This window comes from Bradyrhizobium sp. Ken64, from assembly GCF_055807555.1.
Genome location: NZ_JBVVPA010000014.1, coordinates 172,648 through 221,371, shown reverse-complemented (window position 1 = coordinate 221,371; position 48,724 = coordinate 172,648). Strand labels below are relative to the sequence as shown.

The window sequence follows — 48,724 nt, the reverse complement described above, 5'->3', positions numbered from 1 at the left end:
AATGCGTTCGGCACCAGCAGCAGCATGTCCTCGGTCGTGCGCAGCACCACCGGGATCACGATGACCGCGAGCGCGAGTGAGCCCGCGATCGCGGAGAAGCCGCGCATCGGCACCACCACCGCGCCGTAGATGAACAGGCCGATGATGATCGAGGGCGCCGAGAGCAGGATGTCGTTGATGAAGCGGATCACCGAGGTCAGCTTGTCGTTGCGGCCGTATTCGGCGAGGTAGGTGCCGGCAAACATGCCGAGCGGCGCGCCGATGCCGACGCCGATCACGGTCATGATCAGCGAGCCGACGATGGCGTTGAGCAGGCCGCCCTCGTTCGATCCCGGTGGCGGCGTGTTCTCGGTGAACAGCTGGACATTGAGTCCCGCCAATCCGTTGTAGAGCAGCGTGATCAGGATCAGCGCGAGCCAGGTGACGCCGAAGGCGGTTGCGGCGATGCAGAGTCCGCGGACGACGATGTCCTTGCGGCGGCGACGTGAATAAATCGGGTTCATGGCGCTAGTTCCCCGCCTTCTTTTCCAGCCGCATCAGCATCAGCCGCGCCGCCGCGAGCACGAAGAACGTCAGCACGAACAGCAGCAGGCCGAGCAGGATCAGGCCGGACTGGTGCAGGCCGTCGCTCTCGGCGAACTCGGATGCGATCGCCGCCGAGATCGTGGTGCCGGGGGCGAAGATCGACGAGGAGATCCGGAACGAGTTGCCGATGATGAAGGTCACTGCCATGGTCTCGCCGAGCGCACGGCCCAGCGCCAGCATGACGCCGCCGATGACGCCGACGCGGGTGTAGGGGATCACCACGCTGCGGACCACTTCCCAGGTGGTGCAGCCGACGCCATAGGCGGCTTCCTTCAGGACCGGAGGCACCGTCTTGAACACGTCGACCGAAATCGAGGTGATGAAGGGCAGCACCATGATGGCGAGGATCAGCGCGGCATTGAACAGGCTGAGATAGGACGGGGGACCCGCGAAGATCGCGCCCAGCACGGGCACGCCCTCGAAGATCTTGATCATGAAGGGCTGGAACGTGTTGGCGAGGAACGGACCCAACACGAAGAAGCCCCACATGCCGTAGATGATCGAGGGGATGCCGGCGAGCAGCTCGATCGCCATGCCGATCGGGCGGCGCAGCCATTGCGGGCAGAGCTCGGTGAGGAAGATCGCAATGCCGAGACCCACGGGAATGGCGATCAGCATCGCGATGAAGGAGGTGACGAGCGTGCCGTACATCGGCCCGAGCGCGCCGAGCACCGGCGGATCGGCGGACGGCGCCCAGCGCTGCGTCCACAGGAACGAGACCCCGAATTCCTTCATCGCCGGGAAGGCGCCGACGATCAGCGAAATGATGATGCCGCCGAGGATCAGAAGCACCGAGATCGCGGAGAGCCGCGTGATCCAGTAGAAGGTGACGTCGCCGAGCTTGAACGCGCTCAAGGCCTTGGCGCGATCATACGGTCCGGCGTCGTCGATTACATCGCTCTGAACGGCCATCTCTGCCACGCCGGTCCCCTGTACTAAATATTATACGTTTTTGTTGGTCCGTGCCCCGGATGCGGCGCAGCGCATCCGGGGCACGAGCGTCGCGAACCTAGCTCTTGATTTCGGCAGCCCAGGTCTTCTCGATCAGCTGAACGACCGGGTCCGGCATCGGGATGTAGTCGAGCTCTTCAGCCGCCTTGTCGCCGTTCTTGAAGGCCCAGCGGAAGAACTTGATGGCTTCCTGCGAGGCCGCCTTGTCGGTGGCGTCCTTGTGCATGAGGATGAAGGTCGCCGCCGTGATCGGCCAGGACTTCTCGCCGGGCTGGTCGGTCAGGATGACGTAGTAGCCGGGAGCCTTGGCCCAGTCGGCGTTGGAGGCGGCCGCCTGGAAGGCTTCGACGGTGGGCTGCACCGGCTTGCCGGCCTTGTTGACGAGACCGGTGTAGGTCAGCTTGTTCTGCTTGGCATAGGCGTACTCGACGTAGCCGATCGAGTTCTTGGTCTGGCTGATGTTGCCGGACACGCCTTCGTTGCCCTTGGCGCCGACGCCGACCGGCCACTCGACCGCGGTACCCTCACCGACCTTGCTCTTCCAGTCCGCGCTGGCCTTGGCGAGGTAGTTGGTGAAGTTGAAGGTGGTGCCCGAACCGTCCGAACGGCGGACCACGGTGATGGCCTCCGAGGGCAGCTTCACGTTCGGGTTGAGCTTCTTGATCGCGGCGTCGTCCCATTTGGTGATCTTGCCGAGATAGATGCTGGCCAAGGTCTCGCCGTCGAACACCATCTCACCGGGCTTCACGCCCTCGATGTTGACGACGGGAACAATGGCGCCCATCACCATCGGCCACTGGACGAGGCCGTCCTTCTCGAGCTGCTCTGCCTTGAGCGGCGCGTCACTGGCGCCGAAGGTCACGGTCTTGGCCTGGATCTGCTTGATGCCGCCGCCGGAGCCGATCGACTGATAGTTCAGACCGTTGCCGGTCTCCTTCTTGTAGGCGTCAGCCCATTTGGAATAGATCGGGAACGGGAACGTCGCACCGGCACCCGTGATGTCGGCAGCAAAGGCCGCCGTCGTCGATGCGGCAACCAAGCCAGCAGCAACGATCGTTTTGAGGAAATTCATGCTGGTCTCCATACAGGGGAGCGAAGCGCCATCAGCGCCCGATCGCGCTCCCCGTGCCGTCCCTTTAGGAGCGGACAGCTGAGCTTTTACGAAGGTTTGGTGACAGTCGGATGACAGTGTTAAGCGGCTGAAATTGCTGGAATTTAGCTCAGAGCCGAAGGCTTGCCCTGGGGAAAACAGGCGGTGAAAGTGGCGCCCTGTCTGGGCACGCTTTCAATCAAAAGCCGCCCGCGATGACGGTTAAGAATATGTTTCACCAGCGATAATCCGAGGCCCGTGCCGCCCTGCGAGCGGCTGTCGCCGACATCGACCCGGTAGAAGCGTTCGGTCAGCCGCGGCAAATGTTCCGGCGCGATGCCGGGGCCGAAATCCCGGACCAGGACCCGGATTTCCTGAGTTCCATCAGGGGCGGCGCCTGATATCAGCGACACGATGACGCGACCGCCGGAGGCGCCGTATTTGAGCGCGTTCTCGATCAAATTCTCGAACAGGCGGAGCAGCTCCTCGCGGTCGCCCGCGATCAGCACCGGGGTCTCAGGCAGCTCGGTCTCGACCTCGACCTGGCGTTCCCGCGCCAGCGGCTCGAGCCCATCGGCGACCTGCAAGATGATCGGCAGCAGGTCGACCAGGGTGTCGGGCCGCACATGAGCCGACAGCTCTACCCGCGATAGCGACAAGAGATCGTCGATCAGGCGCGCCATCCGGGTGGCCTGATTGTGCATGATGCCGAGGAAGCGCTCGCGCGCCTTGGGATCGTCCTTGGCCTGGCCCTGGAGCGTGTCGATGAAGCCCGACAGCGCGGCCAGCGGCGTGCGCAGCTCGTGGCTGGCGTTGGCGACGAAATCGGCCCGCATCTCCTCGACCCGACGCAGCGGCGTCTGGTCGTGGAAGGTCATCAGCATGCATTTGTCGGCGCCACCGAAGCTCGTCGGCACCGGCACCGGCGTGATGGTCAACTCCATCCAGCGATCGACCGGGACATGGTCGAGATAGGTCGCGCGCCGCGGCTCGGTGGTCGCGATCGACTCGCGCAGCGCCGTGATGATCTCGGGCGAGCGCAGCGCGAACTGGGCGAGCTCATTCCGGCGCAGCGCCGGCGCGAGCTGGGCGGCGGCGGCGTTGAGATGGATGACGCGGCCGGCGCGATCGAGCAGCACCGCGGGATCGGGCATGCCGGCGACCACTGCGGCCACCGCCGCGCTCTCGACCGGATTGACGCGGCGGGTCTCCTCGCGCGAGGCGGCGGTATCGTGCAGGCGCCACGGGATCAGCGCTGCGGTGGCGATGCAGAGGAACACCGCAATCGCATGCAGTGCCGACAATTCGCCCAGCGAGACCACCACCGACAGCGCCAGCGCCGCGGCGATCAGGATGACGGTCGAGTGCCGCAGCCGGTCGGACCAGGGCTGGGAGGAGGGAGAAGATGGGGCGTCGATCGCCATCGGGGCGGGCTTCTCCAAAGGACCTTGCGCCGGTCAGGCGCCGCTGTCGCTGCGCTTTCTCACGTAAGCGGCTTCAGGTGCGGGGCCGGGGTCGAGCTTGAGCGCCGCCTGCTGCAGGCGTTTCGATCGTGCGCCGATGATAACTTCGCGAAACGTCAGCAAGATTACAGAAATGACGAAAGGGGACAGATAATAGAGGACGCGGAACAGCAGCATCCCGCCCAGCAGCTCCTCCCGGTCCATCTGCCAGAGCCCGACCAGCATGGCCGCGTCGAAAACGCCAAGGCCTCCGGGCGAATGGCTGGCAAAGCCGAGCAGCGTGGCCGAGACGAAGATCACCGCGACCACCACGAAGCCGAGATTGGGCTCGTCGGGGACCAGCACGTACATCGCCAGCGCGCAGAAGCCGAGATCGATGATGCCGATCGCGATCTGGAGCAGCGTCAGCGGACCGCCCGGCAGCATCACGGTCCAGGGCCCGCGGCCGACCATCCGCGGCTGGGTCCAGACCCAGACCACGTAAGCGACCAGCCCGACGATGATCATCATCGCCAGAGTCCGGTTCAGCCAGGGCGGAAGCTGGTCGATCGAGGCCGCGGCCTCCGGATGATAGGAGATGCCGAGGCCCAGCACCGCGGCATTGCCGAGCCAGAAGGTCAGGCCGGCGAGGAAGCAGATCTTTGCGACGTCGATCGCGTTCAGGCCGTGGGCGGAATAGATGCGGTAGCGCACCGCGCCGCCGGTGAAGACGCTGGCGCCGACATTGTGGCCGATCGAATAGCTGGTGAAAGCGGCGAGCGCGTTGATCCGATAGGGCACGTGGGCGTGGCCGATCGCGCGCACGGCGAACAGGTCATAGAAGGTCAGCGTGAAATAGCCCGCGGCGACGAACAAAGCCGCCAGTGCAATCTGGCTCGGCTCGGTGCTCTTGATCGCCTCGAGGACTTCGTTGACATCGATGCCGCGCAGCATGTGGTAGAGCACATAGCAAGCGATACCGATGACCGCGACGCTGATCACAACTCCAAGCTTATGCAGGATTTGCTTCTGGCGCAGAAACGACATCGCCCTGCGTATGGCTTCCAGCATCTAGACCTCGAACAACGCTTCAGCGGCCGGGGTGGCCGGCGAACAGGCGGACGACGCACGGGCACGCGACGAACCCTCGCTGCCGGTCCCGGCATCGCGCATACCCGCTATCCCTCCACTAGCGCGTTTCCGGGCGGAGTGGAATTCGGCAATTCGAACAAAAACTCGTGCCTTCAATATTTTAGGCAGGGTTGCGGGCTCCTGAAGCACGGTTTGGCGCTTTCGGCGGCAAGACTGACGCGAATCTCCATGGCAATCCTGCGCAGTGGCCATGAAGTTTTGATGATTTCCACCGCACAATGTTCCGTCACGGCTTAAGCCGACGTCAATCTATGGGGGACCCCCGCCTGTTGAAAGAGGGGAGGCCGGAGCGTTTGTTCACGGTTTTCGATGTGCCGGGAAGGCCGCGCAGCCGCGCTCCTGACTTCCGCAGTCAGGGTGCAGGGCAACATCACAGAGCGGCAGGAGGCGCGGTGCGCGCGACCACCCGGTCGCGCAGCCAGGCGCCGATGGCGCCGCCGACGAGGTAGCAGGCGAACATGATCAGGCCGAGGTCGAGCCAGTAGCCGAAGCGGCCGGGGACCACACGCGCGAACGAGGCCGCGACCAGGCCGGCAGCAAGCACGGCGAGCCAGCGCGCGGTCACCTTCGAAGTGCCGTTGCCGCGCTGGACCACCGAGATCCAGCCCATGCAGAAGCCGAGCAGCAGCGAACCGATCAGCCAGCCCAGATGGAACGAGACGAGATAAGGCATCGTCACCTCACCAGAAATTCGATGCGGCGATTCTGCGCCTTGGCGTCTTCGCTGTCATTGCCGGCGACCGGCTGCGTGCTGCCGTAGCCGACCGCGGTGAAGCGGCTGGCAGGCAGGCCGGCCTTGACCAGATAGTCGATCACCGCCTGCGCGCGCTTCTCCGAGAGTGCCTGGTTGAAGGAATCCTCGCCGTCGGCATCGGTATGCCCGGCGACCTCGATATTGGTGGTGGGACATCGCAATGCCGTCTCGATCAGATGATCGAGAATGCCGGCGGAATCCGGATCGATGTCGGCGCGCTTCGCCGCGAAGCGAATCTTGGCCTTGGCCAAGAGCTCGGAGAACAATTGCTGGCACACGGTGCCGTCGACGGGGCCGGCCGCGGGTTTCACCGTGATTTCCGGCTTGTACTGCCAGTTTTTCGGAAAATCCTTGCCAAGGCCTGTGCGGATGTCGTTGGCGGCACTTTCATAAAGCGCATCGCCCGACAGCTTCACCTCGCGGTCGGACACGACCAGCGTGCCGGTCGACAGTCGCGACAGCGCGCCGAGCGCTGCGACCACGGCGAGGCTGAAAGAACCGGGCGCGCCGACGCTGGCCTTGAGATTGTCGACGACCTTTTCGTTGAAGAATTTCCGCGACGCGCTGGTAGCGATGGCCGCGTGGACATTGTTGTCGGGAACGTAGCCGGTCAGCGTCACCTTCGCAGCCACCGGATCCTTGTATGCCTGAAAGACGTAAGGCGGCGCCTTGACGTCGTTGGCAGCGATCGAAAAGCCCTCGGGCAGGTTTTTCAGCGCCGCTGCGACCGCTTCGCGGCCGCCGAGATCGCGCGCCATCCCCGACAGGGTGACTTTGGTGTCTGTGATCGTGATCTTGCCGTCCTTGAGCTTGCCGATCTGGTCAAGCAGCAGCATCGCAGCCGCCTCGAACCGCGGCGGTGCGCCGCGCGCCAAACCCATCTGATCGGCCACCTCGGTACCGGCGACCTCCTTGCGGGCCGCCTCGGTCAGGCGGCCCTTCATCGACGGCAGGGGCGCGGAGCCTGACAGCGTCACCCGCACCACGTCGCGTTCGGCGTTCCAGACGAAGGGCTTTGCCTCTGGAACGAGGCGGGTCCGGTCGTCGACCAGGCGCACGCCGGGGACGGTCTCGACCGCCACAACCGCGTCGCGGCGCCCCTCCTCGGAAAAGGCGTCCGCAGCCAGGCTGACATCGCGGCCGTCCACCGCGATCCGGGTCTTGTCCAGAACGGTATCCTTTAGCGCCGCCGAGCTGCGGGCGGAAAGGTCCGCCTCGACCGGCAAAGTGTTATTCCAGGCCGCAAATCCCCACATGACGGCCAGGGGGATGAGCCCCGGCCACCATTTGCTGGCCCACCTGAAAAGCTTGTGCATTCGACGACCCGAACTCTGGAACCGGAGACAAAACAAACCCTTGGCAGGCTGTCAAACCGGAAATGACGCCCTTCCGAAGGCCGGGCCTGACAATTGGAATAACTTTTTCTTCAAGGGTTCTTCCGTAAGTTGAAGGTGGAATGCCAAAGTCCGCCAGCGGGTCATGAAACAACTGCGTAACAACGTCATCCGCGCCGGACTGGAAGCACTCTATTTCAGCGGCGCCCACCACCTGTTGCGCCCGCTTTTGTCGGGCGTCGGCGCCATTTTCATGCTGCATCACGTGCGGCCGGCCCGCGCCGCGGCATTCCAGCCGAACCGGCATCTCGAAGTCACTCCTGAATTCCTGCGCGCGACTCTGTGTCATCTGCACTCGCGCGAGATCGACATCGTCAGCATGGACGAACTGCATGAGCGGCTGGTGCGACGCCGGTTCGACCGCCGCTTCGCCGCCTTCACGCTCGACGATGGCTATCGCGACAATCTCGATTTTGCGCTGCCGGTTCTGCACGAATTTGACGCGCCTCTGGCGGTCTATGTCGCCAGCGATTTCGCAGAGGGCACGGGCCGGCTGTGGTGGGAGGCGCTGGAGGCCGTGATCGCCAAGACCGAGCAGATCGAGGTGACGATCGGCAATGCCGCGCTGCGGCTCGACGCGACGACACCAGCCGCAAAGCAGGCGGCGTTCGACCGCCTGCATGGCTGGTTGCGCGCACTGCCCGGCGAGCACGATCTCAAGCGCGAGATCGAGGCGCTTTGCACGAAGTACGGCGTCGACATGGCCGCGCTGTGCCGCAGCCTCTGCCTGTCCTGGGACGAGGTGAGGACATTTGCCGCCGATCCCCTGGTCACGATCGGCGCGCATTCCGTCAGCCATTGCAATCTCGCCAAGCAAAGCGAAGAGATCGCCACGCAGGAGATGGCCGTGAGCCGCGCGCGGATCGAGCAGGCGCTCGGCCGCAACGTTCAACATCTTGCCTATCCCTATGGCGATCGCGAGGCGGCGGGTGAGCGTGAATTCGCGCTCGCTGCTTCCGCCGGCTTCAAGACCGCGGTGACGACGCGGCCCGGCATGCTGTTCGCCGAAAACGCCGGCCACATGACCGCGCTGCCACGCGTCTCGCTCAACGGCAATTACCAGGACACGCGGATTCTGCCGGTGCTGACCTCGGGCGCCGCGACCGCGATGTGGAACGGCTTCCGCAGGATCGCGGCGGCTTAGATCTCTCCGTCTTCGCTGCCCGAACTCTGACGTCGTCCTGGCGAAAGCCAGGACCCATTACCACCGCTGTCCATTTTGCGACGCGCTCGGGCCACAGCTCATTCAAACAACTCTATCCTGGGGTAATGGATCCTGGCTTTCGCCAGGACGACGATGCGGCGCCTTCCTTGACTCCCCTCTGCTCCCCGCTCAAAACGTCGCCAAACACCAAGGGAGGCACCATGTTCAACGATCTGTTCTCGCTCAAAGGCCGCGTCGCGCTGGTGACCGGCGGTTCGCGCGGCATCGGCAAGATGATCGCGGCGGGATTTCTCAGCGCAGGGGCCGCGAAGGTCTACATCACCGCGCGCAAGGCCGGACCTTGCGAAGCCACGGCGAAAGAGCTGTCAGGCCAATATGATGGCGAGTGCATCGCGCTCCCGATCGACATCTCGACGCTGGCCGGCGCCGAGTTGCTCGCGAGCGAATTCGCCAAGCGCGAGCCAAAACTCGACATCCTCGTCAACAATGCGGGCGCGGCCTGGGGCGCGGAGTTCGACGAGTTTCCGGAGAGCGGCTGGGACAAGGTGATGAACCTCAACGTCAAGGCGCCGTTCTTCCTGACCAAGGCGCTGGCGCCTACGCTGCGCGCGGCGGCATCAGTAGAGCGGCCGGCGAAAGTGATCAACATCGCCTCGATCGACGGCATCTTCGTCAATCCGGGCGAGACCTATTCCTACGCGGCGAGCAAGGCGGGGCTGATCCATTTGACGCGGCGCATGGCCGTGAAGCTGATCGGCGACCATGTCGTGGTCACCGCGATCGCACCGGGCCCGTTCAAATCGGACATGAACCGCGCCGCACGCGATCATGCCGACGAGGTCTCGACCCGCGTGCCCGCGGGCCGCATCGGCACCGACGAGGACATGGCGGGCGCGGCGATCTATCTCGCCTCGCGCGCGGGAGATTATGTGGTGGGCGCGACCATCGCGGTGGACGGCGGCATTGTCTACGCGAACCCGGGGATCAAGGGGAGCGGGTGGGATAGTTGAGGCATCGCGCTGCTCGCGGCGCGAACGGAGCGCTCCCTCGCCCCGCTCTTGCGGGGAGAGGGTTGGGGTGAGGGGCTTCTCTCCACACGTGAGATTGTCGCCGCACCTGTACCCCCTCACCCGGATCGCAAGGGCGATCCGACCTCTCCCCGCAAGCGGGGAGAGGTAAAGAAGTTACGACTCGATCCTCACATACTCGAAATCGCCCGGCTTGTTGTCGATGCCGACTTTCGGCGGCGAGATCCATGAGGCGAACTGGCCGGTCTCGGTGACGGGCTGCATCAGCGAGGTGATGAAGTCGCCGTCGGCGGTCGAGGGCAGCCATTCGTCCTTGCGCCGGGCCCAGGTTGCGTCGTCGATCAAGAGACCATCCGGCGTCGCGTGGATGCCCTTGAACTCGCCGATGTGGCGGTGGAAGGCGACGTTGGGCAGCTTGAGCTGAAACTGGTAGCCGGAGGTCGAGATCACCTTGTTCCAGCGCAGCATGCCCTTGACGCAATCCTGGCTGTAATCGTCGCGCAGGCGCATGTTGAGCGCGGTCAGCGCCGGCTCGTCGACCAGCTTGATCTCGCCGTCGATGAACTTCAGCACCGGATAGGTGGCGTTCTTGAGCTGATGATCGTCGTCGATCTGGGTCTCGTGATAGCGGCCCTTGATGCCGGTGTTGAAGGCGTTCGCCGCGTTGGTCGAGACTTCCGAACCAAAGAGATCGAGCGACAGCGTATAGTGCAGGTTCAACTTCTTCTGGATGGTCGGCAGGTCGATCACACCGAGCGCGCGGACCTTCGCGATGTCGGTGGGATCGGTGATGCCGGCTTCGCGCATCGCGTCGCAGGTGCGCTGCACGACGCGGGTGATGCCGGTCTCGCCGACGAACATGTGGTGCGCTTCTTCCGTCAGCATGAAGCGGCAGGTGCGCGACAGGGGATCGAAGCCCGACTGCGCCAGCGAGTGCAGCTGCATCTTGCCGTCGCGGTCGGTGAAATAGGTGAACATGAAGAAGGACAGCCAGTCCGGCGTCGCCTCGTTGAAGGCGCCCAGCATGCGTGGCGAGTCGGCGTCACCCGAACGGCGGCGCAACAAATCGTCAGCCTCTTCACGTCCGTCGCGACCAAAGTACTTTTGCAGCAGGTACACCATCGCCCAGAGGTGACGGCCTTCCTCGACATTGACCTGGAACAGGTTGCGCATGTCGTACAGCGAGGGCGCGGTCTTGCCGAGGTGGCGCTGCTGCTCGACCGAGGCGGGCTCGGTGTCGCCCTGGATCACGATCAGACGGCGCAGCATGGCGCGATACTCGCCCGGGACTTCCTGCCAGGCCGGCTCGCCAAAATGCTCGCCGAACGGCACGACGCGGTTCTCTTCCTGGGGAGCAAGGAGAATGCCCCAGCGATAGTCGGGCATCCGCACGTAGTCGAACTTGGCCCAGCCGCGCGGATCGACCGAATAGGCGGTGCGCAAGTACACCAGCGATTCCTGGAAGCCTTCCGGCCCCATGTCTTTCCACCAGTCCATATAGCCGGGATGCCAGCCCTCCAGGGCTTTGAGCACCTGGCGGTCTTCGGCGAGATTGACGTTGTTCGGAATCTTGGTCGAGTAGTCGACGTTCATGATGTTCATGTTCATGGCCGTGCTCCTTGGTCTGTCCCGTGTCCCGGACGCTGCGCAGCGCGAAGCGGTGCGCTGCAGAGCCGGGACCCATCGTTCGGTCGTCTGGGTCCCGGTTCTGCGCAGCGTCACTTCGTGCCGCAGCGCGCCCGGGACAAGAAAATCGCTACACCCGCGTCATATCGAATTTCGGCTTCTGGCCGCTGCCGTAGCGGCGCAGCGCGCCTTCCTCGCCGACCGCGTTCGGGCGCTGGAAGATCCAGTTCTGCCACGCGGTGAGGCGCGAGAAGATTTTCGATTCCATCGTCTCGGGGCCGACGAAGCGCAGGCTCGCTTCCATGCCGGTGAGGCTGTCGGGCGAGAAGCTGGCGCGCTCCTCCAGGAACACGCGGACCTCGTCGTCCCAGTCGATGTCGTCGAGCGCGAAGGTGACGAGACCGAGCTCTTCGGCCTGCTCGGCGTCCAGCGCGGTGCCCATCGTGGCTTCCGCGCGTTCCACATCGGCCGGATCGGCCTGGAAGCGCGACTGAAGCCGCGTCAGGCCATGGCTCATCGGATAAGGGCCAAAATTCATCGCTGACAGTTCGATCGACGGCGGCGGGCGGTTGTCACCCTGTCGCGTGCCGATCAGCATGTAGGAGCGGTCGGCGGCGAAGACGAGCTCGGCGAGCGTGCCGGCGAAGCAGGAGCCGGGCTCGACCAGCGCCACCAGCGTGCGCGAGGTGACGTCGATGCGCTTCAAGACGCGCTTCCAATAGTGCCTGATTTCGTTGACCAGCCAGTGCGCCTTGTTGGCTTCGAGGAATGCGTCGCAGGCGAGCACATGGGCGCGGTCGCCGTGGCTCTTGAACACCAGCATGGCGGTCTCGAGCTCGTTGATGCGCAGATGCAGGATCGCGTCGTCGAGTTCGCGCGCGACCTGGAGCGGCCAGAACGCGACACCCTGCGCCATCATGCCGTCGATGTCTGCGGGCGGCGCGGCTTCAGGCGCCTTGATCGAGATCGTGGCGATGCGCGCGGTGCGATCGATGTCGACGGTGACAAAGCCGTAGCGGATGCTGGTCTCATCGATGATGCGCTTGAGCGGCGTCAGCGCGATGCCCTTGCCGCTGCCCTTGCGCTTCGAGGCCTGGGCGAATTCCCTCGCGCGCTCGGCGACCTTGCCTTCGAGCTTGCTGTTCGGCGCGATCTCGTCGACCAGGCGCCATTGCACGGCGCGCTTGCCCTTCACGCCTTCTTCGATGGTGCAGAAGAAATCGGCGTGATCGCGGCGCACCTTGCGCTTGTCGACCACACGCGTGAGGCCGCCGGTGCCCGGCAGCACCGCGAGCAGCGGCACTTCGGGCAAGGCGACGGCGGACGCGCCGTCATCGGCGAGCATGATGTAGTCGGTGGCGAGCGCGAGCTCATAGCCGCCGCCGGCGGCCGAGCCGTTCACGACGGTGATGAAGCGCTGGCCGGAGTTCTCCGACGAGTCTTCCATGCCGTTGCGGGTCTCGTTGGTGAACTTGCAGAAATTGACCTTGTGGGCGTGCGTCGAGCCGGCCAGCATGCGGATGTTGGCGCCGGCGCAGAACACGCGGTTCTTGGCCGAGCGCATCACCACGACCTTCACCTCGGGGTGCTCGAAGCGCAGGCGCTGGACCGCGTCGGCAAGCTCGATGTCGACGCCGAGATCGTAGGAATTGAGCTTGAGCAGATAGCCCTCGAACAGGCCGCCATTCTCGTCGACGTCCATGGTCAGGGTGGCGACGTCACCGTCGACCGCGAGCTTCCAGTGCCGGTAGCGGGACGGCTCGGTCTGGAAATCGATGAATGTCGCGCCACCTGCGAGGCGCCGATCTTCCCCGGCCATGGGCCACCCTTGAGCTTGATTATGCGTTTTGGCAGTCGTGCTAGATGCACAATAGTGCACATTTTCGAGCGCGTCTACCCCTTAGGCGAACGAACATGCATTTTGTTTCATGCATGGGATTCAGGGGTGCACAATGGCGCCGAGCGCGATCCATCATGCGGCGCGCCCCTGGAGTCCCTGATCGTCGCGCAAGGCCGCCTTTGCAAATTGCCCGATCGCGTCAAGCGTCGCCCCCGGCGCTTCACGATGCGGGGAATGTCCCGCGCCTGAAATGACTTTCAAATCGACCGGGCAGTAACACTCCTCCTGGGCGATTTCGGCCTGACGCAATGTCCCATATTGGTCGTCCACGCCCTGCAGCATCATGACGGGGACGCGGATGTAAGCGAGAGATTCGGAAATATCCCAATCGCGGAACTTTGGGTCGAGCCAGGCGCCGTTCCAGCCGTAGAAAGCATTGTCGACGTCTTTGTGCCAGCGCGCGAGCTTTGACTTCAGGTCGGTGGTCTCGAAGGTCGTTTTGATCTCGGCGATGGATTTCACCGAGATGTCCTCGACGATGAAATGCGGTGCGATCAGCACGAGGCCGCTGAGCCGATGATCCTGATGCGCGCCGGCATAGATCGTCGCGATCGAGGCGCCGTCGGAATGGCCGAGCAGCAGGCCGCGCCTGAAGCGGATCGCGTCGAGGATCTTCGGCAGCACGTCCAGTGCCTCGCGGTGCATGTAGTCAAGTGGCCGCGGCAACGTCACCGGACTCGATTGGCCATAGCCTGCACGCGAATAGGCGAAGATGCCGGCGGAGGTTGCCTGCTGCAGCTTCTCGGGGAAGTCGCCCCAGAGGCCGACCGAGCCGAGGCCTTCATGCAGCATGACGATGGTGGGTGCATCGGCGGATTGCGGCTCCAGCCATTTGTATTCGAGGCTGGTGTTGCCGATGCTGAGGAAGCCGGTGGGGGCGAGGTTGGTCATGCTGCCGTTTCCGTTCATTCCGTCATTCCGGACAACTCGCGAAGCGAGTTGATCCGGAATCTCGAGATTGCAGTCCACGGCTCGAGATTCCGGGTTCGCGCTTTGCGCGCCCCGGAATGACGGAGCCGCTCAATTCGTCCCGTCCCGCAGCTTGAACCGCTGGATCTTGCCCGTCGCCGTCTTCGGCAGCGAGTCCACCACATCGATCCAGCGGGGATATTTCCACGGGCCGATCTTCTGCTTGACGTGGTCCTTGAGCATCTCCTGCAGGCCCGTCGTCGTCGCGCCGGGGCGCAGCACGACGAAGGCCTTCGGCTTCAGCAGACCTTCCGGATCGGCTTCCGGCACGACGGCAGCTTCCAGCACGGCGGGATGCGTGATCAGCGCGCTCTCGACCTCGAAAGGCGAGACCCAGATGCCGGAGACCTTGAACATGTCGTCGGCACGGCCGCAGAAGGTGTAGCGGCCCTCGGCATCCCTGACATATTTGTCGCCGGTGCGGGTCCAAGGTCCCTCGAACGTACGGCGGCTCTTGTGGCGCTGGTTCCAGTAGCCTTCGCCGGCGGAAGGCGCATCGACCAGCAGTTCGCCGACCTCGCCGTCGGCGACATCCTGGCCGGCCTCGTTGACGAGCCGCACCGCATAGCCCGGCACTGGCTTGCCGGAGGAGCCGTACTTGATATCGCCGGGCGCGTTCGACAGGAAGATGTGCAACAGCTCGGTCGAGCCGACGCCGTCGAGAATGTCGACGCCGAAACGCGCCTTCCAGCTGTTGCCGACGGATTCCGGCAGCGCCTCGCCGGCCGAGGTGCAGATGCGCAAAGACTTGCCGCCGCGCTCGCTCTTCATCGCCTCGTCGTTGAGCATCGCCGCGAACAGGGTCGGCACGCCGTAGAAGATCGAGGGATTATAGCGGTTCATCAGGTCGAACATGCGCGCCGGCGTCGGCCGCTCGCTGTTGAGCACCACCGTGGCGCCGACCGACATCGGAAAGGTCAATGCATTGCCGAGACCATAGGCGAAGAACAGCTTTGCCGCAGAAAGACAAACGTCGTTCTCGCGAATGCCGAGCACCTGCTTCGCATAAGTGTCCGCGGTCGCCTGCAGGTTCGAATGGATGTGCCGCACGCCCTTGGGCATGCCGGTCGAGCCTGACGAGTACAGCCAGAACGCCGGCTCGTCCGGATGCGTCGCAGCGGTGGTGAACCGGTCGCTCTCGTCCGCAATCTCCTCGGCGAGCTGCTTGTGACCGTTCTGCTTGGCGCCGGAGACCACGACATGCTCGAGATCCGGCATGCGGCCGACAACGTCCTTGATGACGGGATAGAGCGCTTCCGAGACGAACAGCACGCGCGCGCGGCAGTCGGCGAGGATGTAGGCGTATTGATCCGATGTCAGCAGCGTGTTGAGCGGCACAGGCACAATGCCGGCGCGGATCGCGCCCAGAAACACGATCGGGAAGTCGACAGTATCCAGCATGATCATCGCCACGCGCTCTTCGCGGCGGACGCCGAGCCGGCGCAGCATGTTGGCGGCGCGCCGCGTTTCGCGCTGGAGCTCGCCATAGGTGAGCCGTGAGACGGTGTCGTCGAAGGCGAGCTTGTTGCCGCGTCCCTCCTCGACGTTCCGGTCGAGCAGCCAGGTCACCGCGTTATAGGATCCCTCGCTCACGGACTTCCCCCCTGAATTTAGAATTATAATTCATAGAAAGACACCGCCTCGGCTTGCTGTCAATGCCAGCAGGCACTATGTTTCATTAATACACGCCGCAGGACCTCCTTAAAAGAAGACATCCGCTCAAGCAGGCCCATGATCCGTAGTCCATGACCGACAGTCCCGAAGCCGAATCCCGATTTCTCGAACAGCTCGGCCAGCGCGTGCGCACCATGCGCGCGCTGCGCGGCATGTCGCGCAAGGTGCTCGCCAAGGTATCAGGAATATCGGAGCGCTACATCGCGCAGCTCGAAAGCGGCAAGGGCAACGTCTCCATCGTGCTGCTCCGCCGCGTCTCCGACGCGATGGGCGCGCATCTCGAAGACCTGCTTCCCTCGGCCGATCCGACCCCGGATTGGCAGATGTTTCGCGATCTCCTGCGCAAGGCGACGCCGGCGCAGATCGCGCAAGCCAAGGATCTGCTCGCGGGCGGCAGCGCCTCCGCGCCGCGGCGCGCGCCGTTCTGCGGCATCGCGCTGATCGGCCTGCGCGGCGCCGGCAAATCCACGCTTGGGCGGATGCTGGCGAAGAAGGTCGGCTGGAGTTTTGTCGAGCTCAACAAGGAAGTCGAGCAGCAGAACGGCCTCTCGGTCGCCGAGATCATCGCGCTCTACGGCCAGGAAGGCTTTCGCCGCATGGAGCAGGCGGCGCTGCAACAGCTGCTCGCGCGCAACGAGCTGATGGTGCTGGCGACCGGCGGCGGCATCGTCTCGGAGCCCCTGACCTTCGACCAGATCCTGTCGTCGTTCTACACGATCTGGCTGAAGGCCGAGCCCGAGGAGCACATGGCCCGCGTCCGCCGACAGGGCGATCTGCGCCCGATGGCCGACGACCGCTCCGCAATGGCCGAGCTGCGCAACATCCTCTTGAGCCGCGAGCCGCTATATGCGCGCGCGACGGCGGTGGTGGACACGGCGGGACTGTCTGTCGATGCCGCCGCGGCGCGCCTGGTTGATGCGGTGCGGCCGGTGCTGCAGAACGAAGCGCGCAGCTTCGGGCTGCGCAGCGTGGCGCTGTAGGTCCGAACTCCCATGACCGATAGCGACGTCGCAATCTCCATATTCGAGCGGATCGGCGGCAGCGCCACGATCAATCGACTGGTCGATCGCTTCTACGAGCGGATGGATACGCTGCCGGAGGCTCAAATGATCCGGGCGATGCACGCCGCTGATCTCGGCCTCATCAGGGACGTGCTGAAACGCTATCTCACCGAATGGACCGGCGGCCCAAAACTCTATTCGGTCGAGAAGGGCCACCCACGGCTGCGCCAACGCCACATCGGCTTTGCCATCGGCGATGCCGAGCGCGACGCGTGGATGCTCTGCATGCGCGGCGCGCTTGAGGAAACGGTTGTGGACGTTGCCGCGCGGCAGGACCTCGACAAGGCGCTGTCCGGCCTCGCCGACTGGATGCGAAATCGGTAGCGATTTTTGCACAGTCGCGCAGCCCGGATGAGCGAAGCGACATCCGGGGCTTCACGATGACTTTCCCGGGTATCGCTTCGCTCACCCGGGCTACAAGAGTTGCGACCGCACGGCTTCCGCGCCCTCATGCAGCAGCGGCAAAAATCGCTCGATCAACTCCTGAGCCGGCACCCGGTCGACATGGGCGCCCATGTTGATGGCGGCGACGATGACATCGTCATAACGACGCACCGGGACTGAGATCGAGCGGAAATGCGGCTCGGCCTCGCGATCGACCAGCGCGTAACCCTGCGCGCGATCGGCGACGATGCGCGCGAGCAGCGCCTTGGGATCGGTCACCGTCTGCGGCGTCAACGCCTCGCGCTTCATCGCTTTCAGCCGTGCAGCCAGTTCGGCATCGGTGAGTTGGCCGAGCATGGTGCGGCCGACCGAGGTGCAGAAGGCCGGCAGGCGGTAGCCGATGTCCAGCCCACCTGAAAACATGCGCGCGGGACTACTGCGCGCGATGAACACGACCTCATCGCCGTCGAGCACCGCGAGCGAGGAGATTTCGTTGGCCGCTATCGCAACGCGATCGAGCACCGGTTGCAGGACCGTGACGAGCTGGCTGGACCGCAGATAGGACGCCGCCAGCGTCAGCACATGTGGCGTCAGCGAGAACAGCTTCCCGTCGCCGCTGACAAAACCGCCGCGCTGAAGTGTGAACAGCATGCGTCGCGCGGTCGCGCGCGGCAGGTCCGCGGCACGGGCGAGATCGCTGAGTGTCATCGGACCCGCCGTCGCTCCGAAGCACTGCAGCAGCCGCAGGCCGCGATCGAGGCTTTCGACGAAATCGGTCGCGCGCTCGTCGTTCTCGTTCCGCTTCAGCTTGGGCATGGTCTCGGGACGATCCTGCAAAATAGTGCTTGCCGCGTGTCCAAGGCATGTCATAATTCGCCCATTCGTTCAATAGGCGAACAAACGCCGCTCCACAAAGGATGCACTCGCCATGATGAGCCAGGAGCAGAACGACCTGATCACCCGCACCGGTGCGAAGGACCCCTGCGGGAAGCTGATGCGGAGCTACTGGCAGCCGGCGGCGCTGGTGGACGAGCTCGACGGCGATCGACCGATCCGCCCCGTCAGACTGCTCGGCGAAAACCTGGTGCTGTTCCGCGACGAGAGCGGGCGTTACGGCCTGATCGATCGCCACTGCGCGCATCGCGGCGCCGATCTCGCCTTCGGACGGCTCGAGCATGGCGGCCTGCGCTGCGCCTTCCATGGCTGGCTGTTCGACGCGACCGGCCAATGCATCGAAACGCCGGCGGAGCCGAAGGATTCAAAACTCTGCCAGAACGTCCGCCAGCGCTCTTATCCCGTGGTGGAGAAGAGCGGCATCCTCTGGGCTTATCTCGGCGAGGGCGAACCGCCGGCCTTTCCGGAGCTCGACTGTTTCGTCGCGCCTGATACCCACACCTTTGCGTTCAAGGGGCACATGGCCTGCAACTGGCTACAGGCGCTCGAAGTCGGCATCGATCCCGCGCACGCCTCCTATCTGCATCGCTTCTTCGAGGACGAGGACACCTCGACGGCCTACGGCAAGCAGTTCCGCGGCGCATCGGCAGGCTCCGACTTGCCGATGACGAAGATTTTGCGCGAATACGACCGCCCGATCATCAATGTCGAGCACACCGAATACGGCCTGCGGCTGATCGCGCTGCGCGAGATCGACGAGGAGCGCACCCATGTGCGCGTCACCAACCAGCTTTTCCCGCACGGTTTCGTCATCCCCATGAGCACGGAGATGACGATCACGCAATGGCACGTGCCGGTCGACGACGAGAACTGCTACTGGTACGCGATCTTCACCAGCTACGCGAAACCCGTCGACAAGCAGAAGATGCGCGACCAGCGGCTCGAGCTCTATGAGCTGCCGGACTACAAATCTCGCAAGAACAGGACCAACGATTACGGCTTCGACCCGCACGAGCAGCAGACGGCGACCTATACCGGCATGGGCACCGACATCAACGTCCACGACCAGTGGGCGGTGGAATCGATGGGCGCGATCCAGGACCGCACCAGGGAGCACCTCGGCACGAGCGACAAGGCGATCGTGCAGTACCGCCGCCTGCTGCGGCAGGAAATCGAGAAGGTCGCAGGCGGCGAGAAGCCGATGCTGCATCTCGACGAGGCCACCGCACGTTCGATCCAGGGCCCGGCGACCATGGACGGCATCGGGCCGACCCGAGGCTGGGAGATCTACTGGATGGAAGTCGACGTCAAGCGCCGCCGCAGCGCGCCGTGGACCGCGCCGGTGCCGAAGGAGATCGCGGACAACGTGCACCGGCTGACGGCGGCGGAGTAGCGCAGAATGCAAGTCCCTCCTTCGTCATTGCGAGCGAAGCGAAGCAATCCAGAATCCCATCGCGGAGATAGTCTGGATTGCTTCGCTGCGCTCGCAATGACGGAGTATATGAAAACAACTTCGCGTCCAACGACTAGGGGAGTCGCAAAGTGACTTTCGTCGCGCGTCATGCGCTGTGGTCGGATGAGCAGAAGGACGCTGCGACGCGCATGCGCCGCATCGTCGAGGAAAAGAACCTCGAGGTCATCCGCCTCGCCTTCCCGGACCAGCACGGCATTTTGCGCGGCAAGACCATCGTCGCGGCCGAGGCGATCGCTTCGCTGGAGAGCGGCTGCTCCATCACCACCACCATGCTCGCCAAGGACACCTCGCACCGCACGGTGTTTCCGGTGTTCACGTCAGGCGGCGGCTTCGGCATGAAGGAAATGGAAGGCGCGGCAGACGTGCTGATGGTCGCCGATCCCACCAGTTTTCGCGTTTTACCATGGGCGCCGACCACGGGCTGGGTTCTCTGCGACCTCTATTTCAACGACGGCCGTCCCGTGCCGTTCGCGACGCGCGGGCTCTATCGCAAGGTGCTCGACGAGCTCGCAAGTCGTGGCCATGATTTCGTGGCGGGCCTCGAGGTCGAATTCCACATCTTCAAGCTCGACGATCCGCATATGCGGCCCGAGGACGCTGGACAGCCCGGCACGCCGCCCTCGGTGAGCCTGCTCAGCCACGGCTATCAATATCTCACCGAGCAGCGCTTCGATCAGATGGAGCCGGTGCTGGAGATCTTGCGCCGTGACATCGTCGCGCTCGGATTGCCTTTGCGCTCGGTCGAGGTCGAATTCGGGCCGAGCCAGTGCGAGTTCACGTTCGCGCCGAAGAAGGGGCTGGAGCCCGCCGACAACATGGTGCTGTTTCGCTCCGCCGTGAAGCAGATCGCGCACCGCCACGGCTATCACGCCACCTTCATGTGCCGGCCGAAGCTGCCGAACTTGTTCGCGAGCGGCTGGCATCTGCACCAATCGGTCGTCTCACGCACGAGCGGCGACAATTTATTCATGGCCAAAGACGGCGGCGAGCCGCTCAGCGCGTTCGGCCGCGCCTGGCTTGCGGGCCTGCTCGACCACGCCCGCGCCTCGACCGTGTTCACCACCCCGACCATCAACGGCTACAAGCGCTACCGCTCCTATTCGCTGGCGCCGGACCGCGCCATCTGGGGCCGCGACAATCGCGGCGTGATGATCCGCGTGCTCGGCGCGGCCGGCGACGCCGCCACGCGCCTGGAAAACCGCATCGGCGAGCCCGCCGCCAATCCCTATCTCTACATGGCCTCGCAGATCCTCTCCGGCCTCGACGGCGTCGACCGCAAGCTCGATCCCGGCCCGTCGGCCGATGCGCCCTACGAAACCAAGGCGCCGCTCTTGCCGAAGTCGCTGCGCGATGCGGTCAGCGCGCTGAAGGACGATCCGTTCTTCCGCGAAAAGCTCGGTGCCGAGTTCGTCGATTATTACACCCACATCAAGAATGCCGAGATCGACCGCTTCCTGTCCGAGGTGACCGACTGGGAGCACCGCGAATATTTCGAGATATTTTGAGCCGCCGCCAACCGGCCGCCGATCCCCGCAACGCAGCCGGATTTTCCAGGAGTACCATGATGCGGTTGCGCCCGGCGGCCCTGCTATTTGCCCTGTTCCTGTTCGCGCCAGCCCTGTCCGCATCAGCCCTGGCCGACTGGCAGGCGAGCACCGTACGCACCCCCGGCCGCGTCAGCGAAATTGATTTGGCGGATAGCGACCTCCGAATTGCAGTCGGCACGAATTGGTACCAGTTCGACGCGAAAGCGATGCGCATGGTGCCCGCCGCAGCGCTCGAACATCCGGCGCCGCCGACCGGGGCGCTTGCGGATGGGCGCATCGCGACAGGCCGCGACACCGTCGCGCGTGCTTGGCTCGCCGAGCCGACCGAACGCTATCGCCACGGCGTCCTCGGCGATGCCATCGAGGCCGGCAGCCTGGTGATCGAGCCGCGCGAGGGCGGACAACGCACGCTGCGCCTGGATGGTGACGCCGTGTTCGAAGACTTGGAGCCGCGCGTCGCTGCGATCGGTGGCCGCGAAAGAATTGTGCTGGTCAAATCCTATCTGAAGCGCGGCTCCGCGCTGGTTGTCATCGATCCCGTCTCGACGGCCATCGTTGCGGAGACGCCTCCGATCGGCCACGCTTATGCCTGGCTCAACCCGGCCGGCATCGCCGATTTCGACGGCGATGGCACCACGGATATCGTGCTTGTCCGCCAGCCTCATGTGGTCGGGATTCTCGAAATGTGGTCGTGGCGGCATGATCGTTTGGAAAAATCGGCGGAAATTTCCGACGTATCGAACCATTTCATCGGCTCGCGATCGCTGCACATGAGCTTTACGGCCGATTTTGATGGCGACGGCCATCCAGATCTCGCGGTACCGGACCTCGAACGGCGAACGCTGCGGCTCATCGGGTTCGTCGCAGGCCCGCATGACATCGCGCGCATCAGGCTTCCGGCAAGGATCGCGACGAATATCGGCGGCGTGAAATACCGCGATCGTCCCGCACTCGTGTTCGGCCTCGAGGATGGCCGGCTGATGTTGGTCCACGATTAGGATCGCCGGGGCGCCGAGCCAACGACCGTTACTCCGACAGGCCCTCACGCCGGCGTGAGCCGGTTTCGCGCCGGTGCTTCCGACGAAACCTTTGACCTTGCCGACGAAGTCATTTTTCCGCCCCCGCGAAGATGGCCGGAAACGATGGAGGGTGAAGATGACGGGATTGATCAACAACGGAGTTCGATCATGTGGGATAATCTGTTCAGCTTGATTTATCGCCTGTCCTGCCGTGCCACCCTGATCGAAATCGGGATGGGAAGCTCGTCGCGATAGAGGCCCGGCGAATTAGGCAAGACGGATTGACCAGGTAACGGAGGGTGTCATGCGAAAGCTGATCCTGATCGCGGCAATGTCGCTGCTGGCAAGCCAGGCCTATGCCGGCGGACCACGAAGCCTTAGCCTTGCGGCGACAAATGCGAGCCCGCAGACCGCCGAGCAGCCGGCAACGACAGCAGCCACGCCGCCACAAGCTCCGGCGGCAGCGCCCACGAATGTCCAGACGGCGACCACAGTCCCAACTTCAACGCCCCCGGCAGCAACTGCCACGACAATCGCGATCGCTCCGGCCGCAACCCAGTCCAATGCCGCGCCGGTTGCCAGCGCGAGAGAAACGACCAAGCCGAAACGTCGCCAGCCATCCACCGAGGCCCGCGTGATCCGCGAACTGCATCGGCACGGGATTTATTGGTGATTGCCAACGTCGTCCTGGCGAAAGCCAGGACCCATCACCCCAACAAGGCGTTTGGCGAAGACTGCCGTTCGGTACTTATACTGCCCACAATAGATAGACCTCGCGGTATGGGTCCTGGCTTTCGCCAGGACGACACCAAGGGAAGCGGCCACGGCGTACCTCACCTCACCGCCCAGCCTCAAATTCCCAGATATTTGTGCTGCAGATCCGGCTCAGCCAACAGCTCGTCCGAGGTGCCGCTCCACACCGTCTTGCCGCGCTCGATGATGGTGTGGCGGTCGCAGATGCGGGCAAGGTGGTCGACGTTCTTGTCGACGACCAGGATCGATTGTCCCCGGCTCTTGAGCAGCGACAGGCAGCTCCAGATCTCTTCGCGGATCAGGGGCGCCAGGCCTTCGGTCGCTTCATCCAGGATGAGGAGCTTCGGATTGGTCATCAGCGCGCGGCCGATGGCGAGCATTTGCTGCTCACCGCCGGAGAGCTGGTTGCCCATGTTGGAGGCGCGCTCGGCGAGACGCGGAAACATCACGTAGATCGCCGCCAGCGTCCAGGGATTGCGGCTGTCGAAACGATCGGCGGCGGCCGCGACCAGGTTCTCGCGCACGGTGAGGTTCGGGAAGATCTGCCGCCCCTCGGGGACGAGGCCGACACCGAGTTGCGCAATCCTGTAGGATGGTTGCGTCCGAACTTCCGAGCCCGCAAAGCGGATGCTGCCTGCACGCGCCGGCGTCAGGCCCATGATGGAGCGGATGGTCGTGGTCTTGCCCATGCCGTTGCGGCCCATCAGCGAGACCATCTCGCCTGATTTGACCGACAGCGACAAGCCGAACAGCACCTGGGATAGGCCGTAGCAGGTCTCGATGCCGTCGACCTCGAGCAGCGTGTCACCCACCACTTCTTCATCCATGGTGCGTCACCACATGCGCCTCGCCAAGATAGGCGCGCTTGACGTCCTCGTTCGCCCGGATCGCGGCCGGATCGCCGGAGGCGATGACGCGGCCGTAGACCAGCACCGAGATGCGGTCGGCGAGCGCAAACACCGCCGGCATGTCGTGCTCGACCAGTACGATCGAGACCTCTTTGCGCAGCTCCTGCAGCAGCTGCACCATGCGCTGGGACTCGGTGACGCCGAGGCCCGCCATCGGCTCGTCGAGCAGCAAAAGCTTCGGCTTGCTTGCCAGCGCAACCGCCAGCTCGATCTGGCGACGCTCGCCATGACTGAGCCTGGACACCAGCACATCGGCACGATGAGCGAGACCGACGCGGTCGAGCGCGGCATGCGCGGCATCGCGCAGGCCCTTCTCCTTGCGTGCATCGGCGAAGAAGCGGAACGAGGTGCCGGCATGCGCCTGCGCCGCGAGCGCGACATTGTCGGCGGCGGTGAAATCGAGCAGCAGCGAGGTGATCTGGAACGAACGTGCCAGGCCCAGCGCGCAGCGGCGATAGGCCGGCAGATAGGTGATGTCGCGCCCCGCCAGCGAGACGCTGCCGGAATGCGGCTCCAGATGTCCGGTGAGCTGGCTGATCAGCGTGGTCTTGCCGGCGCCGTTCGGGCCGATGATGGCGTGCAGCTCGCCCGCCGCGACGTCGAGCGAGACGTTGTCGGTCGCAATGATGCCGCCGAAGCGACGCACCAGCCTGTCGACGCGGAGCAGCGGTTCAGCCACGGTTGAACCTCCCGAGCAGGCCCATGATGCCGCCGCGGCCGAACAGCACGATCAGCAGCAGCATTGGGCCCATGATCAGCGCCCAGTATTCGGTGAGCTGCGACAAGAACTCTTCCAGCAGCAAATACACCACCGCGCCGATGACCGGACCGAACAGCGTGCCCATGCCCCCGAGGATCACCATCACCATGAGGTCGCCGGAGCGGGTCCAGTACATCACGGCCGGGCTGACGAAATCGGTGTTGTTGGCGAGCAGCGCGCCGGCAAGGCCGCACATCATGCCCGAGATGACGAAGCAGACCAGCTGGTAGCGCTTCGAGGGAAAGCCGATCGCCTGCATGCGCTGTTCGTTGGAGCGCAGGCCCTGCAGGACGAGGCCGAAGCGCGAATTGGCGATGCGCCAGATCAGGAAAACCACGCCGAACAGGCAGGCGAGGCAAAGATAATAGAACTGCGTGCGGTTCGACAGATTGATCAATCCGGAGAAGTCGCTGCGCTTGTAGACGGTGAGGCCGTCATCGCCGCCATAACGCGCCAGCCCCGAGGCGACGTAATAGGCCATCTGCGCGAAGGCGAGCGTGATCATGATGAAGTAAACGCCACGCGTGCGAAGCGAGAGCGCGCCGATCACGACGGCGTAAGTCGCGGAAGCCGCAAGCGCGACCGGAAACTGGATGAAGCCGCTTCCCACGCCTTCCTGCGCCAGCATGCCGACCGCGTAGCCTCCGATGCCGAGATAGGCGGCGTGGCCAAAACTCATCATGCCGCCAAAACCCATGATGAGGTTGAGGCTCGCGGCCGCCAGCGCCAGGATGACGATGCGCGTGAACAGCGTCAGGATGAAGATGTTGCCTGAGAGTTGCGAATAGAGCGGCAGCAGCACGAGGCCCGCCAGCATCAGGGCCGTGACGGCCTTAGCTACAGTAAAAGTCTTCATCGACGGTTGGCCGGAAACAGCCCCTCCGGCCGCACCACCAGCACGATCGCCATCAGCAGATAGATCAGCATGGACGACAGCGCGGGCGCGGCGGTGGAGGCCGCGGCGCCGCTCAGCACCTGCCGCAACAGATTGGGCAGGAAGGCGCGGCCGAGCGTGTCGATCATACCGACGAAGATCGCGGCCAGGAACGCGCCGCGGATCGAACCGATGCCGCCGATCACGATGATGACGAAGGCGAGGATCAGGATGTTCTCGCCCATGCCGATCTGCACGGTGAGGATCGGCGCCTGCATCAACCCGGCAAGACCGGCGAGCGCGGCACCGAGGCCGAACACCAGGGTGTAGAGCAGCTTGATGTTGATGCCGAGCGCGCCGATCATCTCGCGATTGGAGGCGCCGGCGCGGATCAACATGCCGATGCGGGTGCGCATCACGCCGAGATAGAGCAGCAACGCAACCAGCAGCGCCACGACGATGATGGCGAGGCGATAGGCGGGATAGTGGATGCCCGGCAGGATCGGCACTGGCACCGTGAGCCAGGCCGGCAGCGGCAGCGCAAGCCCGGCCGGGCCCCAGATCAGCCGCACGGCTTCGTTGAAGAACAGGATCAGGCCGAAGGTCGCGAGCACGTGGTCGAGATGGTCGCGTCCGTAGAGATGCCGCAGCGCGGTCATCTCGAGCACGATGCCGAGCACGAGGGTTGCGCCGAGCGCCAGCAGCGCGCCGAGCAGGAAGCTGCCGGTCCAGGCTGCGAAGGTCGCGGCGAAATAGGCGCCCATCATGTAGAGCGAGCCGTGCGCGAGGTTGACGAGATCCATGATCCCGAACACCAGCGTCAGGCCGGCGGCGAGCAGGAACAGCAGCAGGCCGAACTGCAATCCGTTCAAGAACTGTTCGACGACGAGCAGCATCAAAACTCTTTCAGGCGCACGCAGGTTCGCGCCGATGTTCGAACACGGTCGCCATCAGTGAAAGAGCTCCCCCTGCCTGTACAAGGCGGAAAAATGGGTAATGGCAGTATCGTTCCGAGGCAAGAGCGATTCGACACCCAACCTGCACTTTGTTGCATGCCGATGCATCCGATCGATCTCGGCCCTGCAATCGGCCTTGCAAGAAGACTGCCGCGCAGGATGGGTCAACCTGCCGCACCCAAAGCGGATCACCCTCCCTCCGTTGCCGGAGAGAGGGTGTGAGTTCGTCGCAACTTTGAGAAGGCTACGCCTAGTGCGATGTCATCTGCCGGGGAAAGTCATCCGGCTCGGCGAGCACGCTGTTGGCCGTCGAGGCCTCCAGCGCCGCCATCCGGAACAGATAGGCGAGCGTCGCCAATCCGGTGTCTTCCGCCATCTGCGCGAGCTCGAGCGCCATGTCGGACATGTAGCCGAGATTTTCGTCCTTGATCTGCGCCATGATCTGGCTGTCCCGCATCATGTTCGACATCTCAGGCGCTCTTTCGTTGCGCGGCAGCGAGGCCGCAGAGGTTGGCACGGGCGACGGCGTCCAGACGCGGGCCGTCCTGTTGCACGACGCTTGTCATCCCGAGACGGTCACACACGACATCGAGCGACTCTTGACGGACCTCGATCGTGGCCGCCATCGTCCAGGAATTCTCGACCAGCGCCGGCAATCCCAGCGGCGTGACGACGAATCCGATCTCGTGGAAGCGCGGCAGCCACCAGGTCTCCATGACAAGACAGAGACGCTCGATGCCCTGATCGAGACAGAACTCCTGCGCCGCCGCCATCAATTGCCAATTGAACGCGCCGTCGCGGCGCTCGCGCGAAACGAAGAAGCGTGACCATTCCCATACCAGCGGGTTCGAGGGGCAGCCGCGCACCGCGGCGAGATGCGGGAAAACCTCGCTCATCATCGTCGGCCTGGTGGTAGGATAAAGACGGGAGCCGCCGAGCACCCGGCGATTTTCGAGAGCCAGCAGGTAGACCGCGTCCTCATTGTCGTAGGCGTCGACCTCGCGGCCATCGGGCTTGCGCAGCGCCTCCCATTTCCGCTCCTCGACAAAAATCTCGTGACGCAACCTGAAATGTTGCTCGAGAACGTCCTCGTAGAGGTGCCGGTTGACGGCAGAAATCACATGAATCATTTATTCCCCCCATTTTTCGAAATAATGGGGAATCCTCACGGAAAACGGCCAAACCGACTACTGGGAAATTTCCCAGTAGGCGTGGATTTCAGGGGGTGATGATTCTGTGGCGGATTGCGATGGCGACCGCATGCGTCCGGTTGACGGCACCAAGCTTGCGCGCGGCAGTTGCAAGATGCTCTTCGGCGGTGCGCTGCGTGATATGCAGGATCTCGCCGATCTCCCAGGCCGACTTGCCCTGCGAGGCCCAGGCAAGCACCTCCCGCTCGCGCGGGGTAAGACGCATCGATCGATGCGGCGCCGGATTGAGGAGGCGGCGAATGTGATCGAAGCCGTACATCCCGATCAGGTGCAGCGCCGGCTTGCTGCGCGCATTGAGATCGAGGTGAACGCCACCGAGCGAGACGCCGGCCTCGTAGCCGGTCAATCCATGGATCGGCACGACGAAGCCGCGCGACATGCGGAAATCGGCAGCGCGCCGCATCACCTCCACAGCGCCCGGCTCCAGCTCCGGATCGTACGGCGCCTCAGACCACTCGAAAGGATTCACCGTCTGTCGGCATTTGCGGATCACGGGATCGACGCGGTCGTAGCCTTTTTGGGTATAGAGGCTGAACCACTCCGCCGGCCACTTCTTGGCGAGCACCATCTGGGAAAAGCGCTGATCGGGATTCGGCAAGCCGGTGACGATGATGTGCTCGAAGCCGTAGCGCCCGAACGCGGTCGCAAGCGCATCCATGGCGTCCGGAACCTTGGTATAGGCTCCAAGCCCCTCAATGAAGTCGAGCGCTTCCCGGCCATAATCCACGGCGGACATCGGTGCGTTTCTGACCCTCGCTGTGCGATATAGCACGTCTTTGGGCACTGCCTCAATTCATGGTTTCCGTAGTTTCCCGGTATCCCATTGACCCCGAAGGCTTGATCTACTTGTGGAAGAAGTGACGTCAAGATACACCTACAATGTCTGAAGCGGGGAACCACGATGGAAGACGAGGACATCGCCCTCAACAGCGTGCTCGGCCTGGAACTCAACCGCGTATTTTTCGCCGTCCGCGAAACGGCAAACAAGCAGAAGATCATCGAGTTCGCACGCGGGGTGCTGCAAAGCGAGCGCGGCAAGCCGGCAGAGAGCGCCACGCCGGACGGACCGGCGAGTTAGCACGCAATTGCGGCAACCGACGCCGCTGCGACAGCTCGTGCGCCGACGGCGCCCTGCCATTTGAACGCGCAGATTTTAGTCGAAACACGCGCTCAGCGAAGTTGGCTTTCCTTTTCCCTTGTGAGCAGGTTGGTGAATCAGCCACGGTCTCTTGCCCCGGACGCAGCGCAGCGTCTCTTCGGCCGTACGCTGCAGAGCCGGGCTCACGCAGCCGCAACTTACCCTTTGGCTTTCTCGCCCCGGCTCTGCACCGCAACGCTAAACGCGTTGCGGCGTGTCCGAGACACGAGAGTAGTTTGCCGCTCCCGTGCACATCAACGCTCACTTGCCGCTGGATGATGTCACGCCTCCCGTGAGATGATCGCCGCCGCGATCCTCTTTCGGGATGTTCAGGACATGATGACGCTGCGCCAGGTTGAAGTGATCCGGGCCGTGATGGTGACGGGCACCATTGGCGGCGCGGCGAAGCTGCTGAACGTTTCGGCGCCGGGCATCAGCCGCCTCGTCAAATACACCGAGCGCTCGCTCGGCATCCGCTTCTTCCAGCGCCAGAACGGACGCTATTTCCCCACCCCGGAAGCCGAGAACATCTTCGAGCAGATCAACGGCGTCTACAAGAAGGTCGACGACCTCTCCGAGATCATTTCCAAGATCGGACGCGGCGGATTGTCGGAATTGCGCATCGGCTCGGTGCCGAGCATTTCGCAAGTCATGGTGCCGCGCGCGATCGAGCGGGTCCGGCGGCGCTATCCGGATCTCGGCATCGACATCAACATCCTCAAGCTCGAGGAAGCCATCGACTATCTCCTGCTCGGCCGCGGCGAGTGCGTTGCGATGAGCTACCGGCTCGAACATTCCGGGCTCGATTTCTTGCCGCTCGCCTCCGGCGAACTCTATTGCATCGTGCCGCCGGGCCACGAGCTCGCCGGCCGCAAGCAGGTCTCCGCCGCCGAGATCACGCGCTATCCGCTGATCGGCATCGATCCCAACGACCCCTACGGCCGGATCATGGCCGAGATCTTCGCGCGCCACCGGCTCGCGTACAACATCACCATCCGCGCCCGCTTCGGCACCACGGTCTGCGCGCTGGTGAAGGCGGGGCTCGGCATCGCCATCATCGACCAGTTCACGGTGGCCCATGGGGGCTATCCCGGGATCGAGCTGATCAAGATCACCGAGCCGACGCGATTCGACACCTATATCGCGGTGAAGCGCGGCGCGCCGCTGTCGCTTCATGTCGAGTATTTCATCGAGTCCCTGCGCGCGGAGATGCGCGCGGTCGAGCCGTCGCGGGGCAAAGGCAGGGCCGCGCCGCCACGGGGGCGGCAGAGATAACATTATGTTAGGTTTGGAGGACAAAAGGGTAATTGTGTTAGGCCGAGGAAAGACTATCGTTCCTAGGGGAAGCCCCTTGGAATTGGGCGGATCTCCCCGCTAATGGCCGGGATCAAACGCTCCCAACGAGACGATAGCGAACCATGTCAAAGCGCGGACCCGCCGCATCCAAAAAGCTCCTGACCGGCCTGATCGGCGCACCCATCGCGCATTCCGCCTCCCCTGCCATGCATGAGCGCGCCGCGGAGGGGCTTGGCCTGCGCGGACATTATCAGCTTATCGAAGTGGCCGGCGCCGGCTCGGCCGAGCTCGCCATGATGCTGGAAGGCGTGCGGCGGCTCGGCTTTGCCGGCGTCAACGTCACTTTTCCCTACAAGGAGGCGGTGGTCCCGCTGCTCGATGAACTGGCACCGGGGGCGGCCGCCATGGGGGCGGTCAACACCGTCGTTGTCAGGAACGGCCGGCTGATCGGCCACAACACCGACACGACGGGCTTTGCGCGCGCCGTCGCGCCGCTGCTGGCACCCTCTGGAAACGCGGTCGCCGTGATCGGCACCGGCGGCGTCGGCAAGGCGATCGCCTTTGCGCTGGCAAGCCTTGACGTGACCGACATCCGCATCTTCGACAGCGAGCCGGCACGCGCCGAAAAACTCGCCGCGCTGCTCGTCAAGCAGGGTGGCGCCAGGGTCGCCGCAAGCGTCGAGGCCGCGCTCGACGGCGCAACGGGCCTCGTCAACGGCACGCCGGTCGGCATGCTGCCGAACCGGGAAACGCCGGTCGCGCCGACGCTGCTGCGTCAAAGCCTGTGGGTCGCCGACGCCGTCTATTCGCCGCTCATCACGCCGCTGCTGGCGGCTGCCCAAGCCAAGGGCGCGCGGATCATGACCGGCCGGGAGCTTGCGATCTACCAGGCCGCCGACGCTTTCGAGCTGTTCACGGGCCTTGCCCCATCGACCGAGATCATGGGAGAGGCTTTTGACGAGGTGATGGCGGCCCGAAGCTCAGCCTATCACGCAGCGTAAACCAAGCGGCCGGACACAAGGCCGCGGACACCATCACGAAACTAACAGGAGGAGAGACCATGAAATCGACTTTGCTGGCGGGCGCCCTGCTTGCCTTCGCGACTGCAACCAGTGTCCACGCCCAGGCGATCAAGCTTTCCGACGTCGCCGAGCTTTCCGGGGGCGGCGCCACCGTCGGCACCAATTGGAAGAACGGCATCGACCTCGCGATCGAGGAGATCAACGCCAAGGGCGGCGTGCTCGGCCGCAAGCTCGAAGTCACTCATGCCGACTCGCAGTCCAACCCGGGCGTCGCGCGCGCGCAGGTGCAAAAGGCGCTCGACGCCGAGCCCTATGTGCTGCTCGGACCCGGCTATTCCGGCTCCGTGAAGGTGACCGCGCCGCTGGCGGCCGAGGCCGGCATCGCGCAGATCATGGGCGGCGAAGCCGCCGAGCTGACGCAAGGCGGAAACAAATTCCTGTTCCGCACCTCGTTCGGCCAGCAATCGTCGATGCCGAAGGTCGCCAAATACATTCACGACGACATGAAGGCGAAGTCAGTCGCGGTGGTCTGGGTCAACAATGACTTTGGCCGCGGCGGTCGCGATGTCGTCGTCAAGGAGCTCGACCGTCTCGGCTCCAAGGTCGTCGCCGATCTCTCCACCGAGGCGGGCCAGGCCGATTTCGCCGCCGACGTCGGCAAGATCAAGGCCGCCAATCCCGACGCCGTGTTCGTCTATTTGAACGAGGAAGAGAGCGCACGCATCCTCAAGGAGCTGAAGCGCCAGGGCGTCACCGCGCCGCTGATGGGCGAGACCACGCTGATCGGGCAGAAGGTGATCGAGCTCGCGGGCGATGCCGCCAACGGCGCGCGCGGCCATGTCGGCCTCACCACCGATGCGCCGGTCGACCTGATCAAGGCGTTTCGCGACAAGTTCGCGAAGAAGTACAATTACGTGCCCGACCATAACGGGCTGAAAGGCTATCTCGCGGTCTACATGGTGAAGGCCACGACCGAAAAGATGGGCAAGGTCGACTCCAAGGCGTTCGCCGACACGCTGCACGGCCTGACCATCAAAGCCGCGGACGAGCCGGGCATCCTGATGGACGTCACCTTCAGCGACACCGGCGACATCGACCGCCAGAGCTTCCTGGTCGAGGTGGTCGAAGGCAAGCAAGTGGTGAAGCAGGTGCTGCCGAAGGCGAAGTGAGGTGTTCTTCGCCTCTCCCCGCGTGCGGGGAGAGGTCGGAATTTGCGCAAGCAAATTCCGGGTGAGGGGAGCCTCCACGAGTCCAACTCTCAGCGACCTCGCGGAGGCTCCCCCTCACCCCGACCCTCTCCCCGCAAGCGGGGAGAGGGAGAAGAGAGAGAGGGAAAATGTCCAATCTGTTCGATCTTCTGGTCGCTGGACTTGCCACCGGCGCGATCTATGCGCTGGTCGCGGTCGGCTTCACGCTGCTATGGCAGACCTCGCAGACCATCAATTTCGCGCAGGGCGAGTTCGTGATGCTGCCGGCGTTCCTGATGCTCGCGGCGATGCATGCCGGCGCGCCGTTCTGGCTCGCGATCATCCTCGGCATCCTGCTCTCGATGCTCCTGCTCGGCCTCGCCTTCAAGATGCTGCTGGTGGATCCGATGATGCGCCATGGCGTGCTGCCGCTCGCGATCGCGACCATGGCGCTCGCGATCGGCCTCAAGGAGGCTGTAAAACAGTTCTTCAGCGCCGAAGCCTCACCCTTCCCCTCGATCGTGCCGACCGGCGACGTCTCTATCCTCGGCCATGCCGTCTCGCTGCAAAGCATCGGCGTCCTCGTCCTCGCCATCCTTGCCGTCTTCGGCTTGACTGCGCTTCTCAACCGCACCTCGCTCGGCCACCAGATGCAGGCGGCGGCGCAGAACCCGACGGTGGCGCGCATCATCGGCGTCCCTGTCGAGCGCATGATTCTCCTGACCTTCCTGATCAACGCGTTCCTGGTCGCTCTCGCGTCGCTGTTGATCACGCCGATCTACCTCGCGAAATTCACGTCCGGCGAGGTGCTGGGCCAGGCCGCCTTCATCGCCGCGATCGTCGGCGGGTTCAACCAGGTGCGCGGCGCAATCGCAGGCGGCCTCCTGATCGGCGTGCTCGACAATCTCGCGGCCGCCTATGTCTCGACGCAGTACCGCGCCGCCGTGCCGATGATCTTCCTGATCGCCGTCATCCTGTTCCGGCCGCAGGGCCTGCTCGGCCGCGCCGAGGAGCGCACCGTATGAGCGGCTTCGCCAAACCTCTCAAGATCGCGTTCGGCCTCACCGTCGTCGCTGCGCTGATCGTCGTCCCCATGAACTTCAACCGCTATGGCCTGTTCATCCTGAGCCAGTGGGCGGTGATGGCCATCGCCGCGATGGGCCTCAACCTCACGCTCGGCTATGCCGGCCAGGTCTCGCTGGCGCAGGGCGCCTTCGTCGGCATCGGCGCTTACGCCGCGGCGATCATGACCACGCATGGCTGGCCGCTGCCGGCGGCGATCGTCGTCGCGATCGCCTTGAGCTTCGCGGTCGGCTGGATACTCGGCTATCCCGCGCTGCGGGTGCAGCACCACTACCTCGCCTTCGTCACGCTTGCCTTCTCCACGCTGGCCTTCCTGGTATTTCGCAACGAGAGCTGGCTCACCGGCGGCATCTACGGCATCTCCAACATTCCGCGTCCGCACATCTTCGGCATCGCCACCAACAAGCCGCTGCCGTTCTACTATGTCTGTCTCGGCTCGCTCGCGATCGTGTCGCTCGCGGTGTGGTGGCTGATCCGCTCGCCCTGGGGCCGCGCCTTCATGGCGATGCGCGAAAACCCGCTGCGGGCGCAGTCGCTGGGCGTCGACACGCGACGCTATACGCTGATGGCGTTCGCGATCGGCTCCGCGATCGGTGGCGTCGCCGGCGCGCTCTATGCGCCGCTGACGCAATATATCGATCCCGTGCCGTTCAACCTGTCGCTCTCGCTCGACCTCCTGATGATGGTGATCGTCGGCGGCGCCGGGTTCTTCCTGGGTCCGTTCCTGGGCGCGATGATCGCCGTGCTGTTGCCGGAATGGCTGCGCTTCACCGAGGGCTATTATCTGATGCTCTACGCGATCGCGGTGATGGGGCTGCTGATCTGGTCGCCGACCGGCATTTTGGGAATCCTCGACCGCTATCTCGCCGAGCGGCGAACCAAGGCGGCCTCCGCCCAGCGCGCCGTCGCAAAGTCCCGGCTGGAGACGGTGCAATGAGCGCGGTCCTCGAAGTCACCGACATCAAGAAGAATTTTGGCGGCATCAGCGCCGTCGGCGGCGTCTCTTTTGACGTCCACGAGGGCGAGATCCTCGGCCTGATCGGCCCGAACGGCTGCGGCAAGTCGACCCTGTTCAACTGCATCCTCGGCCAGCTCACGCCGAGCGGCGGCGAGGTCAAGCTCGACGGCAAGGTCGTCACGGGCTTGCGACCCGCCGAGCTCAACAAGCTCGGGGTCAGCCGCACCTTCCAGCTCCTGCAGGTGTTCCCAAAACTCTCGGTGCGCGAGAACCTGATCCTCGCGGGACAGGAGCACCAGGGCAGCATGGCCTCGCGCCTGGTCGGCCGCTCCGACGCCGGTCTGACGGAGGCCGCCAACCAGATGATCGGCTTTTTCAAGCTCGATCATCTCGCCGACGAGCCGGCCGGCGGGCTGTCCTACGGCCAGCAAAAACTGCTCGACGCCGCCATGGCCTTCATGGGCGGGCCGCGCCTGGTGCTGCTCGACGAGCCCGCTGGCGGCGTCAACCCGTCGATGTTGACGGACCTGAAGGAGCGGCTGGTGGCGATCAACCGCGAGAAGAACGCCACCTTCGTCGTGATCGAGCACAACATGGAATTCGTGATGTCGCTGTGCTCGCGCGTGATGGTGATGGCGGAAGGCAAGGTGCTGGCAATGGGACGGCCCGACGAGGTCCGCAAGGACCCTGGCGTGATCGAAGCCTATCTCGGACATTGAGGAACCAGCCATGAGCGATCCGATCCTCTCGGTTCACAATCTCGTCGGCGGCTACGGCAAGATGACCATCCTGAACGGCACCACCTTTGCCGTGCCGCAGGCCACCATCACCACCATCATCGGCCCGAACGGCGCCGGCAAGTCCACCGTGTTCAAGGCGATCTTCGGCCTGCTCAAGCTGCGCGAGGGCAGGATCAATTTCGCAGGCCGCGACGTCACCGGTTTGAGCCAGCGCGCGCTGCTCAATGCCGGCATCTGCTACGTGCCGCAGGGCCGCAACATCTTTCCCGAACTGTCGGTGCGCCACAACGTCGAGCTTGGCGGCGTTTCCGCGGGCAAGGGCATCGACCTGCAGAGCCGGATCGAGGCTGCGCTCGACCTGTTCCCGGCGCTGCGGCGGAAATCGACGCAGCAGGCCTCCACGCTATCGGGCGGCGAGCAGAAGCAGCTCGAAATTGCGCGCTCGCTGCTGCTCGAACCGAAGCTCGTGCTGATCGACGAGCCCTCGATCGGCCTGTCGCCGCTGATGGTGCAGCAGACTTTCGACATCCTGAAGAGCTTGCGCGACCGCGGCGTCACCATTCTGATGATCGAGCAGAACGCACGCTCGGCGCTGGAGATTTCCGACATCGGCATCGTGCTCGAACTCGGCCAGACCCGCATGGTCGACGGTGCGAAGCGCATTTTGAATGATCCCCGCATCGGACAATTGTTCCTCGGCGGCGCGATGGAGGACAACGCAGCATGACCAAACGCTCGATCGCAACGGTCTCTCTCTCCGGCGCTCTCGACGAAAAGCTCCGCGCCATCGCGTCTGCAGGCTTCGACGCCGTCGAGATTTTCGAGAACGATCTGCTGTCGTTCGGCGCAGGCCCGCGCGACATCGCAAAGCTCTGCGGGGACCTCAATCTCGAGATTTGCGCGTTTCAGCCGTTCCGTGATTTCGAGGGCATGCCGGAGCCGCAGCGTTCGCGCAACTTTGCCCGTGCCGAACGCAAGTTCGACCTGATGCAGGAGCTCGGCACCGATCTGCTGCTGATCTGCTCCAACGTGTCGCCGGCCGCGCTCGGCGGCATCGACCGCGCCGCGGATGATTTTCGCGAGCTTGGCGAGCGCGCGGCCAAACGGTCTTTGCGCGTCGGCTACGAGGCATTGGCCTGGGGACGTCACGTCAATGATTACCGCGATGCATGGGAAATCGTGCGGCGCGCCGATCACCCCGCGATCGGCATCATTCTCGACAGCTTTCATGCGCTGGCCCCCGGCTTTCCGGTCCGCGCGATGGCCTCGATCCCCGGCGACAAGATCTTCCTGGTCCAGCTTGCGGATGCGCCGAAGCTCGAGCTGGACATCCTCTCCTGGAGCCGGCACTTCCGCTCCTTCCCCGGCCAGGGCGATCTGCCGGTCGGCGAGTTCATGGCGGCGATCGCGGCGACCGGCTATGCCGGGCCGCTGTCGCTGGAGATCTTCAACGACCAGTTTCGCGCCGGCTCGGCCGTGCAGACCGCGGTCGACGGCCTGCGTTCGCTGATCCTGCTGGAGGACCAGCTTGCACCGGATTGGCCAAAGCTCGTCAGCGAACCCTTGGCGCCCAAGCCCAAAAGTGGAGGCACGGGATTCATCGAGTTTGCCGTCAACGAGACCAAGGCCGGCGAACTCGCCCGCCTGCTTGCGCAGCTCGGTTTCCGCAAGACCGGCAAGCATCGCAGCAAGGCGGTGGAGCGCTGGTCGCAGGGCAAGGTCGAGCTCGTCGTCAACTCCGAGACCGACGGCTTTGCGCATTCGCACTACGTGACGCATGGCCCCGGCGTCTGCGCCATCGCGCTCGACGTCGACAATGCCGGCCTCGTCATGCAGCGCGCCGAGACACTGAAAGCGCGCACCTTCTACCAGCCGGTCGGACCGGGCGAGCTCGAGATTCCCGCAATTCACGGCGTCGGCGGCAGCCTGCTGTATTTCCTCGATCAGGCCGGCAAGAATTGGGACACGGATTTCGAACAAGTCCCGAGCGACGCTCGCGCGGACGCCCTGCTGGCCGTCGATCACATCGCGCAGTCGATGCCCTATGACGAGATGCTGTCGTGGCTGCTGTTCTACACCGGCATCCTCGACCTCGAGCGGCTGCCGCAGATGGAGATCGCCGATCCCAGAGGCCTCGTGCAGAGTCAGGCCGTCATCAACGGCGACCAGAGCCTGCGCTTCGTGCTCAACGGCTCATCCGCCAACCGCACGCTGCCGGCCCGCTTCATCTCGGAGTTTTTCGGCTCGGGCGTGCAGCACGTCGCATTCACGTGCCGGGACATTTTTGCGGCGGTCGCGGAGATGCGCAAGCGCGGCGCGGATTTTTTGGATATCCCGGACAATTACTACGACGACATCGAAGCCAAATACGACCTCGCACCCGAGCTTATGACGCAGCTGCGCGCCAACCACATTCTCTACGACCGCGAAGGCGACGGGGAGTTCTTCCAGGTCTATACCCACATCTTCGACGAGCGGTTCTTCTTCGAGATCGTGGAGCGACGGGATTATCAGGGCTTCGGCGCGGCCAATGCCGGGATTCGGCTTGCGGCGCAGGCGCGCGAAGTGCGGCCTGCGAGCATGCCGCGGGTGTAGAATCTCTCCACGCCGTCATTGCGAGGAGCCCTTGCGACGAAGCAATCCAGAATTCCTCCGCGGAAAGATTCTGGATTGCTTCGCTACGCTCGCAATGACGAAAGAGAGAGCTGAGAACCCCTCCCCCCGTAGGGACGGGGAGAGGGAGAAGCAATCAGCTCACTTCATCGCGCATTTGTCGTGAAAGCGATCCTGATCGTTTTCGACGATGGTCGCGACCGTCTTCAGCGAGAGCTGGCCTTCGCCATCCTTGACCACGTCCTGCAGGTAGAAGTTCTGCACCGGGATGTGATTCTTGCCGTACTTGAAGGGGCCGCGCAGCGATTTGAAGTTGGCCTTCTCCATCTCGGCCTTCATCGCGTCCTTCTTGCTGGTGTCGCCCTTCACCGCGACCACGGCGCTGTTGACGAGCTGGGCCGCATCATAGGCTTGCGCGCCGTAATAGGTCGGGCGCAGCCCGGGGTACTTCTTGCGATAGTCGGCGACGAAGCGCTTGTTCTGCTCATTGGGCAGATCATTCACCCATTCCTGCGCGCCGGGAACGCCGAGCGCGTTCTCCTTTTGCAGCGGCAGCGACAGCTCGTCGACGGTGAAGGCCGTGTAGAGCGGCATCGTGCTCTTCAGCCCGGCCTGCGCATATTGGTTGAGGAACTGCACGCCGGCTGCACCCGGATAGAACACGAAGATCGACTCGGCGCCCGAGGCCCGCGCCTTGGAGAGCTCGGCGGAGAAGTCGAGCTGGCTCGGCCAGACCGTGTATTCCTCGCCCTTGACCTCGCCCTTGAACGTGCTCTTCACGCCCGCGAGCATGTCCTTGCCGGCGGCGTAGTTCGGGCCGATCAGGAACACGCTCTTGACGCCCTTCTGGTTCATGTAGAGACCCATCGCGGCCGGCGTCTGGTCGTTCTGCCACGAGGTCGAGAACACGTAGGGCGAGCAGAGCTCGCCCGCGAGCTGCGACGGACCGGCATTGGCCGAGATCAGGAAGGTCTGCGAATCCACGGCGGTCTTGAGCGAGGCCAGCAGTACGTTCGACCAGATGTAGCCGACGATGAAGTCGACCTTGTCGGACTGCACCAGCTTCTCGGTCTTCTGCTTGCCGACGTCGGGCTTCTGCCCGTCGTCCTCGTAGATCACCTCGACCGGCTTGCCGTCCATCTTGCGGCCGATGTGATCGAGCGCGAGCTCGAAGGAGTTGCGCATGTCGTTGCCGATCACGGCGGTCGGGCCGCTGAAGGTCGAAACGAAGCCGATCTTGATGGTGTCGCCGGCGGATGCCGGGCCTGCCAGCACCAGCGCAGCCGCGCCCGCCAGCCAGAATGCCGTTCTCATAACCACTCCCCTCCATATTATTACGCCCGGGAGCGGGGTGATTGCCGCCCCGGGTCATCTCTATTGAACGCAAAATCTGTCGCGCCGCCAATGGCTCGGCGCCGGCCCTGCATCATATTTCGCCCCGAACGGCGATAGCAAGAAATATAATTCTACTTACTTAGACGGAGGCTGCGGCGCTTTTTCGCGGGACAGCGATACACTCGATGCCCTTGGCCTATGCAGCGATTGATGACGGCTATTGGACCGCCGCGCCTGATCAGCGTTTAGATGAGGATAGTACCGCGAGATTTGGAGGGGCGCATCATGACCACGACACCGCATCGCGTCGTCATCGTCGGAGCCGGTTTCGGCGGGCTGGAGACGACCTACCGGCTCGCCGGCAGCCCGGTCGAGATCACGCTGATCGACCGCCGCAACCATCATCTGTTCCAGCCGCTGCTCTACCAGGTCGCGACCGCCTCGCTCGCCACCAGCGAGATCGCCTGGCCGGTCCGCCACCTGATGCGCGACCGGCGCGATGTGACGACGCTGTTTGCGACCGTCAGCGGCGTCGATGCCGACAGGCGCTGCGTGCTGATCGACGACGGCAGCGAGGTGCCTTACGACACGCTGGTGCTCGCCACCGGCGCACGGCACGCCTATTTCGGCCACGACGAATGGGAGCAGTTCGCGCCGGGCCTGAAGACGCTGGAGGACGCAACGACGCTGCGGCGTCACATCCTGGTGGCGTTCGAGCACGCCGAGCGCGAGACCGATCCGGCCAAGCGCGCGGCGCGGCTGACCTTCGTCATCGTCGGCGCCGGTCCAACGGGCGTGGAGCTCGCGGGGACAATCGCCGAGATGGCGCACCACACCTTGCCAGCCGACTTCCGCAACATCGACACCAACAAGGCGCGCGTGGTGCTGATCGAGGCGGGTCCTCGCGTGCTGGCAGGCTTTCCCGACGACCTCTCGGCCTACGCGCAGGCCTCGCTGGAGAAGATCGGCGTCGAGGTCGTGCTCGGACAGGCCGTCACCGAGATCAATCGCGAGGGCGTGGTGTTCGGCGGCAAGCTGCTCGAAGCCAAGACACGAATCTGGGCCGCCGGCGTGCGCGCCTCGCCCGCGGCAGAATGGCTGGGCGCACCGGCCGATCGCGCCGGGCGCGTGCAAGTGGAGGCCGATCTCACCATCCCCGGTCATCCCGAAATCTTTGCAATCGGCGACACCGTTCTGATTAACGCCTGGGACGGCAAGCCTGTGCCCGGTATCGCGCCGGCCGCCAAGCAGCAGGGCCGTCACGTCGCCGAGACCATCAAGGCGCGGCTGCGCCAGGAGCCGACCGGCCCGTTCCGTTACAAGCACTCCGGCAGCCTCGCCCAGATCGGCAAACGACTCGCGGTGATCGATTTCGGCCGCATCAAGCTGCGCGGCACCATCGCGTGGTGGATCTGGGGCATCGCCCACATCTACTTCCTGATCGGCTTGCGCCACCGCCTCAGCGTGGCGCTGAGCTGGCTCTGGATCTACGCCCGCGACCAGCGCGCAGCCCGGCTGATCACGCAGGGATCGAGCAAGGTGGTGTAGCTTTTTCTTCCTTCTCCCCTTGCGGGAGAAGGTGTCATAGGCGGCCTTCGGCCGCCGTTCTTGAAAACGCCGATGCTTCGCATCGGCTATGGCGCCGGATGAGGGGTCTGTCTCAGCGCGTGAGATTGTGCGCGAGGAGAGAGCCCCTCACCTGGCTTCGCTTTCGGGAGGCCACCCTCTCCCGCAAGGGGAGAGGGTGCAGCAGCGCCCGCGGAAACTCTAGTCCTACTTCACCAACTGGCACCCACCTTCCGCCAGCGGTCGAAACGCCTGCTCCGCCGAGATCGTCGAGACCAGCTTGTAATAGTCGTACGGATATTTCGACTCCTCCGGCTTCTTCACCTCGAACAGATACATCGGATGCACGACGCGGCCGTCCTGGCGGATCGCGGTGTCGCCGAACAACTTGTCCTTGCCCTTGAACTTCTTCATCTCGGGCACGGCGTCCTTGGCATTGTCGCTGCCGGTCGCGGCGACCGCGTTGAGATAGGCGAGTGTGGAGGCATAGACCCCGGCCTGGTTGCCGCTCGGCATCTTGCCGTTCATCCCGGGCCGCGCGGCGAACCGCTTGGCGAAGGCGCGGGTGTCGTCGTTCATGTCCCAGTAGAAGGCCTCCATGAGCTGAAGCCCTTGCGCGACCTTGATGCCCATGCCGTGGACGTCGTTGATGAAGAGCAGGAAGGCGACGAGCTTCTGTCCGCCCTGCTGGATCCCGAACTCGGCAGCCTGCTTCACCGCGTTGATGGTGTCGCCGCCGGCATTGGCGAGCCCTATCACCTGCGCCTTCGAGCCCTGCGCCTGCAACAGGAAGGACGCGAAGTCGGACGTGCCGAGCGGATGCTTGCTCGAGCCCAACACCTTGCCGCCATGCGCCTCGATGTATTTCTGGGCTTCCGCCTCGATGCCCTTGCCGAGCGCGTAGTCGACCGTGAGGAAATACCAGTCCTTGCCGCCGCGCGACATCATCGCGGCTGCCGTGGTGTTGCCGGTCGCCCAAGCGTCGTTGACCCATTGGATGGTGTTGGGCGAGCAGGCCTTGCCGGTGAGATCGGAGCTCGCGGTGGACGACGCCAGGAACGTCATGCGGCTGTCGCGCAGCAGCGTGTTGATGGAGAGGCCAACGGCCGAGTTCGGCACGTCGACGATGGCGTCGACGCCTTCGACATCGAGCCATTTGCGCGCGATGGCATTGCCGACGTCGGCCTTGTTCTGGTGATCGGCATAGACGATCTCGACCTTGATGCCTTTGCCGCCGCCGTTGAAATCCTCGGCGGCCATGCGCGCGGCCTCGACCGAGCCCATGCCGTTGGTATCCTGGAAGATGCCGGAGATGTCGTTGAGAACGCCGACACGCACGACGTTGTCCGAGATCTCGGCATTTGCCACGCCGCCAATCAAGCTCGCGGCCAGCGCAAGCGTCCACTTCAAGTTCTTCATTCTTCCCTCCCCTGTCGTATTTGTTGCTTTCGATGCCGCCAGCGTCAGGCCGGCGTGATGCTCACAGGCAGGCTGTCGAGCCCGCGCAGCGTGTTGTTGAAGCGGCGCTGTGGCTTGCCCGTGATCTCGATCTTCGCGATCCGGCGGGCCAGCGCCGCGAGCATTGTCTCGCCTTCGAGCCGCGCGACCAGCTGGCCGACGCACATGTGAATACCTGAGCCATAACCAACATGGCCGGACGTGCGGCGGGTGATGTCGTAGCTGTCCGGCCTGTCCCAGCGCCGCGGATCGCGATTGGCAGCCGCCAGAAACATCAACACCTTCTCGCCCTCACCGATGGTCGCGCCTGACAGTTCGACCTCGCGCGTTGTCGTGCGGAAGAAGGTCTGCACCGGGCTTTCAAAACGAACGGCCTCCTCGAAAGCGTTGCGCGCCAGCGTGAAATCGTCGCGCAGGCGCTGCCACTGCTCCGGGAAGCGCGCGAGACAGTAGACCGCTGCACCGATGCCGTTGACGGTGGTGTCGAGGCCCGCCGACAGCAGCGAACGCACCAGCAGCGGCGCTTCGGTGGCGGTGATGGCACCCTCGTCGACATGGGCGTGGATGCAGGCGCCGATGCCGCCGGGCGTGAGGTTGTCCCGCTGGCACTGATCGGTGACGTAAGCCTGGTGCGGCGCCGAACGCGCGATCGCTTCCTGGCGCAGCTCGTTCGGCGGGCCGAAGGCATTGAACACGACACTGGCATAGGGGATCAGATGTTCGCGGCCCTCCGGCTTCAGCCCGAGCGCATCCGGGAAGATCGACAGCGGATAGGCCTCGGCGAGATCCGTGATGGCATCGAAGCTGCGCTTCTCCAGCAGCGCGTCCACACGCTCTTCCGCTGCGGCAGCAAAGCGGTCGCGGAGCCCCTTCATCACCGTCGGCGACAGCACCTTCGAGAGCACGGAGCGGGTGCGGGTGTGCGCGGGCGGATCGGCTTCGAGGATCAGGCTCGGCGGCCGCCACGGCGTCTCCTTCTTGAAGTCGGAGAGGCCGACGCCGCGGCTGGAGCAGAACGTCCCGGGGTCGTTCAGCACGGCATGAACCTCGGCATAGCGCGCCACGCCATAGACGTTCCACTTGTCGAGATAGACGACAGGTCCCGCCTCCCGCAGCAGCTCATGCGTGGGATAGGGATCGGCGAAAAAATTCATGTCGAAGGGATCGACGTCGAGATGCGGGACGGCCGACGAACCGCTGATTTCCGGGGAGCTGGAAGCGCTCATTGAAGTCCTCCCTCATTTTGATCTTGTGAAAGGGCGGCGCTTACTCTTAGGTCTCCAGACACGCCGCGAGACAGAATCCCGATATGCCGCCGTCTTCGACCAGAGCCCGCCAAAAACCTGCGTCCACCGAGACGGGACCGACCCTCGATCTCGATCGCTACGTCCCCGCGTTCATCACCTTCATCGCCAACAAGCTCTCGAACAGCGCCACCGCGTTCTATCAGCGGCAGTTCGGCGTCAACGTCACGGAATGGCGGATCATGTCGCTGCTGGCGATCGAGCCCGGCATTCCCGCCTCGCGCATCTGCCACGTCATCGGTTTCGACAAGGGCCCGGTGAGCCGGACGCTGGCCGGCCTGGAAAAGCGGGCGCTGATCTCGATCCGCACCGATCCCAACGACGGGCGCACCCATTCGATCTCGCTGACGTCGAAGGGCCGCGCCATCCATGACAAGGTGATCGTCGCGGCATTCGAGCGCGAACGGCGCCTGTTGTCTTGTCTGGACAAGGACGAGCGCGAGATGCTGATCGACCTGTTGCGCCGTCTGCACGAGAATCTCGGCGCAGTGACCGGCAGCACCGAGACCTGACGGGCCACGCAGCGGGCGCCGACCTCTGTCATTTCCAGGCATGCGCCGGCATTCGCCCGCGGCGCCCTCTCTGCCGAGCATTGCTTCCTCCGATCCGACGCGGCGGTTCCTTCCGCCGTCATCCTTGTCTGGAACGGTTCGCATAAATTAGTTGCCGAGGCAACAAAAGAATCATGCAGCATAATGCGGCAGGTTGGCTGGCGTATTTAGGCTTGCCCAACTCTCGTGTCCCGGACGCGCTGCAGCGTGAAACGCTGCTGCGCAGAGCCGGGATCCATGCGACCGCGCGTATTAAGCGAGATGGGCCCCGGCTCTGCAGCGCATCACTGCGTGCTGCGCTGCGTCCGGGGCACGAGAGCAGCTAGCGCGGGCGTGGACGGGCTAACTGCCGCAACCGATCCACTCACCCGAGACATCGTCATCCAACCGCGCCAGGGCATCGGCGCGCCGCGTCAGCACCGCGCGCTGGTTGATGTAGCCCTTGTCGGTGATCTCGCCGCCGTCCACCGACGGCGGCTCGGCAAGCAGCAGGGCGCGCGTGGCATGGCCGGAGGAGTTGGGGCCCTGTTGCTTCAGTGTCGCCAGCCCCTGCACGATCGCGGCTCTGATATCGTCATGCGCGAGCACGGCATTCACGTCGACCGTCTCGGGCAGGCCGGCATGCGCGCGGCACGCGGCGATGTTCGGAAACACCAGAAAGCGCACCTCGTCGCCGCCATGGCCGGTGACGACGATGTCCTGCGCGAGCGGCGCCAGCGCGGCGATGCCGGCGAGGCGCAGCGTGCCGACACTGACCCAGGTGCCGGAATTGAGCTTGAAATCCTCCGCGACGCGGCCGTCGAAGAACAGGCCGCGCTCGGGCCGCTTCGCATCGGCGAATTTCACGGCGTCACCGATGAGATAAAAGCCCTCGTCGTCAAAAGCCTGCCTGGTCAGCTCCGGCGCCTTCCAGTAGCCCGGCGTGACGTTGGGGCCGCGCACGCGCACCTCCAGCTTGTCGCCGGAGGTGACGAGCTTCAGTTCGGTGCCCGGTATGGGCACGCCGATATTGCCCGAGCGCTCCGCGAGGAAATGGCAGTCGGTGGCCAGCGGCGACGTCTCGGTCGAGCCCCACGCCGAGACCATCGGCATCGCGCGGCCAACGGTCTTGACGGAAAGCTCTTCGAGCGCGTCCCACAGATTCTGCGGCAGCGCTGCACCGGCGTAGAACACGAATTTCACCTCGCTGAAGAAGCGGCGGCGCAGTTCCTCGTCGCCGCGCAACGCCGCAATCAACATGTCGAAGCCGCGCGGCACGTTGAAATAGACCGTCGGCATCACACTTCTGAGATTGGCGAGTGACATCGCAAACAGACCGGGCGCCGGCTTGCCGCCGTCGATATAGAGCGAGCCGCCATTGCGAAGCACGAGATTGAAATTGTGGTTGGCGCCGAACGTGTGGCTCCAGGGCAGCCAGTCGAGAATGACGAGATCGCGGCCAGTCTGCTCGAGAAACGTCCAGGTCTGCGCCTTGGCCTGCTGGCTCGAGGTCAGCATGCGCTGGGTATTGATCACGGCTTTCGGCGTGCCTGTCGAGCCCGAAGTGAACAGGAGCTTTGCGATCGTCGCGGGCGTCACCGCGGCGAAGGCCTTTGCGACGTCGGGGCTCTCCGGCGTTGCCGCGATGGTGCGAAAGGCCAGCGCATCGGCATCGTCTGCATTGCCGCTGATGATCCGCGCGTTATGCAGCGACTTGATCGCGGCCAGCGCCGCCGCAAACGGCCTCGTCGCGGAGACATAGATCGCGGCGGGCTTGAGCAGCGCGATCATGCTCTTGAGCTTGTCGAAATCCTTTGACATCAGCGAATAGGCCGGCGAGATCGCTGCCGAGGGCACGCCGACATGCTGGGCCGCAAGTGCCAGCAGCGCATGATCGATGCTGTTGTCGGAGAGGATCGCGAGGGGGCGCTTCGGACTGAGACCTTGCGCCAGAATCCAGGACGCTGCCGCGCGCACCTGGCGCAGCGCCTGCGCATAGGTGACGGTGGTCCATGGCGCTTCGGCACTGCCGCGCTCCGCGAGGAAAATCGCATCGGGCCTCTGCCGCGCCCATTGCTCCAGCCAGTCGCCGACGCAACGCGCGCCATCGCGCAAGGGCTCGGGCGAGCGCAGCACGATGCTGCCGTCGGCGCGATGCTCGGCAACGGTTCTGGGTGTCGCGAACAGGCTCGAAGCATCACCGCGAGGGGCGGCTGTCATGGTTTCCTCCTCGCCCGGAAGCCGGGATCGGCCGCGGCCTCGTCGCGGACCGCGTTGGCCATAATGTTGGGCATGCCAATTGTTGTCGTCAACAACAATCTTCCGCTGGCGCGGCGAAGACGCTACAACAATGATCCCGCAGGAGACGCGACGTGACAGCCACTGCAGCCCGGACTTCTCGACGCAAACGCGCCGGCAACGGCGCCGCGCGGCGGATCGACGCGGACGAGATCGGCCTCGACGCCCTGGTCGGGCACGCCGGCTATGCGGTGCGGCGCTTCCAGATCTGGATTTTCCAGGACTTCGTCAAAACGCTCGGCGATGTCGAGATCCGGCCGACGCAATATTCGGTGCTGACGGTGATCGGCGCCAATCCCGGCCTGTCGCAGATGGCGGTGGCCAAGCGCCTCGGCATCGAGCGCGCGCGGCTGGTGCATCTGCTCGACAGCCTCGAGCAGCGCGATCTGGTCGAACGCGTCAAGTCGAAGGCGGACCGGCGCTCCCACGCCCTTCACCTCACGCAGCTGGGCAAGACGGCGCTGGCAAAATTCAAGCGCCTCGCCGCGGAGCACGAGCGGCATGTCGAGGAGAGGATCGGCAAGCAGAACCGGGAGCGGCTGCTGCGAATCCTGGCTGACTTCACCTGATCCAAGCTGCCTAATACTTGTGCAAATGCCCCCGACGGGGCGCGGACGTGTCGGCCCGGTTGATCCTCGAATTATCCCACAAGCCACTGATCTCTCGATAATATCCGGAGCACTTCTCCTGCCCGGATTCTGTACACAATGGCACATCGCTTGCTTCGATCCGGGTGAAGAGACGTAGCCGGAGTTTGTCGCCATGAGGGCTGAAATGGGGGCTGAGCAGCCTGAAACGATCGCCGCGATCGTGGCCGCGCATCGCGCGGGCACGCTCACACCGGCGCAGACGGTCGCGCGCACCTATCAGCGCATCCGCGACCACAACGATCCCGCCGTCTTCATCAGCCTGCGCGACGAAAGGGACGCGATCACGGAAGCCGAGAAGCTCGCCACGCGTGCCGATGCAGCCAGCCTGCCGCTCTACGGCGTGCCGGTCGTGGTGAAGGACAATATCGACGCGCTGGGATTTCCGACCACCGCGGCGTGCCCGGCCTTCTCATACCTCCCGACACATGATTCGACCGCGGTTGGGCGGCTGCGCGCCGCCGGCGCCATCATCATCGGCAAGACCAATCTCGACCAGTTCGCGACCGGCCTTGTCGGCGTGCGCTCGCCCTACGGCATCCCCAGAAACGCGATCCGCGATGACCTCATTCCCGGCGGCTCGAGCTCGGGATCGGCGACCGCCGTCGGCGCCGGGCTGGTGCCGCTGTCGCTCGGCACCGACACCGCCGGCAGCGGCCGCGTGCCGGCGATGCTCAACAACATCGTTGGTCTCAAGCCGAGCCTCGGCATGATCTCGACCGCTGGCCTGGTGCCGGCCTGCCGGACGCTCGACTGCATCTCGGTATTCGCTTTGACGGTCGACGACGCCGCGCTCGCACTGTCGGTGATGGCAGGTCCCGATCAGGCCGATCCGTTCTCGCGCGACCGGCCGCTTGGCGCGATCACCCCGCTCCCGGCAAACCTGCGCCTCGGCGTGCCGCGCGGCGGACAGCTGATCTTCTTCGGCGACAAGAAGGCGGAAGCGGCTTACGCCGATGCCTTGAAGCGCTGGACCGCGCTTGGCGCAACGCTCGTCGAATTCGACCTCGAGCCGTTCTACGAGACGGCGCGGCTGCTCTATGAAGGACCCTGGGTCGCCGAGCGCTATCTCGTGATCCGCGACCTGCTGGCGTCCGCGCCGGATGCGATCCATCCCGTGACGCGCGAGATCACCGTAGCGGGTGCGCGGCTGACGGCGGCGGATACCTTCTCCGCGCTCTATCGCTTGCAGGGCCTGCGCAAGATCGCCGAACGCACCTTCACAAATATCGACGCGCTGGTGCTGCCGACGGCGCCGACGGCCTATACGGCCGCGCAGGTGCTGGCCAATCCGATCGAGCTCAACAGCCGGCTCGGCACCTATACCAACTTCGTCAATCTGCTCGACCTCTGCGGTCTCGCGGTGCCGGTGGCGATGCGCGCCGACGGCATTCCGTTCGGCATCACGCTCCTTGCGCCCACCGGCCACGACGCGCTGCTCGCGAGCATCGGCCGCGTGTTCCACGCCGATACCAAACTAACGCTTGGCGCAAAGGGCGTGGCGCAACCCGCGCTGGCGCCGCTTGCCGCAAGCGGCATCGACGACATTCCCATCGCCGTGGTCGGCGCGCATCTGTCCGGCATGGCGCTGAACGGCGAGCTGAAAGCGCTGAACGGCCAGCTGATCGAGGCGACCAGGACCGCGGCGGACTACAAGCTCTACGCATTGAAGACCACGCCGCCGAAGCCGGGCATGCTGCGCGTCGAAGCCGGCAAGGGCGCGTCGATCGAGCTGGAGATCTGGTCGCTGTCGTCGTCCGCCTTCGGCAAGTTCGTCAACGCGATTCCTGCGCCGATGGCGATCGGCACGGTGCGGCTCGCCGATGGCCGCAGCGTGAAGGGATTTCTGGTCGAGCCCGAAGTGCTGAGCGACGCGCGAGATATCACCGCCTATGGCGGCTGGCGGAAGTATATGGCGGAGGCCGCAACGGCGTAGGCATTCTCGTGTCCCGGGCGCAGCGCATCACGCAGTGGTGCG

At 64.4% G+C, this 48,724-nt stretch carries 45 protein-coding genes; 22 read left to right on the top strand and 23 right to left on the bottom strand.

The window, feature by feature from the left end; translation table 11 throughout:
* The 7 genes from AC0L2F_RS23115 to AC0L2F_RS23085 all read right to left on the bottom strand — a co-directional run.
* Nucleotides 1-503 (bottom strand): ABC transporter permease family protein (locus AC0L2F_RS23115; protein WP_473249964.1); only part of this gene is annotated, 503 nt, incomplete at its 3' end.
* A 4-nt stretch (nt 504-507) separates the two neighbouring features.
* A complete protein-coding gene (gene pstC, locus AC0L2F_RS23110) occupies nt 508-1,497 on the bottom strand; it encodes a phosphate ABC transporter permease subunit PstC (protein WP_473249967.1) in 990 nt (329 codons plus the stop codon).
* Between the two features lie 97 nt (nt 1,498-1,594).
* Nucleotides 1,595-2,608, bottom strand: coding sequence for a phosphate ABC transporter substrate-binding protein PstS (pstS, locus tag AC0L2F_RS23105; RefSeq protein WP_007615694.1), 1,014 nt, complete (start codon nt 2,606-2,608; stop codon nt 1,595-1,597).
* Between the two features lie 143 nt (nt 2,609-2,751).
* Complete coding sequence (locus AC0L2F_RS23100) at nt 2,752-4,050, bottom strand: ATP-binding protein (protein WP_473249963.1); 1,299 nt, start codon at nt 4,048-4,050, stop codon at nt 2,752-2,754.
* Nucleotides 4,051-4,083: 33 nt separating this feature from the next.
* Complete coding sequence (locus tag AC0L2F_RS23095) at nt 4,084-5,139, bottom strand: lysylphosphatidylglycerol synthase domain-containing protein (RefSeq protein WP_007615704.1); 1,056 nt, start codon at nt 5,137-5,139, stop codon at nt 4,084-4,086.
* A gap of 451 nt (nt 5,140-5,590) precedes the next feature.
* Nucleotides 5,591-5,893 (bottom strand): hypothetical protein, encoded by a 303-nt coding sequence (locus AC0L2F_RS23090; protein WP_007615705.1) that lies wholly within the window; start codon nt 5,891-5,893, stop codon nt 5,591-5,593.
* 2 nt (nt 5,894-5,895) lie between these two features.
* On the bottom strand, nt 5,896-7,290 hold the full coding sequence (locus AC0L2F_RS23085) for an OmpA family protein (RefSeq protein ID WP_007615706.1): 1,395 nt from the start codon (nt 7,288-7,290) through the stop codon (nt 5,896-5,898).
* 163 nt (nt 7,291-7,453) lie between these two features.
* Between AC0L2F_RS23085 and AC0L2F_RS23080 the strand changes: the two genes are divergently transcribed.
* Entirely contained in the window at nt 7,454-8,512 is a 1,059-nt protein-coding gene (locus AC0L2F_RS23080; protein WP_473249962.1) for a polysaccharide deacetylase family protein, read from the top strand.
* A gap of 221 nt (nt 8,513-8,733) precedes the next feature.
* The gene (locus AC0L2F_RS23075) at nt 8,734-9,543 is read left to right on the top strand and encodes an SDR family oxidoreductase (RefSeq protein WP_007615711.1); all 810 of its coding nucleotides are present in this window, start codon (nt 8,734-8,736) and stop codon (nt 9,541-9,543) included.
* Between the two features lie 174 nt (nt 9,544-9,717).
* Here the strand turns inward: AC0L2F_RS23075 and boxB are convergent, their stop codons facing one another.
* The 4 genes from boxB to AC0L2F_RS23055 form a co-directional block, all read right to left on the bottom strand.
* A complete protein-coding gene (gene boxB / locus AC0L2F_RS23070) occupies nt 9,718-11,169 on the bottom strand; it encodes a benzoyl-CoA 2,3-epoxidase subunit BoxB (RefSeq protein WP_007615713.1) in 1,452 nt (483 codons plus the stop codon).
* Between the two features lie 148 nt (nt 11,170-11,317).
* The gene (gene boxC, locus AC0L2F_RS23065; RefSeq protein ID WP_473249961.1) at nt 11,318-13,006 is read right to left on the bottom strand and encodes a 2,3-epoxybenzoyl-CoA dihydrolase; all 1,689 of its coding nucleotides are present in this window, start codon (nt 13,004-13,006) and stop codon (nt 11,318-11,320) included.
* Between the two features lie 153 nt (nt 13,007-13,159).
* Entirely contained in the window at nt 13,160-13,978 is an 819-nt protein-coding gene (locus AC0L2F_RS23060; protein ID WP_473249960.1) for an alpha/beta fold hydrolase, read from the bottom strand.
* 129 nt (nt 13,979-14,107) lie between these two features.
* Nucleotides 14,108-15,649, bottom strand: coding sequence for a benzoate-CoA ligase family protein (locus AC0L2F_RS23055; protein WP_473249959.1), 1,542 nt, complete (start codon nt 15,647-15,649; stop codon nt 14,108-14,110).
* 152 nt (nt 15,650-15,801) lie between these two features.
* Here AC0L2F_RS23055 and AC0L2F_RS23050 point away from each other — a divergent pair, with 152 nt between their 5' ends.
* Together AC0L2F_RS23050 and AC0L2F_RS23045 are read left to right on the top strand one after the other, a co-directional pair.
* On the top strand, nt 15,802-16,710 hold the full coding sequence (locus AC0L2F_RS23050) for a helix-turn-helix transcriptional regulator (RefSeq protein WP_473249958.1): 909 nt from the start codon (nt 15,802-15,804) through the stop codon (nt 16,708-16,710).
* Nucleotides 16,711-16,722: 12 nt separating this feature from the next.
* On the top strand, nt 16,723-17,115 hold the full coding sequence (locus AC0L2F_RS23045; protein WP_473249957.1) for a group II truncated hemoglobin: 393 nt from the start codon (nt 16,723-16,725) through the stop codon (nt 17,113-17,115).
* A 90-nt stretch (nt 17,116-17,205) separates the two neighbouring features.
* On the opposite strand, the gene AC0L2F_RS23040 is transcribed toward AC0L2F_RS23045, so the two are convergent.
* Entirely contained in the window at nt 17,206-17,991 is a 786-nt protein-coding gene (locus AC0L2F_RS23040) for an IclR family transcriptional regulator domain-containing protein (protein WP_007615723.1), read from the bottom strand.
* A gap of 112 nt (nt 17,992-18,103) precedes the next feature.
* Here AC0L2F_RS23040 and AC0L2F_RS23035 point away from each other — a divergent pair, with 112 nt between their 5' ends.
* The 5 genes from AC0L2F_RS23035 (at nt 18,104) to AC0L2F_RS23015 (ending at nt 22,782) form a co-directional block, all read left to right on the top strand.
* Nucleotides 18,104-19,462: an aromatic ring-hydroxylating dioxygenase subunit alpha gene (locus tag AC0L2F_RS23035; RefSeq protein ID WP_473249956.1), complete on the top strand. Its 1,359-nt coding sequence runs from the start codon at nt 18,104-18,106 to the stop codon at nt 19,460-19,462.
* Nucleotides 19,463-19,611: 149 nt separating this feature from the next.
* Nucleotides 19,612-21,048: a glutamine synthetase family protein gene (locus AC0L2F_RS23030; protein WP_473249955.1), complete on the top strand. Its 1,437-nt coding sequence runs from the start codon at nt 19,612-19,614 to the stop codon at nt 21,046-21,048.
* A 56-nt stretch (nt 21,049-21,104) separates the two neighbouring features.
* Nucleotides 21,105-22,088 carry an FG-GAP repeat domain-containing protein gene (locus tag AC0L2F_RS23025; RefSeq protein WP_050992681.1) on the top strand — a complete coding sequence of 328 codons (984 nt, stop codon included), beginning with the start codon at nt 21,105-21,107 and terminating at the stop codon, nt 22,086-22,088.
* Nucleotides 22,089-22,142: 54 nt separating this feature from the next.
* On the top strand, nt 22,143-22,364 hold the full coding sequence (locus tag AC0L2F_RS23020; protein ID WP_473249954.1) for a hypothetical protein: 222 nt from the start codon (nt 22,143-22,145) through the stop codon (nt 22,362-22,364).
* 49 nt (nt 22,365-22,413) lie between these two features.
* Complete coding sequence (locus AC0L2F_RS23015; protein WP_473249953.1) at nt 22,414-22,782, top strand: hypothetical protein; 369 nt, start codon at nt 22,414-22,416, stop codon at nt 22,780-22,782.
* A gap of 178 nt (nt 22,783-22,960) precedes the next feature.
* Here AC0L2F_RS23015 and AC0L2F_RS23010 read toward each other — a convergent pair whose 3' ends face one another.
* The 7 genes from AC0L2F_RS23010 to AC0L2F_RS22980 form a co-directional block, all read right to left on the bottom strand.
* Nucleotides 22,961-23,689 (bottom strand): ABC transporter ATP-binding protein, encoded by a 729-nt coding sequence (locus AC0L2F_RS23010; protein WP_473249952.1) that lies wholly within the window; start codon nt 23,687-23,689, stop codon nt 22,961-22,963.
* Nucleotides 23,682-24,449: an ABC transporter ATP-binding protein gene (locus tag AC0L2F_RS23005; protein WP_007615741.1), complete on the bottom strand. Its 768-nt coding sequence runs from the start codon at nt 24,447-24,449 to the stop codon at nt 23,682-23,684. The genes AC0L2F_RS23010 and AC0L2F_RS23005 overlap by 8 nt, the downstream gene beginning before the upstream one ends.
* The gene (locus AC0L2F_RS23000) at nt 24,442-25,386 is read right to left on the bottom strand and encodes a branched-chain amino acid ABC transporter permease (protein ID WP_473249951.1); all 945 of its coding nucleotides are present in this window, start codon (nt 25,384-25,386) and stop codon (nt 24,442-24,444) included. The genes AC0L2F_RS23005 and AC0L2F_RS23000 overlap by 8 nt, the downstream gene beginning before the upstream one ends.
* On the bottom strand, nt 25,383-26,300 hold the full coding sequence (locus AC0L2F_RS22995; RefSeq protein WP_007615745.1) for a branched-chain amino acid ABC transporter permease: 918 nt from the start codon (nt 26,298-26,300) through the stop codon (nt 25,383-25,385). The genes AC0L2F_RS23000 and AC0L2F_RS22995 overlap by 4 nt, the downstream gene beginning before the upstream one ends.
* Nucleotides 26,301-26,610: 310 nt before the next feature.
* A complete protein-coding gene (locus tag AC0L2F_RS22990) occupies nt 26,611-26,829 on the bottom strand; it encodes a hypothetical protein (RefSeq protein WP_473249950.1) in 219 nt (72 codons plus the stop codon).
* A gap of 1 nt (nt 26,830) precedes the next feature.
* Nucleotides 26,831-27,490, bottom strand: a complete 660-nt coding sequence (locus tag AC0L2F_RS22985) for an acyl-homoserine-lactone synthase (protein WP_007615749.1) — start codon at nt 27,488-27,490, stop codon at nt 26,831-26,833.
* Between the two features lie 88 nt (nt 27,491-27,578).
* Nucleotides 27,579-28,307: a helix-turn-helix transcriptional regulator gene (locus tag AC0L2F_RS22980; protein WP_007615751.1), complete on the bottom strand. Its 729-nt coding sequence runs from the start codon at nt 28,305-28,307 to the stop codon at nt 27,579-27,581.
* Between the two features lie 165 nt (nt 28,308-28,472).
* Between AC0L2F_RS22980 and AC0L2F_RS22975 the strand changes: the two genes are divergently transcribed.
* The 9 genes from AC0L2F_RS22975 to AC0L2F_RS22935 all read left to right on the top strand — a co-directional run bounded on the left by AC0L2F_RS22975 (nt 28,473) and on the right by AC0L2F_RS22935 (nt 37,590).
* The gene (locus AC0L2F_RS22975) at nt 28,473-28,649 is read left to right on the top strand and encodes a hypothetical protein (RefSeq protein ID WP_007615752.1); all 177 of its coding nucleotides are present in this window, start codon (nt 28,473-28,475) and stop codon (nt 28,647-28,649) included.
* Nucleotides 28,650-29,045: 396 nt separating this feature from the next.
* A complete protein-coding gene (locus AC0L2F_RS22970; protein WP_035975285.1) occupies nt 29,046-29,984 on the top strand; it encodes a LysR family transcriptional regulator in 939 nt (312 codons plus the stop codon).
* 143 nt (nt 29,985-30,127) lie between these two features.
* On the top strand, nt 30,128-31,006 hold the full coding sequence (locus tag AC0L2F_RS22965) for a shikimate dehydrogenase (RefSeq protein WP_473249949.1): 879 nt from the start codon (nt 30,128-30,130) through the stop codon (nt 31,004-31,006).
* A gap of 59 nt (nt 31,007-31,065) precedes the next feature.
* Nucleotides 31,066-32,196 carry an ABC transporter substrate-binding protein gene (locus AC0L2F_RS22960; protein ID WP_473249948.1) on the top strand — a complete coding sequence of 377 codons (1,131 nt, stop codon included), beginning with the start codon at nt 31,066-31,068 and terminating at the stop codon, nt 32,194-32,196.
* Between the two features lie 167 nt (nt 32,197-32,363).
* Nucleotides 32,364-33,239 (top strand): branched-chain amino acid ABC transporter permease, encoded by an 876-nt coding sequence (locus tag AC0L2F_RS22955; protein WP_007615760.1) that lies wholly within the window; start codon nt 32,364-32,366, stop codon nt 33,237-33,239.
* Nucleotides 33,236-34,234 (top strand): branched-chain amino acid ABC transporter permease, encoded by a 999-nt coding sequence (locus AC0L2F_RS22950; RefSeq protein WP_473249947.1) that lies wholly within the window; start codon nt 33,236-33,238, stop codon nt 34,232-34,234. Before AC0L2F_RS22955 ends, AC0L2F_RS22950 begins: the two co-directional genes overlap by 4 nt.
* Complete coding sequence (locus tag AC0L2F_RS22945) at nt 34,231-34,974, top strand: ABC transporter ATP-binding protein (RefSeq protein WP_473249946.1); 744 nt, start codon at nt 34,231-34,233, stop codon at nt 34,972-34,974. The genes AC0L2F_RS22950 and AC0L2F_RS22945 overlap by 4 nt, the downstream gene beginning before the upstream one ends.
* Nucleotides 34,975-34,984: 10 nt before the next feature.
* On the top strand, nt 34,985-35,722 hold the full coding sequence (locus AC0L2F_RS22940) for an ABC transporter ATP-binding protein (protein ID WP_473249945.1): 738 nt from the start codon (nt 34,985-34,987) through the stop codon (nt 35,720-35,722).
* Nucleotides 35,719-37,590 (top strand): bifunctional sugar phosphate isomerase/epimerase/4-hydroxyphenylpyruvate dioxygenase family protein, encoded by a 1,872-nt coding sequence (locus tag AC0L2F_RS22935; RefSeq protein WP_473249944.1) that lies wholly within the window; start codon nt 35,719-35,721, stop codon nt 37,588-37,590. Before AC0L2F_RS22940 ends, AC0L2F_RS22935 begins: the two co-directional genes overlap by 4 nt.
* Before the next feature lie 159 nt (nt 37,591-37,749).
* On the opposite strand, the gene AC0L2F_RS22930 is transcribed toward AC0L2F_RS22935, so the two are convergent.
* Nucleotides 37,750-38,922: an ABC transporter substrate-binding protein gene (locus AC0L2F_RS22930; RefSeq protein ID WP_473249943.1), complete on the bottom strand. Its 1,173-nt coding sequence runs from the start codon at nt 38,920-38,922 to the stop codon at nt 37,750-37,752.
* A gap of 306 nt (nt 38,923-39,228) precedes the next feature.
* Here AC0L2F_RS22930 and AC0L2F_RS22925 point away from each other — a divergent pair, with 306 nt between their 5' ends.
* Nucleotides 39,229-40,491, top strand: a complete 1,263-nt coding sequence (locus tag AC0L2F_RS22925; RefSeq protein WP_473249942.1) for an NAD(P)/FAD-dependent oxidoreductase — start codon at nt 39,229-39,231, stop codon at nt 40,489-40,491.
* Nucleotides 40,492-40,716: 225 nt separating this feature from the next.
* Here the strand turns inward: AC0L2F_RS22925 and AC0L2F_RS22920 are convergent, their stop codons facing one another.
* Together AC0L2F_RS22920 and AC0L2F_RS22915 are read right to left on the bottom strand one after the other, a co-directional pair.
* On the bottom strand, nt 40,717-41,928 hold the full coding sequence (locus AC0L2F_RS22920; RefSeq protein WP_473249941.1) for an ABC transporter substrate-binding protein: 1,212 nt from the start codon (nt 41,926-41,928) through the stop codon (nt 40,717-40,719).
* 44 nt (nt 41,929-41,972) lie between these two features.
* Nucleotides 41,973-43,193 (bottom strand): cytochrome P450, encoded by a 1,221-nt coding sequence (locus AC0L2F_RS22915; RefSeq protein WP_473249940.1) that lies wholly within the window; start codon nt 43,191-43,193, stop codon nt 41,973-41,975.
* 83 nt (nt 43,194-43,276) lie between these two features.
* Between AC0L2F_RS22915 and AC0L2F_RS22910 the strand changes: the two genes are divergently transcribed.
* A complete protein-coding gene (locus tag AC0L2F_RS22910; protein WP_473249939.1) occupies nt 43,277-43,783 on the top strand; it encodes a MarR family winged helix-turn-helix transcriptional regulator in 507 nt (168 codons plus the stop codon).
* Between the two features lie 381 nt (nt 43,784-44,164).
* Here the strand turns inward: AC0L2F_RS22910 and AC0L2F_RS22905 are convergent, their stop codons facing one another.
* Nucleotides 44,165-46,021 (bottom strand): feruloyl-CoA synthase, encoded by a 1,857-nt coding sequence (locus AC0L2F_RS22905; protein WP_473249938.1) that lies wholly within the window; start codon nt 46,019-46,021, stop codon nt 44,165-44,167.
* Nucleotides 46,022-46,173: 152 nt separating this feature from the next.
* On the opposite strand from AC0L2F_RS22905, the gene AC0L2F_RS22900 reads away from it, so the two are divergent.
* Entirely contained in the window at nt 46,174-46,668 is a 495-nt protein-coding gene (locus AC0L2F_RS22900; protein ID WP_007615786.1) for a MarR family winged helix-turn-helix transcriptional regulator, read from the top strand.
* Between the two features lie 205 nt (nt 46,669-46,873).
* The gene (gene atzF / locus AC0L2F_RS22895) at nt 46,874-48,682 is read left to right on the top strand and encodes an allophanate hydrolase (protein ID WP_473249966.1); all 1,809 of its coding nucleotides are present in this window, start codon (nt 46,874-46,876) and stop codon (nt 48,680-48,682) included.
* Nucleotides 48,683-48,724: the final 42 nt, after the last annotated feature.

Excerpts from the sequence above, each read along its gene's own strand:
- AC0L2F_RS22990 (WP_473249950.1), bottom strand. The coding sequence starts at position 26,829 with ATGTCGAACATGATGCGGGACAGCCAGATCATGGCGCAGATCAAGGAC.
- AC0L2F_RS23025 (WP_050992681.1), top strand. The coding sequence starts at position 21,105 with ATGATGCGGTTGCGCCCGGCGGCCCTGCTATTTGCCCTGTTCCTGTTC.
- AC0L2F_RS22915 (WP_473249940.1), bottom strand. The coding sequence starts at position 43,193 with ATGAGCGCTTCCAGCTCCCCGGAAATCAGCGGTTCGTCGGCCGTCCCG.
- AC0L2F_RS22925 (WP_473249942.1), top strand. The coding sequence starts at position 39,229 with ATGACCACGACACCGCATCGCGTCGTCATCGTCGGAGCCGGTTTCGGC.
- AC0L2F_RS23010 (WP_473249952.1), bottom strand. The coding sequence starts at position 23,689 with ATGGATGAAGAAGTGGTGGGTGACACGCTGCTCGAGGTCGACGGCATC.
- AC0L2F_RS22930 (WP_473249943.1), bottom strand. The coding sequence starts at position 38,922 with ATGAGAACGGCATTCTGGCTGGCGGGCGCGGCTGCGCTGGTGCTGGCA.
- AC0L2F_RS23075 (WP_007615711.1), top strand. The coding sequence starts at position 8,734 with ATGTTCAACGATCTGTTCTCGCTCAAAGGCCGCGTCGCGCTGGTGACC.
- AC0L2F_RS23060 (WP_473249960.1), bottom strand. The coding sequence starts at position 13,978 with ATGACCAACCTCGCCCCCACCGGCTTCCTCAGCATCGGCAACACCAGC.
- AC0L2F_RS23040 (WP_007615723.1), bottom strand. The coding sequence starts at position 17,991 with ATGCCCAAGCTGAAGCGGAACGAGAACGACGAGCGCGCGACCGATTTC.
- AC0L2F_RS22960 (WP_473249948.1), top strand. The coding sequence starts at position 31,066 with ATGAAATCGACTTTGCTGGCGGGCGCCCTGCTTGCCTTCGCGACTGCA.
- AC0L2F_RS23090 (WP_007615705.1), bottom strand. The coding sequence starts at position 5,893 with ATGCCTTATCTCGTCTCGTTCCATCTGGGCTGGCTGATCGGTTCGCTG.
- boxB (WP_007615713.1), bottom strand. The coding sequence starts at position 11,169 with ATGAACATGAACATCATGAACGTCGACTACTCGACCAAGATTCCGAAC.
- AC0L2F_RS23080 (WP_473249962.1), top strand. The coding sequence starts at position 7,454 with ATGAAACAACTGCGTAACAACGTCATCCGCGCCGGACTGGAAGCACTC.
- AC0L2F_RS23095 (WP_007615704.1), bottom strand. The coding sequence starts at position 5,139 with ATGCTGGAAGCCATACGCAGGGCGATGTCGTTTCTGCGCCAGAAGCAA.
- AC0L2F_RS22985 (WP_007615749.1), bottom strand. The coding sequence starts at position 27,490 with ATGATTCATGTGATTTCTGCCGTCAACCGGCACCTCTACGAGGACGTT.
- AC0L2F_RS22940 (WP_473249945.1), top strand. The coding sequence starts at position 34,985 with ATGAGCGATCCGATCCTCTCGGTTCACAATCTCGTCGGCGGCTACGGC.
- AC0L2F_RS22995 (WP_007615745.1), bottom strand. The coding sequence starts at position 26,300 with ATGCTGCTCGTCGTCGAACAGTTCTTGAACGGATTGCAGTTCGGCCTG.
- AC0L2F_RS23050 (WP_473249958.1), top strand. The coding sequence starts at position 15,802 with ATGACCGACAGTCCCGAAGCCGAATCCCGATTTCTCGAACAGCTCGGC.
- AC0L2F_RS22905 (WP_473249938.1), bottom strand. The coding sequence starts at position 46,021 with ATGACAGCCGCCCCTCGCGGTGATGCTTCGAGCCTGTTCGCGACACCC.
- boxC (WP_473249961.1), bottom strand. The coding sequence starts at position 13,006 with ATGGCCGGGGAAGATCGGCGCCTCGCAGGTGGCGCGACATTCATCGAT.
- atzF (WP_473249966.1), top strand. The coding sequence starts at position 46,874 with ATGGGGGCTGAGCAGCCTGAAACGATCGCCGCGATCGTGGCCGCGCAT.
- AC0L2F_RS22950 (WP_473249947.1), top strand. The coding sequence starts at position 33,236 with ATGAGCGGCTTCGCCAAACCTCTCAAGATCGCGTTCGGCCTCACCGTC.
- AC0L2F_RS23000 (WP_473249951.1), bottom strand. The coding sequence starts at position 25,386 with ATGAAGACTTTTACTGTAGCTAAGGCCGTCACGGCCCTGATGCTGGCG.
- AC0L2F_RS22910 (WP_473249939.1), top strand. The coding sequence starts at position 43,277 with ATGCCGCCGTCTTCGACCAGAGCCCGCCAAAAACCTGCGTCCACCGAG.
- AC0L2F_RS23035 (WP_473249956.1), top strand. The coding sequence starts at position 18,104 with ATGATGAGCCAGGAGCAGAACGACCTGATCACCCGCACCGGTGCGAAG.
- AC0L2F_RS22955 (WP_007615760.1), top strand. The coding sequence starts at position 32,364 with ATGTCCAATCTGTTCGATCTTCTGGTCGCTGGACTTGCCACCGGCGCG.
- AC0L2F_RS23045 (WP_473249957.1), top strand. The coding sequence starts at position 16,723 with ATGACCGATAGCGACGTCGCAATCTCCATATTCGAGCGGATCGGCGGC.
- AC0L2F_RS22945 (WP_473249946.1), top strand. The coding sequence starts at position 34,231 with ATGAGCGCGGTCCTCGAAGTCACCGACATCAAGAAGAATTTTGGCGGC.
- pstS (WP_007615694.1), bottom strand. The coding sequence starts at position 2,608 with ATGAATTTCCTCAAAACGATCGTTGCTGCTGGCTTGGTTGCCGCATCG.
- AC0L2F_RS22965 (WP_473249949.1), top strand. The coding sequence starts at position 30,128 with ATGTCAAAGCGCGGACCCGCCGCATCCAAAAAGCTCCTGACCGGCCTG.
- AC0L2F_RS23100 (WP_473249963.1), bottom strand. The coding sequence starts at position 4,050 with ATGGCGATCGACGCCCCATCTTCTCCCTCCTCCCAGCCCTGGTCCGAC.
- AC0L2F_RS22980 (WP_007615751.1), bottom strand. The coding sequence starts at position 28,307 with ATGTCCGCCGTGGATTATGGCCGGGAAGCGCTCGACTTCATTGAGGGG.
- pstC (WP_473249967.1), bottom strand. The coding sequence starts at position 1,497 with ATGGCCGTTCAGAGCGATGTAATCGACGACGCCGGACCGTATGATCGC.
- AC0L2F_RS22920 (WP_473249941.1), bottom strand. The coding sequence starts at position 41,928 with ATGAAGAACTTGAAGTGGACGCTTGCGCTGGCCGCGAGCTTGATTGGC.
- AC0L2F_RS22970 (WP_035975285.1), top strand. The coding sequence starts at position 29,046 with ATGATGACGCTGCGCCAGGTTGAAGTGATCCGGGCCGTGATGGTGACG.
- AC0L2F_RS22935 (WP_473249944.1), top strand. The coding sequence starts at position 35,719 with ATGACCAAACGCTCGATCGCAACGGTCTCTCTCTCCGGCGCTCTCGAC.
- AC0L2F_RS23085 (WP_007615706.1), bottom strand. The coding sequence starts at position 7,290 with ATGCACAAGCTTTTCAGGTGGGCCAGCAAATGGTGGCCGGGGCTCATC.
- AC0L2F_RS22975 (WP_007615752.1), top strand. The coding sequence starts at position 28,473 with ATGGAAGACGAGGACATCGCCCTCAACAGCGTGCTCGGCCTGGAACTC.
- AC0L2F_RS23015 (WP_473249953.1), top strand. The coding sequence starts at position 22,414 with ATGCGAAAGCTGATCCTGATCGCGGCAATGTCGCTGCTGGCAAGCCAG.